Source organism: Streptomyces sp. GbtcB6 (genome assembly GCF_019091475.1).
Classification (GTDB): domain Bacteria; phylum Actinomycetota; class Actinomycetes; order Streptomycetales; family Streptomycetaceae; genus Streptomyces; species Streptomyces hyaluromycini.
Window position 1 is genome coordinate 1 of record NZ_JAGXJL010000030.1, and the last position, 55945, is coordinate 55945.

A 55945-nucleotide genomic window follows, 5' to 3' on the forward strand; every position below is an offset into this window, starting at 1 on the left:
GGCGGCGGGGGTGGCGGCGGCCGGGGTGGCCGCGGCGGCAGCTGCCGGCGTGTGCGCGGCCACGGGTGCCGCGGCCGTCGGCAGCGCCACCCGGTAGCCGTTCTCCAGCGCCTCGCGATACGCGGCCCGGCGTGCCTCGGGCACATGGTTGATTCCGTTCAGGGGCACGGTCATCCCCTTGACGGGCTCGACGTCCGGCACCTCCGCGACATAGGCGTCGGCGGTCGCCAACGGGAGCCCCAGCACGGCCAGTTGGGCCACGGCCCGCTTCAGGGTGAGGTCGGCGTCACCGCCGCTGCCCGGGTCCAGCTGCACGGCGAAGTGCTCGCGCCCGCCGAGGATCCGGTCCACGAGCCGGGTGAGCACGCCCTTCGGCCCGAACTCCACGAACGTACGGAAGCCCGCCGCGTACATCTCCTCGACCCGGTCGGCGAACTCGACCGGCTTGACCAGCTGGTCCACCAGGGTCCGCCGGTTGGCGTCGGCATCCGAACCGTAGGCCGCGCCAGGCGAGTTGGCGAACACCGGACGGTCCGGCGCGCCGATCGCCGCGTCCGCGACCGCGCGCCCGAACTCCGTCACCGCGTGTGCCACGAACGGCGTGTGGAAGGCCGCGGACACCGGCAGCCGAACCGCCCGTACCCCGGCCGCCTCCGCCGCCGTCACGAACCGCTCCACCGCCTCGGTGGCACCGCCGACCACGATCTGGTCGGCCGCGTTGCGGTTGCAGACGGTCAAGTCGCCGAACTTCGCGAGCAGTTCGGCCACCCGCTCCTCGGAGGCGGTGACGGCCGCCATCGCCCCGGCGTCCGCGTCGCCCTGCGGGGCCATCGCCGCACCGCGGGCCCGGGCCAGCGTGAAGTAGGTGTCGTCGTCGATCGCGCCGGCCGCCCACAGCGCGGCCAGTTCGCCGAAGCTGTGCCCGAGGAACCCGTCGGCCGCGAAGCCGAGTCCGGTCAGGTACCGGTACTGTCCGGCCGCCAGGGCGCCGATCGCGGGCTGCGCGTACTCGGTGCGGCGCAGCTCGGTCTCCTGGGCCGCGCGGGTCACCTCGTCGAAGGCGGGCGGCGGGAACGCCACCCGGGACAGCGGGAGTTCGTGGTCGCCGAAGGCCGCGTTGGCCCGGTCGAAGGCCGACCGCAGCGGAGGCAGCGCGAGCACCGCGGTCCGGCCGGGCTCGACGTACTGGCTGCCCTGACCGGCGAAGAGCGCGCCGACCCTGCCGAGGTCGGCGCCGGAGCGGCGGAAGTAGATGCCCTTGGGGTGCGACCAGGCCTCGGCGTCCGGCTCGGCCCGCAGCCGCTCGGCGGCCAGGGCGCGCAGCTCGGCGAGTTCGGCCGCGGAGCGGGCGACGAGGGCGAGCCGGGGGTGGCCGTGCGGTGCGGGGTCGGTGCGGGGCTCGGCCCCGCCGTCCACCGCCCGCACCAGACCGTGCATGTCAGGTTCATGCCAGGCATATATCCGGCTGACAGGGAACATCACCCGCAGGTCGTCCCCGTCGCCGTGCTCCTCCAGCACCAGGTGGAAGTTGGTGCCGCCGAAGCCGAACGAGGACATGGCCGCCCGGCGCCGCGGCCGGCGCGGGTCCCGGATCCAGGGGCGGGTGCGGGTGCCGACGTAGAACGGGCTCTCTGACCAGTCGATGGCCGGGTTGGGCCGGTCCACGTTGATGGTCGGCGGCAGCAGCCTGTGGTGCAGGGCCAGCGACAGCTTGATCATGCCGGCCGCGCCGGCGGCCGCCTTGGTGTGCCCGATCTGCGACTTCACACTGCCGACGGCCGCGAACTGCCGTTCCCCGGTGTACTCCGAGACCACCGCGGACAGTGCGGACAGCTCGGTCGCCTCGCCGACCGCGGTGCCCGTGCCGTGCGCCTCGAACAGCTCGATCGAGTCCGGGGTGACGTCCGCGTCCTCGTACGCCCGGCGCAGCGCCGCCATCTGCCCCTCCTTGCGAGGGGCGTAGATGGACTTGAAGCGGCCGTCGCTGGAGGAGCCGATGCCGCGCAGGACCGCGTAGATCCGGTTGCCGTCGCGCTCGGCGTCGGCGAGGCGGCGCAGCGCCAGCATGCCGATGCCCTCGCCGATCAGGGTGCCGTCGGCGTCCGCGTCGAACGGGCGGATCCGCCCGGCCTTGGAGAACGCGGGCGTCTTGGAGAAGCACAGGTACATGAAGATGGTGTTCTCGGCGTCGCAGCCGCCCACCAGCATCATGTCCGAGCGGCGCTCCAGCAGGTCGCTGACCGCCGACTTGACCGCGCCGAGCGAGCTGGCACAGGCCGCGTCGATCGTCATGTTGGTGCCGCCGAGGTCGAGCCGGTTGGCGATCCGGCCCGCGACCACGTTGCCCAGCATGCCGGGGAAGGAGTTCTCCTCCCAGGGCGCGAAGGCCAGCTTGAACTTCTCCGCGATCTCCTCCGCGTCCCGGTCGGAGAGCCCGCAGGAGCGGACCACCTCCTTGAGCACCGGTGTCTGCAGCCGGGCGGACAGCGGCTGGGTGAGCTGGTTGGCGCCGGTCACCCCGAGGACCACCCCGGTGCGCGAGGCGTCGTACCAGTCCTGGTCGGCGCCCGCGTCCTTGAGCAGGTCACGCGCCACGACGAGGCTCAGCAGCTGGAGCACGTCGGTGACTTCGAGGGTGTTGGGCGGCAGCCCGAACTCCAGCGGGTTGAACGGGACGTCGGGGATGAAGCCGCCGCGCCGGGAGTACGTCTTGTCGGGGGCGGCGGGGTCGGAGTCGTAGTGCTCCGACACGTCCCAGTGGGTCGCGGGGACGTCCTCGATGCAGTCGGCGGCGGAGACCACGTTCGCCCAGAACTCGCGCAGGTCACGCGACTTGGGGTAGAGGGCGGACAGGCCGACGACGGCGATGGGATCGCGGGCCAGCCGGCGATCGAGGTCGGACGAGCGGTGCGAAGCGTTCACGGCGAGGCTCTCTTGGTCGGACGGGGCCTGGACAGCCCGGGTCGGTACGGGGGCCCTGGGGGTGACACGCGCGATGGGGGAAGGAGAAAGGGGGAGTTACGCGGCGTGCAGCAGCGGTGCGAGCACGGCGAGCGCGTCGGGACGGGCGAGCATCGTGTAGTGGTCGCCCGGGCAGGGGCGCACGGTCAGCCCGTGCGCGGCGAGGGACTCCCAGCCGAGGGAGGCGTCCTCGGGGAGCAGTCCGCGCTCGGCCTTGACCAGCACCAGCGGGAGCGGGGCGGGTCCGGGCCGGTACGGCGCGGTGAGGCGGTTGTTGCGCAGCAGCCCGTCGACGTACGTGTCGTAGAGCTTGCGCAGTCCGGGCAGCGGGGTGTCCGCGGCGAGCGCCCCGGCCGCGACGGCCGCGTCGAGCACCAGGGGGAGTCCCTCGTCGGTGCCGCGCCCGGCGAGCGCCGCCGGGTCGACGGTGACGGCACGGTCGCGCTTCGCGCCCAGGTACATGGCGAACCAGCCGAGGAGCAGGGCGGGTTCGAGCGCGTCGTCGGGCTGTTTGTAGGCGTCGACGGGCGCGATGCTGTCCAGCAGGACCAGGGACCCGGGGAGCCGGCCGGTGGGCAGGGAGCGGGTCATGGCGTGGGCGAGGACCCCGCCGAAGGACCAGCCCGCCAGGATGTACGGGCCCTGCTCCGGCTCCAGGTGCGCGGCCAGGCCGTCGGCCAGGTCCTGCACGGTGGTCGCGGCCCGGCCGCCGTTCAGCGCCGCCTGCGCGTATTCGGCGACGCCCGACAGATCGAGCACGGTCAGTCCGTCGCCCTCCGGCAGGGCGTCCGCCAGCCCCTGGTAGACCTGGGCCGCGAGCGCGCCGGGGTGCACCACGTACACCGTCCGTCCGCCGGACCCGGCCTGCCGGAACGGGCGGACGACCGGCGGCGTCAGCTCACGCGGCGGCCGCACGCTGGGAACTCTCCTCCGCGATATAGGCGGCCAGGTCCTTGACGGTCGGGTGGTACCACAGCGTCGTGGTGCTCAGCTCGAAACCGAGCCAGTTCTCCATCTCACCGGCGAGGATGAGCGCCTCGGTGGAGTCGAGGTCCAGTTCGTCGAAGTACACCTCGCGGGAGACCTCGTTGTCTGCCACGCCCAGGCGGTGTGCGATCTTCCCGATGAGCCAGTCCTCGGCCTCACGAGCGGTCACTGCGGCCATGATGGTCGTCCTTCCCTGAGGGTGGTGGGGCGCGCGGGCAATGGGCGCACGTCTGCCATAGACGGCCGTAAAGCCCGCGGAATCGTCGGGCGCGTCACATTTCCCGGAACGCCTTCGGGCACTGCGAATTACTTGTCAGTAAGTCTCCGGCGCGCTCCGCTTCGGTGGGGTGCTGCGTCGCGTGGGCGGGGGTGCGGTCCCGCGAGCCCGGCGAAGACTTCGGAGTGGCCGCCCGAAGCACGCAGGCCACAGTCTTGCCAGCTATCGGAATCCTGAACAACAGCTCTTCCAGAGAGTGGAAAGAAATCCGGGTTGACAGGCGTCTACCTGGTGGCGGATCAAGTGACTGGAAGGTGAAATGCCGCTTCGCGACGGCACCTTACGGTTGGCTGCGGGCCTTTGCCTCACGACGGAACGCACCCGGTGTCATATCCACCCGCCGGGTGAAGAACTTCCCGAAATTGGTCACCTCGGAGAAGCCGAGCTGCCGGGCGATGGCGCTGATCGGCAGGTCCGTGTGGACCAGGAGCCGACGGGCCTCCAGCGCGACCCGGGCGTCGATGAGGTCCTTGGTGGAGGTGCCGGCGAAGGCGCGGCAGGCCCGGGCGAGGGCACGGGGACTGCAGTTCAGGGCGTCCGCGTAGTCCTCGACCAGCCGGGTGGAGCCGTAGGAACGGTCCAGTTCGCGGCGGAATCGCATGAACAGTTCGCCGGCCTCCCCGCTCGGGGCGCCGTCCTCGCCGTCCGGGTGACGGTGGCGGCACACCTGGTCGACATGGAGCAGGACGACGGCCAGCAGATGCTTCAGCAATTCCTCGCCGAAGCCCCGGTCGGGCCGCCGGAACTCCTCCTGAAGCAGGCTCAGAACTCGTTGGAATGCCGCGAGTTCCTGCTCGGTGAGCACCCAGTGCGAGGGGCGCAGCACATCGTCGAGCAGCCCCATCCGAGGGCCCATCTGGAGCGGGAAGGCCTCGGTGAACATGATGACGTCGCCGTCCGCCCCGGCTGCCGGGTAGGCCTGGACCACCTGATCGGGCCGGGTCCAGAGCAGGGTGCCCGGGTCGCAGGGGAAGCGGGTGGAATCGACACCGTAGGAACCGGACTTCTCGGTGAACAGCACGATCTGGTGGAAGTCCAGCCGGTGCGGCCGGGTGAGCAGCTCCGGGGGAGCCTTGGCGTGCAGCTCGCGCACGGTCGTCAACGCGATACCGAGGCCCGGACGGCAGACAGGGGTGTACGCGATGACGGGGATCGGTAACGATGCGAAATCGACCATGAACGTTCCGGAATCGACCTTTCACTGGCCACTTGACGCTTCAATGATAGAGGCGGCCGCCCGATGTCAGATCACCCTTGGTGCACGCAGGAGTCAGCAAGCACCCACGACGTGAAGGGAACTGATCGGGATGACCACTCCCCACTCCGCCGTACCGGAGCGCTCGGTCGTCGACCGGACGCTCAGCATCCTCGGCGCCTTCGACAAGGACAACCGGACCCTGTCGCTGAGCGACATCAGCCGCAGGGCCGGGCTGCCCGTCGCCACCGTTCACCGCATCGTCAACAAGCTCCAGCTCTGGGGCGCTCTCGAACGGTCCGCCGACGGCGCGTACAGCATCGGACTGCGCCTGTGGGAGACGGGCTCCCTGGCGCCGCGCGCCGCGACCCTGGCCGAGCGGGCACTGCCGCACCTGGTCACTCTGCAGTCGCAGTCCTCGGCCGCCGCCATCCTCGCGATCCGGGACGGAGCCGAGGGCGTCTGCCTCGGCTTCGTCTCCTGCGACGCGGAGTTCTCCGGCCGTTGGGGCGACACCGGCCGGCGCCTGCCGCTGCACGCCACCGCGGTCGGCCTGGTCCTGCTCGCCCACGCGAGCGAATCCGTACAGAAGGAGGTGTGCTCCGGTCCGCTGAAGGCCTACACGCCGCACACCGTCACCGACGGTGCCCTGCTGGAGCGTTCCCTGACGAAGGTGCGCCGGGAGGGACACGCCGTCATGCGCGGCACGCTCACCGAGGAGCGCGACGGCTTCGGGATGGCGGTGCGCGACTCCCGCGGGGCCGTGGTCGCCGCCGTGGGCGTGTTCGGTCCGGTCGAGGCCGTCCAGCCGCTCAGACTCGCCCCGCAGGTCCGGGCGGCGGCCGACGCCGTCTCCCGGAGCCTGCGGGGCGAAGGCCCGCGCGCCACCGAGGTCGGTGCGTGAAGCGGTGCACCGCGGTGCCGGGCGGCCTTCGTGGGGCCGCCCGGCGGGAACTCAGCAGTCGCGGAACTCCGGCGACTGGTTGAGGATCTGCGCGCGCGTCGAGGTGAAGCGGGTGTGCGTCTCGCCGCCCCGCGCGCCGGGCGGGAACACCGCGACCCGGTGGCAGTTCTGGAAGGCGAGGGCGACCTCGAAGTGCCGTTCCAGGCTGCCCCGGATCGCGTCGGAGGACAGCGCCCGCAGCAGCTGCCCGCGCTCCCTCTCCGAGGGCGGCGGGGTCTGGTTGTCGGCGAACTCGGCTGTGCCGCCGCGTAGTTCGGTGGCCAGCCGGGCGACGAGGTCGTACGCGTACGGCAGTGACGTACGGACGGTCTCGATGAAGTCCTCCTCCTGCACCGCGCCGTTCTCGGCTTCGGCGAGCAACTGCTGGGAGACGTCGAGCGACATGTGGCGGTGTCCTGTTCTTTCAAAGGGGTGTTACGGAAAGGGGGTGTTCAGGAGGGTTCGCGCAAAAGGGATCCGCGCGACGGGAGACCGGCGTCTCAGGCGAAGACGGGCAGTGCCGCCGGGCCGTGCCGGAAGTCCGGATCGACCTGGGCGGCCAGATCCTGGCCCGTCGCCGCGTCGGCCCAGGCGGCGGCGTTGCGCAGATGGAACTCCACGGCGTGCCGCTGGAAGGCGTCCCAGTCCTTGTGCCGCGCGTCCACCGCCGCCCGCAGCCGGTCCAGGGCCCGGGAGTTGTGCGGCTCCAGCCCGCCGCTGCCGCGTCCCTGTTCCTGGGCGCGGACGTGCGGCGACAGCTCGCAGTGGGCCAGCAGGTCCTCGCCCACCCGCTCGCGCAGGAAGGCGAGGTCGTCCGCGCCGGTCACCTTGTTGCCGACCACGGCGACCGGGATCCCGAACTCGGCCGCATGGTCCCGGTACTGGTGGTACACGGACAGGCTCTTGCGGGTCGGTTCGACCACCAGGAAGGTCATGTCGAAGCGGGTGAACAGACCGGAGGCGAAGGCGTCGGCGCCCGCCGTCATGTCGACGACCACGTACTCGCCGGGGCCGTCCACCAGGTGGTTGAGGTACAGCTCCACCGCACCGAGCTTGGAGTGGTAGCAGGCCACCCCGAGGTCGCTCCCGGCGAACGCCCCGGTCACCATCAGCGGCACCCCGCCGACCTCCTGGACGTGACGGGAGTGCACCTCGTCGTCGCCCAGCAGTCGCAGCAGCCGCGAGCCGTGCCCCGGCGGTGTCGTCTTGACCATGGCCTCCCGGGACGTGATCCGGGGGTTGGTGCCGCGCAGGTAGTCCTTGATCTCACCGGTCCGTGCGCTCAGCGGCGGCGCCGCGAACAGCTCGTCCTCGTCCAGGCCGAGAGCGTGGGCCAGGTGCTGGTTGATGTCACCGTCGATCGCGACGACGGGCGCGCCGGACCGTGCCAGATGACGGGTGAAGAGGGCCGACAGCGTCGTCTTGCCGCTGCCGCCCTTGCCGACGAAGGCAACACGCATGGCTAACCGCCGCTCCTTTTGAAAATGGATTTCATGAGCATAGGTTGGAATGGATCATGAGCGGTGTCAAATCGGGGTGGTCCAACCGGGTTGCGGACCCGCGCGGTCGACGGAGCCGCAGGTCCGGCGGGGTGCGGAAGGGCGCAGTCCGGGCCGGCGGCCCCGGTCCCGTCCGATCACCGTCTGATCATTTGTCCTTGACCCCTGCCGACGGCCGACCTAGCCTCCAGCCAACACACCTGGACAGATGGGCCGACGATGGCGGACACACGGGAACCCGGCAGACAGCTCCAGGTCGAGACGCACGGCCTCGACGTGATCGGCGACGCCGACCGCAAGGGCACCCCGCGCACCCTGTTCTGGCCCTGGTTCGGCGCGAACGTCTCCGTCCTCGGACTGAGTTACGGCGCCTTCGCGCTCGGCTTCGGCATCTCCTTCTGGCAGGCGCTGGCCGCCGGCGTCCTCGGCATCCTCGTCTCCTTCCTGCTCTGCGGCTTCATCGCGGTCGCCGGAAAGCGGGGTTCGGCACCGACCATGGTGCTCAGCCGGGCCGCGTACGGCGTGCGGGGCAACCGGCTGCCGTCGGTCGTCTCCTGGGTGCTCACCGTCGGCTGGGAGACCGTCCTGATCGCCCTCGCCACCATGGCCACCGCGACCGTCTTCACCCGGCTCGGCTGGGGCGGCGGCACCGAGACCGAGGTGGTCGCGCTGATCGTGGTCTGCGCGCTGACCGTGGTCGGCGGTGTGATGGGCTTCGACCTGATCATGCGGCTGCAGACCGTGATCACGGTGGTGACCGGCGTCCTCACCGTCGTCTACGTCGTCCTCGTCGCCGACCACATCCACTGGGCGGCGGTGAGCGCGATCCCGTCCGGCTCCGCCCAGGAGTTCATCGGCGCGCTGGTGTTCATGATGACCGGCTTCGGCCTCGGCTGGGTCAACGCGGCCGCCGACTACTCGCGTTACCTGCCGCGCGGCTCCTCCGGCCGGGGCGTGATCGGCTGGACCACCTTCGGCGGCTCCGTCGCCCCGCTCCTCCTGCTGGTCTTCGGCCTGCTGCTCGCGGGCTCCTCCGAGACCCTGAACAAGGCGATCGCGGCCGACCCCATCGGCGCGCTGACGACCATCCTCCCCACCTGGTTCCTGGTCCCCTTCGCCGTCGTCGCCGTCCTCGGCCTGGTCGGCGGTGCGGTCCTGGACATCTACTCCTCCGGGCTGGCCCTCCTCTCCGCGGGCCTGCCCGTGCCCCGCTACCTCGCCGCCCTGGTCGACGGGGTCCTGATGATCGCCGGCTCGGTCTACATCGTCTTCTTCGCCGACGACTTCCTCGGCCAGTTCATGGGCTTCCTCACCACCCTCGGCGTGCCGATCTCCGCCTGGTGCGGGATCATGCTCGCCGACCTGGCGCTGCGCCGCCGCGACTACGACGAGGCCGACCTCTACCGCCCCGCCGGCCGCTACGGCGATGTCCCCCTCCTGCCCCTGCTCCTCACCCTGGCCGCCACCGCCCTCGGCTGGGGCCTGGTCACCAACACCGCCGCGAGCTGGCTGACCTGGCAGGGCTATCTGCTCGGCCCGCTCGGCCTCGGCGGCAAGTCCGGCGCCTGGGCGTACGCCAACCTCGGCGTCCTGGCCGCCCTGGCGCTCGGCTTCCTCGGCACCCTGGCCCTGGGCCGCGGCCGGGTCCGGACCCAGGAGAGCCTGCCCGCCACCGCCTCGGCATCAACCGTATGAGCACCCCACCCGGCCTCCTGGCTGTCATCGACATGCAGCACGTCTTCGCCGACCCCGCCGGCCCCTGGGCCGCCCCGCGCTACGCCGAGGCGGCCCAGGGCGTACGACGCCTGCTCCCGGCCTTCGGCAATCGCACGGTCTTCACCCGCTTCGTCGCCCCCGCACACCCCACCGGAGCCTGGCGGGCCTACTACGACCGGTGGCCCTTCGCGCTCCAGCCTCCGGAAGCCGGACTCTGGCGCCTGACCGACGAGTTCGAGCAGCAGGCCGAAGTCGTCCTGGACGCCCCCACGTTCGGCAAGTGGACCCCCGAACTCGCCGCCCTGGCCGCCCCGCACGCCCGCCTGGTCCTGGCCGGCGTCAGCACCGACTGCTGTGTCCTGTCCACCGCACTGCCGGCGGCCGACGCCGGCATCGAGGTCCTGGTCGTCGCGGACGCCTGCGCGGGCGCGGACGACGACTCCCACGCGAAGGCGCTGCACCTGCTGGACCTGTACCGCCCGCTGATCCGGGTGACGACGACCGCCGAACTGCTGTCCTGAACGGGTCTGGTGAAGTCCGCGCCCCGAAGGGGCGCGGGAACTGCGCGACCAGCCACGACGCCGCCGCAGACGACCGACGACGCACCCCCGCCCCCCAGCGGAGCGCCTAGCCCCGGCGGGACACCTCCACGTTCTCCAGGATGCCGAGGGCGTCCGGCACCAGGACGGCGGCCGAGTAGTAGGCGGTGACCAGGTAGGAGGCGACCGCCTGTTCGTTGATCCCCATCAGGCGGACGGTCAGGCCCGGCTCCGCCTCGTCCGGCAGGCCCGTCTGGATGAGGCCGATCACGCCCTGGTTCTGCTCGCCGGCCCGCAGCGCGATGATGGAGGAGGTGCGGTCCCCGGTGACCGGGATCTTCCCGCAGGGGAGCAGCGGGACGCCCCGCCAGGCCGGGAGGTGGTGGCCGCCGACCTCGACCCCGCCGAAGTACAGGCCGCGCTTGTTGCACTCCCGGCCGAACGCGGCGATCGCCCGGGGGTGGGCAAACAGGTGCGTGGTGTCGCGCCGCATGGCGAGGAGTTCGTCGAGGTCGTCGGGGGTGGGCGGGCCCGCGTGGGTGGAGATCCGCTGGCCGTGGTCGGCGTTGTGCAGCAGGCCGAAGTCCCGGTTGTTGACCAGCTCGTGCTCCTGGCGTTCCCGCAACACCTGGACGGTGAGTTTGAGTTGCTGCTCGGTCTGGTCCATCGGCCGGCTGTAGAGGTCGGCCACCCGGGTGTGGACGCGCAACACGGTCTGGGCGACGCTGAGTTCGTACTCGCGTGGCGCCGGCTCGTAGTCCACGAAGGTGTGCGGGATGTCCGGCTCGCCGGCATGGCCCGCGCTGAGCGCGATCCCGGCTTCGCCGAAGGCGTTCGTCTCCCGGTGCCCGTCCAGCCCTGCCAGTTCCACGTGCGCCCGCAGGTCGGCGTGCCGGTCCGCCACCTCCAGGTACGCCGTGTGCGGCAACGCCAGCACGGTGGTGGCCGTCATCGCGCGGGCCGTGAACTCCCAGGCGCCGTCGAGGCCGGCGAGCACCCGGCCGCCGAAGGTGTCGCCGTCCGCGAGGAGTCCGACGACCGCCTCGTCGCCGTAGGGACCCGACCCGACCTGCTCCACCTTGCCGTGCGCGATCAGATACACATGGTCGGCCTGGCGGCCGGCCGCCGCGATCACCTGCCCCGGCGCGTACTCCCGCTGCTCGAACCGCGCCGCCAGCGCCTGCAGCGCGGTGCCGTCCTCGAAGCCGCGCAGCAACGGCAGTTCGCCCAGTTCGGCGGGGATCACCGCGACCCGCGCGCCGGTCTGCACGAAGGTCACCCGGCCGTCGCCGACCCGGTAGGACAGTCTGCGGTTGACGCGGTAGGTGCCGCCGGGCACGTCCACCCACGGCAGCGTCCGCGTCAGCCACCGCGAGCTGATCTCCTGCATCTGGGGTGCGGACTTGGCCGTCGTGGTGAGATTCCGTGCCGCGGCGGTACCGAGGCTCTGCTGCTCCCGCTCCTCGGCGCCCGCCTCGGGCGTCGTACCGGTCTCGACCGACATCGCATTCCTTCTCTCGCGTCGCAGGGGTGACGGAACGAACACGTACCGTCACCTTCCGCGGCTACCCCTACCCCGGTGCCCGCGCCGCGAGTGATGCCGGGGGACGGAGCGCGAGGCACGTGCCACCGGGAACTGCCCCCTGTACCACCCCTCGCTCCGCCCCGGCCACCCCCGGCAGGCGGTTTCCGGCCGGGAGCCACCGGGATCGCGGCGCGGCACCACCGGGGAGGGTGAAAGCCCCGCCGGTCCCGGCGCATGCCCCGGCCCCGACCGGGTACGCGTGGCGTGGCCGCCCGGTGCCCTGCCGGTCCTGCGGCCCGTACCACCACCGCTACCTGGGGATCTGCCATGGAGACACCCGCACACGACTTCCCGACGCCGGCCCAGCGGGCGCTCGACACGCTGGCCGTGAACGCCGAGGACCCCGCCGCCCTGGACACGCTCGCGCACAGCGACGTGCTGGTCCCGGTGCCGGACGACGCCGCGGAGGCGGCCGACCCCGCGATGATCGCCCTGCCCGTCCTGGAACGCCCCGACGGCGACCCCGTCGTCCCCGTGTTCACCTCGGAGGGGGAGCTGACCGGCCTGCTGCCGACGGTCTCCCGCTACCGCGTGGTGCCGCTCGGCGCGCTCGCCTCGCAGTGGCCCGAGGACAACCTCTCGCTCGCCATCGACGGCAGCTCGGCGCACGCGCTGACGCTCACCTCGGAGGGAGTGCGCACCCTGCTGGCCCGGCCGGCGGGCTGAACGAAGCGCTCCGGTCACCGGGAGGCCGGCGCCCGGGCCAGAATGGCGCCATGGAATGGATCTCCGGGGTGGCCGGAGGACTGGTGCTGATCCTGGTCCTGCGCAGCATCCTGCGCACGCTCGTGGTCCCCCGGGGCCTGTACTCCGTCCTGGTGTACCGGCTGTGGTGGGGCCTGCGCCGTGTGCTCTGCTTCACCGCGCACCGGGGCGGCTACCGGTCCATCGACCGCGCCCAGACCTGGCTCGCCCCGCTCATGCTGGTCGGCATGCTCGCCGCCTGGCTCGGCGGGGCGTTCCTCGGCTTCGGCATGCTGCTGTACGCGTTCTCCCCGCTGTCCTGGAGCATCGCGTTCCGGGAGGCGGGCTCCAGCCTGTTCACCCTCGGGTTCGCCAGCGGCGCCCGGCTGCGGCTGTCCGCGCTCGACTTCGTCGCCGCCGCCACCGGCCCGGTCGTCATCGCGCTGCAGATCGCCTACCTGCCCACGCTGTACGCCGCCTACAACCGCCGCGAACTGGAGGTCACCCTCCTGCAGTCCCGGGCCGGCGAGCCCGCCTGGGGCCCGGAGATCCTCGCCCGGCAGTGGCTGGTCGACACCGAGACCGCGCTGCCCGAGCTGTACCGGTCCTGGGAGCGGCTGGCCGCCGACATGGGCGAGAGCCACGCCACCTACCCGGTGCTGCTGGCGTTCCGCTCGCCCCGCCCCTACCGCAGCTGGCTGGTCGGCCTGATCGCCGTCATGGACGCGGCGGCCATGCAGCTGGCGCTCGCCCCGCGCACCGCCCCGCCGGAGGCCCGGCTGGTGCTGCGCGCCGGGTTCACCGCACTGCGTGACATCGCCGCCTCCGTGCAGGCGACCTTCGACACCGACCCGGCCCCGGACACCCCCATCGAGCTGACGTACGGCGAGTTCGAGGAAGCCGTGACCATGCTGGAGAAGACCGGTTTCCGTGCCGAACGCGGCACCGAGGAGGCCTGGCCGCACTTCCACGGCTGGCGGGTCAACTACGAGGCGGTCGCCTACGAGCTGTGCCGCCGGTGCGACGCCGTACCCGCGCTGTGGACCGGTGCCCGCGACTTCCCGTCGGAACCGATTCCGCCGCGCCGCCCGGTGGACCGGAGGCCTTCCGAGGGACGGCCGGAAGTTCCCCCTTCCCGCGGGTAGCGCGGCGCATCCTGAGGGAAGATCCCAGCAGGGGCCGGGGAGAGCGAGAGGGGCGGATCGTCGTGAGGGTCGTCCTGCTGGGCACCGCCGCGGGCGGCGGATTCCCGCAGTGGAACTGTGCCTGCGCACTGTGTGCCGCCGCCCGGGACGGCAAGCTGCCCTCCCGGACCCAGGAGTGCGTCGCCCTGACCGGCAACGGCCGGGACTGGTGGCTGCTCAACGCCTCCCCGGACATCCGCGCCCAGCTCACGGCCACGGCCGCGCTGTGGCCGGGACCGGGCCCCCGGGACACTCCGGTGCGCGGCGTGCTGCTCACCGACGCCGAGGCCGACCACGTCACCGGCCTGACCGCGCTGCGCGGGGCGCCGGACCTCAAGGTGTACGCGGCCCCACCGGTGCGGACGGTGCTGGCCCCCGCCCGGGGCGCCCTCGACCGCTACGCCCCCTGGGAGTGGGCCGACAGCCTGGCCGACGGCGGCTTCGTGCTGGCCGGCGGCCTGGTGGTCACCGCCCACCCGGTCGGCGCCAAGGTCCCGGCATACGTCCCCGCCGCGCTCGCCGAGGCCGACGGCCGCTGGGTGACGGCGTACCGGGTCGAGGACCTGGCCACCGGGGGAGTGCTGCTCTACGCCCCCTGCGTGGGCGCCTGGAGCGAGGTCCTGGACGAGCTGTGCGCGGAGGCCGACTGCGTGCTGCTCGACGGCACCTTCTTCACCGCCCGCGAGATGGGCACCACGGTCCGCTCCGGTCCCAGGCAGGCGGCGATGGGCCATCTCCCGGTCTCCGGCGCGCACGGCAGCCTCGCCGCCCTGGCCCGCCATCCCCGCACCCGCCGGATCTACACCCACCTCAACAACACCAACCCCCTGGTCGACCCGACGTCCCGGGCCCGCGCCCAGGTGGCCGCGGAGGGCGTCGAGGTCCTCCCCGACGGGATCGAGTTCGCGCTCTGAGAGCGCCCCAAAGGGGCGCGGGGCTGTATCAATGTGCGGCTCCGCCGCGTGGGCGCGACCAGCCACGACGGTGCCGCGGACGAACGACGGCGCATCGCGGCAATTCCAGCGGGGCACCCAGTGCCGCATCGGGCAACGTAATTCGCCCGGTCGCGCTTGCAGGTCGCCGGTAGGCCGCGAACGGTCGCCGCGGGCAAAGGCGTGCTGGGAAAGCCGCTTCAATCTTCGAGATTGTGACCCGTAGGGTCTGAGCCGGTTCGAGTCCGGTAGCCCGCGGCGGCACGTCCTTGCGCGGCTCTAGACGTCCGCCCCTTCGAGCATCCGCCCCAGCACCGCCCGCTGCAGCGGCCGTACCTCGGCGTGCAGGGCGCGGCCCTTCGCGGTGAGCGCGACCCACACGCCCCGCCGGTCCTCGACGCAGACCGACCGCTCCACCAGACCGTCCTTCTCCAGCCGCCCGATCAGCCGGGAGAGGGCGCTCTGGCTGAGATGGACCCGCCCCACCAGGTTCTGCACCCGGCAGTGGTCACCCTCGGCGGGGGTCTCGGCGGCGAGCAGGTCGAGCACCTCGAAGTCGCTCGCACCCAGCCCGTGCGGATGCAGCACCCGGTCGATCTCGCACATCGTGCGCGCGTGCACCGACAGGATGTCCCGCCACTGTTCCTCGAGCCGGGCCTCGGCCGTCTTCACTGCCATACCCGCACCGTAACACCGATCTGGCCAATTGTTGAGTGCGCAACTAGTGCGGGTGCAAGCAGTCGTCCGAGGAGTACGACGGTCAGGCCACCGGGTCCTGGAGCAGGCCCACCATGTTGCCGTCGGCGTCCTTCACCGAGGCGACCAGCCGGCCGTTGCCGACGTCCCGCGCGTCCTGGACCAGCTCCGCTCCCGCCGCCAGCAGTGCCGCCAGCCGCTCCCGCAGATCGGTGACGTGCCAGAACGGCGTCGGCCCGGTCAGCCCCTGGGCGTGCCCGTTCGGGTCGAGGCCGACGTCCTGCCCCTCGGCCTTGAACCCGATGTAGTACGGCTCGTCGGCATACGGCTCGACGCCGAGCAGCGCGCTGAACAGGGCCTTGGCCTGCGCCGCGTCCTTGACGGGGTAGATGATCGTCTGTACGCCTGCGGTCATGGCGTTCTCACTCCTGGCGGTAAGGGAACCGGCGCTTTCCGGCCGGTGATCCCACGCTAGGACAGGGGCGCCCATCGCAGCTTCTCCAATCCTGACCGCTTGCGGAAGCGCCCCCGAAGGGGCGCGGGGCTCTGCCTGATATGCGGCTGCCGCCGCGTGGGCGCGACCAGCCCCCACACAGCCGCAGCCGCCCGACGGCAGACCCCGGCACCCCCGACCGCGCCCGGCCTCACGTGGAGTCGCGCCGCACCAGTTCCGTCGGCAGGATCACCGCCGCCGGGTCCTCGCCCCCTATCTGGGCGAGCAGAACGCGGACCATCTCGGTGCTGATCCGGTCCCAGGGCTGGCGGATGGTGGTGAGCGCCGGGGTCACCGCCGTGGCCGCCGGGGAGTCGTCGAAACCGCCGACAGCGATGTCATCCGGCACCCGCTTGCCGGTCCGCTGCAGCACCGCCAGCACGCCCTGCGCCATCAGGTCGGAGGCCACGAAGACGGCGTCCAGGTCCGGGGCCTGCGCGAGCAGCCGCTCGGCCCCCGCCTCACCGCTCGCCTTGCTGTAGTCCCCGGACACGACGAGCGCCTCGTCGATCTCGACGCCCGCCTCGGTGAGGACCTCCTTGTACCCGGCGAGCCGCTCGACACCGCCCGGGGTGTCCAGCGGGCCGGTGATCATGCCGATCCGGCGGCGCCCCACGTCCAGCAGGTGCCGGACCATGTCCCGGGCGCCGTCCCGGTCGTCGGCGGCCACGTAACTCACCTTCGAGCCGAGCCCGATCGGCTTGCCGCAGGCCACCAGCGGCACGCCCGCCTCGCGCAGTTCCTGCGCGACCGGGTCGCCGGAGTGACTCGACACCAGGAGCACCCCGTCCACGTGCCCGGCGGTGATGTACCGCGTGATCCGCCGCCGTTCGTCCTTGGTGCCCGCCAGCATGAGCAGGAGCGGGATGTCATGGCTCGCCAGCGCCTGGGTGCAACCGCTCAACAGGACGTTGAAGTTGGGGTCCTCGAAGAACCGCTCCTGCGGCTCCGTCAGCAGGAAGCCGACCGAGTCCGAACGCCCGGTGATCAGCGAGCGGGCGTGCCGGTTCACCACGTAACCCGTCCTGCGGATGGCGTCGTTGACCGCCTCCTGGGCGGCGGGACTGACGTAGTGCCCGCCGTTGAGCACCCGCGAGACGGTGCCCCGTGAGACACCGGCCTCGCGCGCCACGTCATGGATCGTCGGCGGTTTGCGCCGGCCCCCCGCACTACTGCTCATGGTCATGACTTTACGGCCCCGGACAGCAGGTCAAGGCTCCAGAAGCGCTGAATGGCCAGGAAGAGCGCGATCAGCGGCAACACGGCCAGGAACGCGCCGGTGACCACCAGGGTGTACAGCGCCGGGGTGTTGGCGCCCTGCTCCAGGAGCGTGTACAGACCGACCGTGAGCGGGAACTTCTCGTCGTCGCTCAGCATGATGTACGGCAGCAGGAAGTTGTTCCACACGGCCACGAACTGGAACAGGAACACCGTCACCATGCCGGGGATCATCATCGGCAGCGAGATTCGTGTGAAGATCCGCCACTCGCTGGCCCCGTCCATCCGCCCGGCCTCCACCACGTCGGAGGGCACGGCCGCGGCCGCGTAGATCCGCGAGAGGTAGACGCCGTACGGGGAGAGGATCTGCGGCAGCAGCACGGACAGGTAGGAGTCCGTGAGGTTCGCCTTGGCGAGCAGCAGGTACTGCGGGATGGCGAGGATGACCGGGGGCATCAGCACGCCGGCGAGCAGCACGTTGAAGATCGCCTCGCGGCCCTTGAAGCGGTAGATCGCCAGGGCGTAGCCGCTGAACGCCGACACGCCCGTCGAGACCACGGCACCGAGACCGGCGTACAGGGCGGAGTTGCCCATCCACTTCCAGTAGACGCCGTCACGGTAGGCGTTGAGGTCCTTCAGGTTGTCGGCGAAGCCGGAGCCGGGCAGGAAGGTGAACGTGGAGAACAGTTCGCTGCCGGACTTGGTGGACGCGATCACCACCCAGGCCACCGGCAGAAGCGTGTAGATCGCGCCGAGCAGCAGGGTGATCGTCGGGATCAGGGCGATACGGCGGCGCAGCGGCGGTCCCTGCGCGGTCCCGGGCGTCGTACCGGCCGCCGGGGCGGCCTTGCGGACGGCAAGAGAACTCACTGTGCCCCTCCTTGGCTGACGTCCCGCCTGTTCCGGCGGTTCGCGGCCCGCAGGAACCCGAAGGACAGCACCAGCGTGGCGATGGCGATCAGGGTCGCCTCGGCGGCTGCCGAGTAGATGTCACCCCGGCGGAAGGCGTCCTGGTACACCTTCATCAGGGGGCTCCAGCTCAGGTTGACGGAGTTGGTGAACGGCTTGATGGTCATCGGCTCGTTGAAGACCTGGAGCGTCGCGATGATCGAGAAGAAGAAGGTCAGTACCAGCGAGGGCGCCACCATCGGGATCTTGATCTTCAGGGCGGTCTGCAGCGGGGTGGCGCCGTCCAGCTTGGCCGCCTCGTAGACCTCGGCCGGGATGGACCTGAGCGAGGTGTAGATGACGATCATGTTGAAGCCGGTGCCGCCCCAGACCGCGATGTTGGACAGGGCCAGGTACAGCGGGCCGCCGTCCAGCAGGTTCGGCTGCGGCAGGTGCAGCTTGGCGAGCACGTAGTAGAAGGGGCTGACGTCCGGCAGGTACAGGAAGCCCCACAGCAGCGCGGCCACCACGCCGGGGATGGCGTACGGCAGGAAGATCGCGAGCCGGGTGAACGGGGCGAGCCGGACCCGCTCGGAGTCGAGCATCAGCGCGAACAGGAGGGCGAGACCGAGCATCACCGGGACGACGATGCAGCCGTAGCCGAGGACGCGCAGCGCACCGTCGTAGAACTCGTTGTCGGTGAGGGCGTCCTTGTAGTTCTCCAGGCCGGCCCAGACCTCCGTGCGGGCGCCGGCGCCCAGGCCGAGGCCGGAGACGTGCACCTTGCGGAAGCTGAGCCAGACCGCGTACCCGATGGGCAGCGCGAAGAACAGCGCGAAGAGGGCGGTGGCGGGGAGGAGGAAGGCGTACGGGGCCCCCTTGACCCCGTACGACCTCCGGCCGGTGGGGCTGGTCACTGAGAGACCTCGAAGCCCTGCTTCTTCATGTCGGCGACCGTGTCGTCCTGCATCTTCTGCAGGGCGGCGGTGAAGTCCGACTTGTTCTTCGCGGCGGCACCGAACGCGTCGTTGAAGGACGTGTAGGCGACGTTCACGTTCGGGCCCCAGGCGGAGGGCGCCGTGGTCTTCGCGATCTCGGCGGCCTTGGTGTAGAAGTCCGACTGGGTCGAGAAGTAGTCGGGCGCGGTGGCGAAGGCGCCGCTGGTCTGGGCGTTCGTGGCGGCCGGGTAGATGCCGCTCTCCTTGGCCAGCGCGTTGAGCGCCTCGCCGTCGGTGTTCAGCCAGGCCGCGAACTTGGCGGCGGCCGCCTGGTGCTTGGAGTCGGTGGTGACGGCGGTGGAGGAGCCGCCCCAGCTGCCGGTGACGTTCTCCGACGCGGACCACTGGGGGAGCGGGGCCATCGCCCACTTGCCCTTGGTGTCGGGCGCGGCGGTGGTCAGCGTGCCCGGCGCCCACACCGCGGAGACCCAGGCGATCTGCTTGCCGGTGTCCAGCGCCTTGTTCCAGGCCGGGGTGTACATCGGCTGGTTGTCGATGGCGCCCTCCTTGACCAGACCGCCCCAGAACTTCGCGACCTTCTGGGTGGCCGCGTCGTCGATGGCGACCTTCCACTTGTCGCCGGAGGTGGTCCACCACTTGGCGCCGGCCTGCTGGGCGAGGCCCGCGAAGAGGCCGGAGTCGTTGGCGGAGAAGGTGGTCAGGTCGAGGCCGGGTGCCTTCTTCTTCAGCTGACGGGCGTCCTGGGCGAACTCGTCCCAGGTGGTCGGCACCTTGAGGCCGTACTTCTTGAAGAGGTCCGCGCGGTAGTAGAACATCATCGGGCCGATGTCCTGCGGCACCGCGTACACCGCGTCCGTGCCCAGGGTGACCTGCTGCCAGACCCCGTCGGCGAACTTGCTCTTGGCGTCGCCGACGTTCTTCGATATGTCGGCGACCGCGTCGTTGCTGACCAGCGTGGGCAGCGCCTGGTACTCGGCCTGCACCAGGTCGGGGCCGTTCTTCGCCTTGTGCGCGGTGAGGATCTTGGTGACCAGCGTGTCGCCGGACGCCTGCTTCTTCACCGTGACGCTGATCTGGTCCTTCTTGCCCTCGCCCTTGTTCCACAGGTCGACGACCTTGTCCATACCGGGCGCCCAGGCCCAGTACGTCAGGGAGACCGGACCTGAGTCGGCCTTGCTGTCGTCGTCGGACGAGCCGCAGGCGGCGAGGGCGGTGGCGCCGAGCGAGATGGCGACGGCGGTTGTCACGAGGCGGCGGCGCTTCGTGTGCGGCATGGATCTCTCCCCTGACCTGGGTCCCCGCCCGTCGCGGGAACCTGCCATGCAGATGATGTGTGAGCGTTCTCAGACCCGGATCATCGCCCGTCGCGAGTCCGTGTCATGCTCTGTGAGCGTTCACAGTAGAGAAACATCCCGGACACTTGTCAATGGTTGTTGCTGTGCGGTTATGTTGGGCTCACGCCACGATCGATGTGTGTGAACGTTCCCAAATGATCGATTAAACGGGAGAGATCCATGCCGGACACCACCCCCAGGGGCCTGACGAGGCTCGCCTTCGGTGGGGACTACAACCCCGAGCAGTGGCCGGAAAGCGTCTGGCACGAGGACGTCCGGCTGATGCGCGAGGCCGGGGTCACGATGGTGAGCGTCGGGATCTTCTCCTGGGCCCTGCTGGAGCCGGCCCCGGGGGAGTACGACTTCGGCTGGCTCGACCGGGTCCTCGACCTCCTGCACGAGAACGGCATCCGCGTCGACCTGGGCACCCCCACCGTGGCGCCGCCCGCCTGGTTCTACCGCGCCCACCCCGAGGCCCTGCCGGTGACCGCGGAGGGCGTGCGCTACGAGTTCGGCTCCCGCGGCGCCATCTGCCACTCCAACGCCGACTACCGCGCCGCCGCCGCGAACATCACCACCCGCCTCGCCGAGCGCTACGGCGACCACCCGGCGCTCGCCCTGTGGCACGTCCACAACGAGTACGGCGTCCCCGTCTCGGCCTGCTACTGCGACTCCTGCGCCGCCCACTTCCGCCGCTGGCTCGCCGGCGCCCACGGCACCGTGGACGCCGTCAACGAGGCCTGGGGCACGGCCTTCTGGGGCCAGCACTACACGGACCTGGCGCAGATCAACCCGCCGCGCGTCACGCCGACCGTCGGCAACCCGGGCCAGGCCCTCGACTACAAGCGGTTCACCGACGCCACCATCCGCGAGAACTTCCGCAGCGAGCGGGACATCCTGCACCGCCTCTCGCCCGGCGTCCCGGTGACCACCAACTTCATGACCGCCCTCAGCCAGTGCGACTCCATGGACTACTGGGCCTGGGGCCGCGAGGTCGACCTGGTCACCAACGACCACTACCTGATCACCGACGGCCGCCGCACCCACGTCAACCTCGCGATGGCCGCCGACCTCACCCGCTCGGTCGCCGCCGGCGCCCCCTGGCTGCTCCTCGAACACTCCACCTCGGGCGTCAACTGGCAGCCCCGCAACCCCGCCAAGGCCCCCGGCCAGATGGCCCGCAACTCCCTGGCCCACGTGGCCCGCGGATCCGACGGCGCGCTGTTCTTCCAGTGGCGGCAGTCCCGGCGCGGCGCCGAGAAGTTCCACTCCGCGATGCTCCCGCACGGCGGCACCGAGACTCGCGTCTGGCGCGAGGTCGTAGAACTCGGCGCCTCCCTCGACTCGTTGAGCCAGATCAAGGGCACCCGCACCCGGGCCGACGTGGCCGTCCTGTGGGACTGGCAGTCCTGGTGGGCGCAGAACCTCCAGTGGCGCCCCAGCGAGGACCACGACCCGCGCGAACGCGCCGACGCCTTCTACGAGGCCCTCTACGACCGCCACCTCACGGTCGACTTCGCCCACCCCGAAAGCGACTTGTCGGCCTATCCCCTGGTCGTCGTACCGGCCCTCTATCTGATGACGGAGGCGGCCGGGAACAACCTCCGCGAGTACGTCGAGAACGGCGGCACCCTCGTCGTCTCGTACTTCTCCGGGATCGTCGACGAGCACGACGCCGTGCACGAGGGCGCCTACCCGGGCACCCTGCGCGAGACCCTCGGCCTCACCGTCGAGGAGTTCTCGCCCCTGCTCCAGGACCAGCGGGTGCGGCTGACCGGCCCCGACGGCTCCGAGCTCACCGGCGACGTGTGGACCGAGTTCGTCGTCCCGGGCGCCGCCGAGACCGTCTGGAGCTACGCCGACGGCCTCACCGCCGGCCACCCGGCGGTCACCCGCCACCAGCTGGGGGAGGGCACCGCCTGGTACGTGTCGACGCGCCTGGACGCGCACGGCCTGGACGCCCTGCTCGGCTGGGCCGCCGAGGACGCCCGGATCGCGCCCCGCGCCGAACTGCCCCGCGACGTCGAGGTCGTGCGCCGCACCGGCGAGTCCGGCACCTTCCTCTTCGCGATCAACCACACCGCCACCGACGCCAAGGTGCCCCTGGAGGCGCACGGCACCGAACTGCTGACGGGCGAACGCGCCGCGGGCCGGCTCGCGGTCCCGGCGGGCACCGTGCGGGTCGTACGACTCGACGGCTGAACCGCGGCGCGGGCCCCGGGGCCGCCGTGACCGCGCCCACCGAGACTCCCCTCCGTCCGTGAGTGCCACGAGAGCCGCGGGCGGAGGGGCTCTCCTCCGGCCCCGCCGGAGGACATCCCCACCCCAGTCACGTCGAAGGGACGACGGACGATGATGTTCCATCCCAGACGCACCATCAGAGCCCTGCTGCTGCCGCTCCTGGCCGGACTCGCCCTCACCGCGCTCCCCGCGCAGACCGCCCAGGCGGCGAGCACCCTCACCAACGGCGGCTTCGAGTCGGACGGTGCGGGCGTGGCCACGCCCACCGGCTGGTCGGAGTACGGCGACACGGGCGCCTCCTACACCGAGTCCGGCGGCCACAGCGGCAGTTACCGCCTGAGCCACTACTCGGCCTCCGCCTACAAGGTGGAGACCTACCAGTACCTGTCGGGGCTGACCAACGGCACCTACACGCTCACCGCCTGGACCCGCTCCAGCGGCGGGCAGAACTCCGCCTACATATCCCTGAAGAACTGCGGGAGTTCGGAGCAGCGGACCGACCTGCCGGTCTCCACCAGCAGCTGGGTGCGGATCGTCACCTCGATCGCGGTCACCAACAACCAGTGCACCATCAGCATCTACTCGGACGCCAACGCGGGCAACTGGATCAACGTCGACGACCTGACCTTCGCATCCGGCTCGACAGGCTTGTCCATCAAGGGTGCCGACATCTCGTCACTGGCCAAGAGCGAGGCCAAGGGCGGGGTCTACAAGACCAGTTCCGGCACCACCGGGGACGCGGTCACCATCCTCAGGAGCGCCGGGATGAACTACGCGCGCCTGAAGGTCTGGGTCAACCCGGCCGACGGCTACAACGACAAGGCGCACGTGCTGGCCGTCGCCAAGCGAGTCAAGGCCGCCGGCATGAAGCTGCTGGTCGACTTCCACTACTCGGACAGCTGGGCCGACCCGGGCAAGCAGACCAAGCCCGCCGCCTGGTCCGGCCACTCCTACAGCCAGCTCAAGACCGACGTCTACAACCACACCTACGACGTCCTCAACGCGCTGAAGGCGCAGGGGACCACCGCCGACATGGTGCAGATCGGCAACGAGATCAACGGCGGCATGCTCTGGTCCGAGGGCTCCACCGACAACTGGTCCCAGCTCGCCGGCCTCATCAACTCCGGCTACAGCGCGGCCAAGGCGGTCTCCTCCGGCACCCAGGTCGCCCTGCACCTGGCCAACGCGGGCGACGACGCCACGGTCCGCTGGTGGTTCGACAACGCCAAGACCTACGGCATCAACTACGACGTGATCGGGCTCTCGTACTACGGCTACTGGCACGGCTCGCTGGCCGCCGCCCAGACCACCCTGGACGACGTGGCCTCCCGCTACTCCAAGCCGGTCTTCATCGCCGAGACCGCCTACCCGTTCACCCTCGCCCAGGACGACTCGCTGGAGAACCAGATCGACACCAGCAGCGAACTGGTCACCGGCTACCCGGCCACCGCCGCCGGCCAGCTGGCCTGGATGAACGCCGTCGCGAGCATCGTAGAGGCCGTCCCGAACGGCCGCGGCCTCGGCGTCTTCTACTGGGAGGCGACCTGGACCGCCGTCACCGGCAACGGCTGGGACCCGACCGACGCCACCTCCGGCAACGGCTGGGAGAACCAGGCCCTGTTCGGCTACGACGACAAGGCGCTGTCCTCCATGGCGTGGTTCAGCCACCGCTGAACCACCACTGACGGGGGCCCGGCCGTAAGGGGACGGCCGGGCCCCTCCGCCCTGCCCCGGGCATGTTGCTCAGGCAAATTCCCGACCGGCCGCCCCCGTGCCGGCGTTCGATCTCGGACAACGCGCCCCGACTCCCCGACGTGGGGGCTTCGGCTGCGGGACAGTGGGAACACACACTGCGAGGAGGCAGGGACGGAGGCTGGTCGGATGCCGAGGAACGCCACGAGCGTAAACCGCCTGGACATTCTGGACTGGCTCAAGGATCCGGCGGCCCACTTCCCGCCCCAGCGCCACGCCGACCTCACCGAGGACGGCGTCACCGTCCGGGCCGTCGCCGCCAAGCTCGGGGTCTCCCGCAAGGTCGCCGGCACCCATCTGGGCCTGCTGGCCCGTCTAGGCCTGCTGCGCACCAAGCGCATCCGGTACCGCGTCTACTACCGGCGCGACGAGATCCGGATCGCCGAAGTGGCCCGGATGTTCGAGAAGGGCTGGTGAGACCGGTTCCGCCTGCCACCATGGGACTCATGGACCGACCCACGCGCCTAGTCCCCCTCCACTACGTCGCCGTCGGCGGCCGGGGCCCGGAGGACGTGGTGACCGATCCGGACGGCCGGGTCCTGACCGGCGTCGAGGACGGCCGCATCCTGCGCCTGGACGGACTGGGCGACCCGGACACCGCCCGGGTCCGCACGCTCGCCAGGACCGGCGGCCGCCCGCTCGGGCTCGACCTCCTCCCCGACGGCGACCTGCTGGTCTGCGACGCGGAACGCGGCCTGCTCCGCGTCGGCCTCGCCGACGGCGCCGTCCGCGTCCTCGCCGACACGGTCGAGGGGGAGCCGCTGCGGTTCGCGAGCAACGTGACCGCCCTGCCCGACGGCACCGTGTACTTCACCGCCTCCAGCCGCCGTTTCCCCCTCGACCAGTGGATCGGCGACATCGTCGAGCACAGCGGCACCGGCCGCCTGCTGCGCCTCGCGCCGGGTGCCCGCACGGCCGAAGTGGCCTGGGAGGGCTTCCAGTTCGCCAACGGCCTGACGGTGAGCGGCGACGGCACCTTCCTGGTCGTCGCCGAGACCGGCGGGTACCGCCTCACCCGCTACTGGCTCACCGGCCCGCGGACCGGCCACGCGGAGTTCTTCGCCGAGCTCCCCGGCATGCCCGACAACATCTGGCGCGAGGACGACCTCATCTGGGTCGCCCTCGCGGGCCCGCGCAACCCCCCGCTCGACCTCTTCCACCGCGCCCCGCCCGCCGTCCGCCGAGCGGCCGCCCGGGCCGCCGTGCACGCCCCCTACCGCCCCGTCGGCACCATCGCCGTACTGGCGCTGGACGACCACGGCCGGGTCGTCCACCACCTGGCCCGCCGCAACTCCGGCTTCCGCATGGTCACCAGCGTCTGCCGGACCGGCCGCCACCTGGTCCTCGGCAGCGTCTGGGAGCCAGGCGTCGCGGTCTGCGCGGCCCCCACCGCGAAGTGACCGCCGGGTACGCCCGGCGGTACCCTGAGGCCCCCGTCAGGGGCGGTGCCGAACAGGAGACGTACGACCATGACAGCCCCGGAGGCCGAGAGCCTCCGCGTTCAGCCGACCCCGCAGAGGCGGCCCGAGTGGCGTGCCCAGGCACCGGTAGTCGCGGTGGTCGCGGCCGGCGGTGCGATCGGCGCCGTGGCCCGCTACGCCCTCGCCCTGGCGCTGCCCACGGCCACCGGGGGATTTCCCTGGGCGACCTTCTGGACGAACGTCATCGGCTGCGCGGTGATCGGCGCGTTCCTGGTCCTGATCACCGAAGGACTCCCGGCCCACCGCCTCGTCCGCCCCTTCTTCGGCACCGGCGTCCTCGGCGGCTTCACCACCTTCTCCACCTACGCCGTCGACATCCAGAAACTGGTCGACCACGGCCGGCCCGCCACGGGCCTCGCCTACCTCGCCGCTACCCTGTGCGCGGCCCTCGCGGCGGTGTGGTGCGCGGCCACCGCGACCCGCCGTGTCCTCACCCGGAGGCAGCGATGACGAGACTGACCGGCCGCGCCCTGCGCCTGACCGTCTACATCGGCGAGGACGACACCTGGCACCACAAGCCCCTCTACACGGAGATCGTGCACCGCGCCCACCGGGCCGGACTCGCCGGAGCCAGCGTCTTCCGAGGCATCGAGGGCTTCGGCGCCTCCTCCCGCATCCACACCTCCCGGCTGCTGTCCCTGAGCGAGGACCTGCCGGTGGCGGTCGTCGTCGTGGACACCGAGGAGCGGGTCCGGGCGTTCCTGCCGCAGCTCGACGAACTGGTGACCGAGGGTCTCGTCACCCTGGACGACTGCGAAGTCATCCGGTATGTCGGCCGCACGAACGACGCGAACGACGCGGACGGCACGGGCAAAACGGATGCGAAGGGTAAGAAGTCGTTGTGAACTGGCTGTTGGTCGTCCTCGGCGCCGTCGTCGGTGCTCCGCTCCGCTATCTCACCGACCGCGCCGTCCAGGCCAGGCACGACTCCGTCTTCCCCTGGGGCACCTTCGTGGTCAATGTCACCGGCTGCCTGATCCTGGGCCTGCTGACCGGCGCGGCCTCGGCGGGGGCGGCGAGCCCGCACCTCCAGCTGCTCCTCGGCACCGGGCTGTGCGGGGCGCTGACGACGTACTCGACGTTCTCGTACGAGACACTCCGGCTTACCGAGACCGGCGCGGGGCTCTACGCTGCCGCCAACGTCGTCGCGAGCCTCGGGGCCGGCCTCGGGGCGGCCTTCGCCGGGGTGGCGATCGCCCAGGCCGTCTGGGCCTAGGACTTGCCTCACACCCGCCCGTTGTAAGACTGTCTACAGCACTGTCGACCAAACTCTGCAGAACTGGATCCCATGAGCGCCATCTCCGTCGGTCAGGCCGCCGTCCTCGGGGTAGTCGAGGGGGTGACCGAGTTCCTTCCCGTGTCCTCCACCGGCCACCTCAAGATCACCGAGGGGCTCATGAACATCCCGGTCGACGACCAGTCCGTCGTCGGGTTCTCCGCCGTCATCCAGGTCGGCGCCATCGCCGCCGTGCTCGTGTACTTCTTCAAGGACATCAAGCGGATCGTCTCCGCCTGGGGCCGGGGACTGGTCAACAAGAACGAGCGCTACCACCACGACTACAAGTTCGCCTGGTGGGTGATCGCCGCGACCATCCCGATCGTCGTGGTCGGCCTCGCCGCCAAGAAGCTCGTCGAGGGGCCACTGGGGTCGCTGTGGGTGGTCGCCGGCTCGCTGATCGTCGGCTCCGGTGTGATGTGGTGCGCGGACCAGATGGGCCGCCACAAGCGCGGTGAGGACGACACCTCCTTCAAGGACGCGATGCTGGTCGGCTGCTCGCAGATCCTCGCCCTGCTCTTCCCCGGCTTCTCCCGCTCCGGCGCCACCATGTCCACCGCGCTCATCCTGGACCTGGACCGGGTCGCCGCCACCCGCCTCTCCTTCTTCCTCGGCATCCCGGCCCTGACCGGCGCCGGCATCTACGAGCTCAAGGACGCGCTCGGCGCGGGCGTGGGCGCCGCCCCGCTGGTCGTCGGTACGGTCGTCTCCTTCGTGGTCGCCTACGCCTCCATCGCCTGGCTGCTGAAGTTCGTCGCCAAGCACTCCTTCAACGCGTTCGTGATCTACCGGATCGTGATCGGCCTGGCGCTCTTCGGCCTCCTCGCCGCGGGCACCATCAACGCCTGACGGCCGCCGTCCCACGAGTCACAGCTCCGCCACGGGGTGTGATGCCTGCATTCAGGCGTCGCACCCCGTGAATGTTTCCTTTCCGGAAACCTTGACAGCGTCCTCACGCAACCCGGAACATCTCACCCGTGAACCTGTCAGACAGCCCGACAGCCGGACAGCCTCCGCGGCGCGTGAGCGCCATGGAAGCGGTACTGGCGCACCTGCGCGCCGCCATCGAGCGCGGCGAGTACGCCGTGGGCGACAAGCTCCCCTCCGAGGCGGAGCTCTGCCGCACCCTGGAGATCAGCAGGCCCGTCCTGCGCGAGGCCCTGCGGGCCCTGCAGACGATGGGCCTGACCGTCTCCAAGACCGGCAAGGGCACCTTCGTGGTCGCCAACGCCGTCGAGGACCCCACCTTCGGCGACTACGCGGCCAGCGACCTGCTCGAAGTGCGCAGGCACATCGAGATCCCGGTCGCCGGGTACGCGGCGCTGCGCCGTACCCCGGAGAACCTGGACCACCTGGCCCATCTGCTCGACCGCATGGAGCGGGAGACGGACACCACCGCGTGGGTCGCGATGGACACCCTCTTCCACCTGGCCGTGGCCGAGGCAGCCCAGAACCCGGTCTTCCGCCGGGTCATCGAGGAGATCCGGGACGCACTGGCGCGTCAGTCGGCCTTCCTCAACGAACTGGGCGGCCGCCGCGAGCAGTCCAACCGGGAGCACCGGGCCATCGTCGAAGCGCTGATCGACGGTTCCGAGATCGACGCCGTGGACGCCATGAGCCACCACCTCGACCGCGTCGAGACCACCCTCACCCACATCGTGCGCCCCGCGCGCACGGACCAGCACCAGGAAGGCGGAACCGAGGCGTGAGCGAACAGCACCTCAAAGACGAGACGCGCCCCTCGTCCCGTCACGTCGACGCCGGAGACCACGGCTACAGCAAGTCGCTGAAGCACCGGCACGTCAACATGATCGCCATCGGCGGCGCCATCGGCACCGGCCTCTTCCTCGGCGCCGGCGGCCGCCTCGCCGACGCCGGCCCCTCCCTCTTCGTCGCGTACGCGGTCTGCGGAGTCTTCGCCTTCCTCGTCGTGCGCGCCCTCGGCGAACTCGTCCTGTACCGCCCGTCCTCCGGCGCCTTCGTCTCCTACGCCCGGGAGTTCCTGGGCGAGAAGGGCGCCTACACCGCGGGCTGGATGTACTTCCTGAACTGGGCGACCACCGGCATCGCCGACATCACCGCGGTCGCCACCTACACCCACTACTGGGGGATGTTCTCCGACATACCCCAGTGGGTGATCGCCCTGATAGCCCTGGCCGTCGTCCTCACCGTGAACCTGATCTCGGTCAAGATCTTCGGCGAACTGGAGTTCTGGTTCGCGATCGTCAAGGTCAGCGCCCTGGTCATCTTCATGGTCATCGGCATCTTCCTGCTGGTCACCCAGCACCCCGTGGACGGCACCACCCCCGGCCCGTCCCTGATCACCGACAACGGCGGCGTCTTCCCCAACGGCCTGCTGCCCATGCTGCTGATCATCCAGGGCGTCGTCTTCGCCTACGCCTCGGTCGAACTGGTCGGCGTCGCCGCGGGCGAGACCGAGAACCCCGAGAAGATCATGCCGAAGGCGATCAACTCGATCATGTGGCGCGTGGGCCTGTTCTACGTCGGCTCGGTGATCCTGCTGTCGATGCTGCTGCCCTGGAACAAGTACACGGCGGGACAGAGCCCCTTCGTCACCGTGCTCTCCCACATCGGCGTCCCGGCGGCCGGCGGCGTGATGAACCTCGTCGTCCTCACCGCGGCCATGTCCTCGCTCAACTCCGGCCTCTACTCCACCGGCCGCATCCTGCGCTCCATGGCCGTCAACGGCTCCGCTCCGAAGTTCACCGCGAAGATGAGCCGCACCCAGGTCCCGTACGGCGGCATCCTGCTCACCAGCGGCATCTGCGTCCTCGGCGTCGGCCTCAACTTCGTGGTCCCCGCCGACGCGTTCGAGATCGTCCTGAACTTCGCGGCGATCGGCATCATCTCCACCTGGGGCATGATCATGCTCTGTCACCTGCTCTTCTGGCGGAAGACCCAGAACGGCGAACTCACCCGCCCCGGCTACCGACTGCCGGGCTCCCCCTGGACCGAGATCGTGACGCTGGCGTTCCTCGCCTCCGTCCTGGTCCTCATGTACGCCGACGGCGGCGCCGGACGCACCACCGTGCTGTGCGTGCCGCTGATCGTCGCCGCGCTGGTCGCCGGCTGGTACGCCATCCGGCGCCGGCGCCCGCGCACGTCCACCGGAACCGACGCGTGAACCGCGCACCGGTCCGTCCCACCTCACCCGAGACCAGGCAGTGATGCACAGCAGTTCCCCCGCGGACGCACCCATCGTCCGTGAACCCCTCCACGCCCCCGTCGCCCACCTCATCCGCGGCGGGGTCGTCGAGGGCATCCACTACGGCTCCGTCGTCGTCCTCGGCGCCGACGGGGAAGTCCAGTTCCAGCTCGGCGACATCGAGGCCGCGTTCTACCCGCGCTCGGCCCTCAAGCCCGTCCAGGCCGTGGCCATGCTGCGGGCCGGGCTGTCCCTCGACGGCGACCTGCTCTCGCTGGCCGCCGCCAGCCACTCCGGCGAGGAGCGGCACCTCGCCGGGACCCGGCGGATCCTCGGCCTCGCCGGACTGACGGAAGCCGATCTGCGCAACGTGCCCGACATGCCGTACGACCCGGCCGTGCGGGACACCTGGATCCGCGAGGGCCGGGAGGCGTCGCGGCTCGCGCAGAACTGCTCCGGCAAACATGCGGCGATGCTGTGGACCGCGAAGCTCAACGGCTGGTCGCTGGACGACTATCTCGATCCGGCTCATCCGCTCCAGCAGGCGATCGCCGAGATCGTCGAGGACCTGACCGGGCAGCGGGTGGCGGCGACCACTGTGGACGGGTGCGGGGCGCCGCTGTTCTCCGTCTCCCTGCACGGGCTGGCACGTGCGGTGTCGCGGATCGTGTCCGCCGCGCCGGGTACGCCCGAGGCGCGGGTGGCCGACGCGATGCGGGAGCACGCGGAGATGGCGTCCGGCGCGGGGCGCGACGTGGCCGCGCTGATGGCGGCCGTGCCGGGGCTGCTGGCCAAGGACGGCTTCGAGGGGGTCGAGGTCGCGGCGCTGCCCGACGGGCGGGCCGTGGCCGTGAAGATCGCCGACGGGGCGAACCGGGCGCGGGTACCGGTCGCTGCGGCCGCACTGGAGAGGGCCGGGGTTGATCCGGAGCTGCTGACCGGGTTCGCCGGGGAGGCGCTGCTCGGCGGTGGCAGGGAGGTCGGGCGTGTGCGGCCCGTCCGGTCCCTGGAGCCGGTAGTGGCTTCGGCCTGCGCCTAGTCGGCTGCGCGGACCTGTTGTTCGGCGGCTGCGGGCCGGGTGTGGCCGGTCGCGCAGTTCCCCGCGCCCCTACGGGGCGCTTTACCCTCACTCTTTTGGAAGAGGACATGACTGTTCGTAGCGAACACGATCTGCTCGGCGACCGTGACGTGCCCGCCGATGCCTACTGGGGTGTGCACAGTCTGCGTGCCACCGAGAACTTCCCGATCACCGGTACGCCGATCTCCGCCTACCCGCATCTGATCGACGCCCTGGCCGCCGTCAAGGAGGCCGCCGCCCTCGCCAACGAGGAGCTGGGGCTGCTGGCGCCGGAGAAGGCCGCGGCGATCGTGGCCGCCTGCCGGGAGATACGGGCCGGCAAGCTGCACGACCAGTTCGTGGTCGACGTCATCCAGGGCGGTGCCGGGACGTCGACCAACATGAACGCCAACGAGGTCGTCGCCAACCGGGCGCTGGAGCTGATGGGGCACCAGAAGGGCGAGTACCAGTACCTGCACCCCAACGAGGACGTCAACCTCGGTCAGTCGACCAACGACGTCTACCCGACCGCCGTCAAGATCGCCACGGTCTTCGCGGTGCGCGGGCTGCTCCGGGCGATGGCCGTGCTGCAGGACTCCTTCGGGCGCAAGGCCGTCGAGTTCCGTGACGTGCTGAAGATGGGCCGTACGCAGTTGCAGGACGCGGTTCCCATGACGCTCGGGCAGGAGTTCTCCACCTTCGCCGTGATGCTCGACGAGGACCGCAGCCGGCTCGCCGAGGCCGTGGAGCTGATCCACGAGATCAACCTCGGGGCGACCGCCATCGGGACCGGCCTCAACGCGCCCGCCGGTTACGCCGAGTCGGCCCGCCGGCACCTCGCCGAGATCACCGGGCTGCCCCTGGTCACCGCCGCCAACCTGGTCGAGGCGACCCAGGACTGCGGGGCCTTCGTCCAGATGTCCGGCGTGCTCAAGCGGATCGCGGTCAAGCTGAGCAAGAGCTGCAACGACCTTCGGCTGCTGTCGTCCGGGCCGCGGGCCGGGCTCGGCGAGATCAACCTGCCGCCCGTGCAGGCCGGTTCGTCGATCATGCCGGGCAAGGTCAACCCGGTGATCCCCGAGGTCGTCAACCAGGTCGCCTTCGAGGTCATCGGCAACGACGTCGCCATCACGATGGCCGCCGAGGCCGGGCAGCTCCAGCTCAACGCCTTCGAGCCGATCATCCTGCACTCCCTGTCGGAGGGCATCACACACCTGCGGAACGCCTGCCTCACGCTCGCCGAGCGCTGTGTGGACGGCATCACCGCCAACACCGAGGTGCTGCGGGCGACGGTCGAGAACTCCATCGGCCTGGTCACCGCCCTCAACCCGTACATCGGGTACACGGCGGCCACCGACATCGCCAAGGAGGCCCTCGTCACCGGCCGCGGGGTCGCCGAACTCGTCCTGGAGAAGGGCCTGTTGCCCGCCGAGCGGCTCGCCGACCTGCTGCGTCCCGAGGTCGTCGCCGGCAGCGGCTCACCCCTCGCCTGACCTGCGAGTACGCGCCAGGACCGGCCCGGAGGCACAATGGTGATCATGACAATGACGTCGTCCCAAGCCTTCCTGCCGGTCCTGGAGCGCATCGCCGAGGAGATAGAGCGCACGCCGGGCCGCGGCCGCCCCGCCGACTACATCCCGGCGCTCGCGGCCTGCGACCCCCGCAGCTTCGGCATGGCCGTCGCCGAGCTGGACGGCACGGTCTACGGCGTCGGCGACTGGCGGCAGCCCTTCTCCACGCAGTCCATCACCAAGGTCTTCACCCTCGCCCTCGACCTGGCCCGCGAGGGCGGCGAACTCTGGGAGCACGTCGGCCGCGAACCCTCCGGCAACCCCTTCAACTCCCTGGTCCAGCTGGAGTACGAGCAGGGCATCCCGCGCAACCCGTTCATCAACGCGGGCGCCCTCGTCGTCACCGACCGCCTCCAGACCCGTACCGGGGACGCGGCCGGCGAGCTGCTGGCCTTCCTGCGCGCCGAGAGCGGCAACGCCTCCCTGGACTTCGACAAGGAGGTCGCCGCCTCCGAGTCCCAGCACGGCGACCGCAACGCCGCCCTGGCCCACTTCATGGCGTCCTACGGCAACATCGACAACGAGATCCCGGTCCTCCTCGGCCAGTACTTCCGCCAGTGCTCCGTGGCCGCCTCCTGCGCCGACCTGGCCCTGGCGACCACCTTCCTGGCCCGCCACGGCATACGTGCCGACGGCACCCGCCTGCTGACCAGAAGCCAGGCCAAGCAGGTCAACGCCGTGATGCTGACCTGCGGCACGTACGACGCGGCGGGCGAGTTCGCCTACCGGGTCGGCCTGCCGGGCAAGAGCGGGGTCGGGGGCGGCATCATCGCCGTGGTACCGGGCCGTTGTGCGATCTGTGTGTGGAGCCCGGGACTGGACGAGCGGGGCAACTCGGTGGCGGGAGTGGCAGCGCTGGACAGATTCACGACACTCACGGGTCTGTCGGTGTTCTAGGACCATGCGGTAGGCGGCTGTGCCCTCGGTCAGGAGCGCGCGGGCGCGGCGCAATCGCGGATCGCGTCGGTAGTCGCTGGGTGCGAAGCCGTAGGCCGTGCGGAATCCCCGGTACAGCGTGCACGGACTGCACCCGCCGGGACCCGCCGCCGCAGGCACCTACTTCGCCGAGGTCGGCCTGCACGGATCCTTCTGGGGGCTGCCCGACCGACATCCGGATCCGCCTGTCGCTGTGAAGGTCTCCTCCCGGTGTCCTGCCCGCTGCCCGGAGCGCTCGCGGGGTTGGACGAGGAGCGGCTGGGTTGCGGTGCCGATCGTCCCGGACACGTCGTGCAAGGAAGCGGTCCAGCGCGAGTTCGCTGGAGATGCCGTTCGCCGAGTCGGCGACCACCGCCAGGCGCTGCAACGGGGTGGTGGCCTAGCCCTCGACCACCGGAACCCGGACCCGGGTCCAGACCGCGGCCGGCCTGGAACCGCCGGCGGAACACCCCGGACGCAGAGTCGTGCGGGACCACAAGGCATGGTTGCGAGCACGGCTGCGCGCGCTGGCCCGGGCACTGCACTCGGCGGACCCGGCAGCGTTGGCCTGGCAACTGGTCACGCCGTCCGATGGCGCCGCCGCCGAGTGCGTGCTGCAGGGCAGCGGCGCTCCCGCCCGCGCTGCCCGTGCGATGGCGATCCTCGCGATCGACGCGGTGGCGCGGGATCAGGAATGACCGCGCCGGCGGGCAGCCCGGCGCCGGGCCGGATCCGGCGAGGTCACAGGAGAGAGGCGAGCCCGTCGAGGAAGCGGTCCACCTCGTCGGCGGTGTTGTAGGGGGCCAGGCCCGCGCGCAGGGCGGGGTCTTCGAGCTTGAGCGCGGTGAATGGTTCGCAGGCGTAGAACGACCCGGCCGGAGCGACCACGCCGCGCGCGGCAAGATGCGCCTGGGCCTCGCGCGCGTCGCGGCCTTCGAGGGTCATCAGGAGCGTCGGGGTGCGGTCGGGGGCCTTCGAGTGCACGGTGATGGCGTCACCCAGGGAGCCCAGGCCCTTCTCCAGCCGCGCCCGCAGACTCAGTTCGTGCTTGTGCACGGACTCCAGGGAGCGGGTGAGCCGCTCCCTGCGTGAGACCCCCGTGCCCGGGTCCAGCTCGGCGAGGAAGTCCACGGCGGCGGTGGCGCCCGCCAGCACCTCGTACGGCAGCGTGCCGAACTCGAAGCGTTCGGGCACCGTGTCGGGGGAGGGCAGGAGCTTGTCGGGACGCAGGGTCTCGAGGAACTCGGGCGCCGCCGCCAGCACCCCGCAGTGCGGTCCGAGGAACTTGTACGGCGAGCAGACGAACAGGTCGGCCCCGAGAGCGGGCACGTCCACGAGGTGGTGCGCGGCGTAGTGGACGCCGTCCACGTACACCAGGGCGCCGGCTTCATGGGCGCGGTCGGCGATCCGGCGGACGGGTGGCTTGGTGCCCAGCACGTTCGAGGCCGCCGTGACCGCGACCAGCCGGGTCCGGGGCGTCAGGGCCTGCTCGTACGAGTCGAGATCGAGCTCCGTGGTCTCCGGGTCGATCTCGATCCAGCGGACCCTCACGCCGGCGCGCTCGGCGGCCTGGACCCAGGGGCGGACGTTGGCGTCGTGGTCGAGGCGGCTGAGGACGATCTCGTCGCCCGCGTTCCAGGTCCTGGCGAGGTGGCGGGAGAAGTCGTAGGTGAGCTGCGTGGCGCTGCGGCCGTGGACGACGCCGTGCGCGGGCACGTTCAGCAGGTCGGAGCAGGCGGCGCGGAAGTCCGTGACGGCGCGCTCGGCGTTCAGCTCGGAGGGGGTGACGGTGCCCCGGTTGGACAGGGGGCCGGTCAGTGTCGCGGTGATGGCGTCGGCCACCGGGCGGGGCGTCTGCGTTCCCCCCGGACCGTCGAAGAAGGCGAGCCCGGTGGCGAGGGAGGGGAAGTGGGCCCGCAGGGCGGTGAGGTCGATGGCCATGTCTCTGCTTTCTGTCGGGCGGAGTGCCTGGCGTCGCGCTGCCTTTACTCTGGGTGCCGACCCCGAGACACGTAAAGCGATGGATCCCGAAGAGAAAGTTCATGAACCGTGAAGTCTCAGCCGGATCTGAAGCTCCTGGCCACTTTCCTGGCCGTCGTGCACCGGGGTTCGATGGCCGAGGCCGCGGCCGAGCTCGGCTATGTGCCCTCGGCGGTGTCCCAGCACATCGCCGTACTCGAACGTGACATGGGGCTCGAACTGATCACCCGCCGCCCCGGCAGCCGGCTGATCCTCACCGCGGCCGGCCGTGCCCTCGCGCGGGCGGCGGAGACGCTCTTCGACGCGACCGCTCGCTTCCAGGACGCCGCCCGCGGCATCGCGAACCGGGAGATCGCCGAACTGCGCGTCGGGATCTACCCCAGCGCCATGACCTACCTCCTCCCTCAGGTCCTGTCCACGCTCAGGGCTCGCCGCCCAGGTCCCCGGATCCGGCTGGTCGTCGTCGAGACGGAGGAGGGCCTGCCGAGGGTGACGTCGGGAGACATCGACCTGCTCGTCGCCTACCGCTACCTGCCCGAGGACCCGCCGGCTCCGTCCGACGCGTTGACGATCACTCTTCTGGGGCGTGAGCCGCTGGTCCTGGTCACAGGTGCCGAGCCCGGGCGCCGACGGCCGGTGGAGCTGGCCGAATGCCTGGAACGGGAATGGGTCTCAGGCCACGCCCACAACCCCGACCGGCGGCTGCTGCACCGCTGGGCCGGTGAGACCGGGATCGCGCCGCAGGTGACGTTGGAGACCGACGACCTGCACAGCATGCTCGCCATGATCCGGGCGGGTCTCGCGGTGGGCCTGATCCCGGCCACGCTCCTCGGAGCAGGACACGACGCCGGGGTCGAGAGAGTGGTCCTCCGGCCGGGCGTCGCGCCGCTTCACCGCGAGATCCTCGCCGTCAGCAGACCCAGTGCCCACTTTCCGCTCATCGACGAACTGGTCACGCTCCTGGCCGGTGCCGTGGACAGCGCACAGCCGGCAGGGGCCCCACTACGGTGAACACGGGGGCGACCTGACGCACCCGGCCACGGTCCACCACCCACAGGTAACAACCAGGCCCCCCCGAAGAAAACACCTCGTCGCTTTCCGGCCACCCGCAATTGACACGCTGACCCAGTGTTGGCCATGGCTTTCCCCGTCGATCTACGCCGCTGCCAGGTACTCGGCCTGGCCGGCACCGCGTTCCTTGCCCTGGGAGGTGAGACAGCCGGCGCTCTCCCCGTGGAGGACCTGCTCGCACCCAGCTCGGTGCAGGCGGCGTTCGGCCTGGTCGGCGTCTACTTCGGCGTCGTGCTGCTGATCGCGGCGTGGTTGCTGCTCGGCCGCCTGGTGCGCGGCGCCGAGCCGCCCACCCCGCGGCAGCTGCTGCTGGTCCTCGCCGTCTGGGCGGCCCCGCTGCTGCTCGCGCCCCCGCTGTTCAGCCGGGACGTGTACAGCTACCTCGCGCAGGGCGCGATGGTCGACGCGCACATGGACGTCTACACGTCGGGACCCGCCCAGCTCGGCGGCCCGCTGGCCGACGAGGTCGCCCCGGTGTGGCAGAACACCGCCGCCCCGTACGGCCCCGCGTTCATGGGCGTGGCCTCGCTGCTGTCCGGGCTGACCCGGGGCGAACTCCCGGCCGGCCTCTTCGGCATGCGGCTGGTCGCCCTGCTCGGCGTCGGCCTGATGGCGGCCGCGCTGCCCCGGCTCGCCCGGCACAGCGGCGCCGACCCGGCCGCCGCGCTCTGGCTCGGCGCCCTCAACCCGCTGGTGCTGCTGCACCTGGTCGCGGGCGCCCACAACGACGCGATCATGCTAGGTCTGCTGGGCCTCGGCCTGGTCGCGGCACTCGGCCGCTGGCCGTTCCTGGGGGCCGTACTGGTCACGCTCGCGGCGCTGGTGAAGGCGCCCGCGGCGCTCGGTCTGCTCGCGGTGATCGTCGTACAGGCGCGCAAGGGCCGCAGCCCCGTGCGGGCCACCCTGACGACGGTGGTCGCGTCGGGGGCCACGACCGTGGTGGCGACCGCGGTCGCCGGGACGGGGTACGGGTGGATAAGGGCGCTCGACACGCCCGTCTCCCCGCACAACTGGGCGCTCAGCAGCCTGCTCGGCCGGGCCACGGGCGCGCTCCTCGAACACCTCGGCAGCGATCTGGCGCCGCTCGCCGTCCCGGCCTGGCATCTGCTCGGGCTGGCGCTCACCGCGGTGACCGTGCTGCTGATATGGGTCCGGCTGCGGCCCCGCCCGGTCTACGCCCTCGGCCTGAGCCTGGCCGCGGTCGCCGCCTTCGGGCCGGCGATCCGCCCCTGGTACGCCATCTGGGGCCTGTTCCTGATAGCGGCGGCGGCGCCCAGCACCTCGGTACGCCACCGGGTGGCGGCCGTCACCGGAGTGCTCGCCCTCGCCGTGCTGCCCAGCGGCGGTCCCGCCGACATCGGCCAGCTGGTCCTCGCCGTCTCCGGCGGGGTGCTCGGCGTGGTCGTGCTGTGGCAGGCCCACCAGGCCGCGCAGGCCCCGGCCGTGGGACGTACGGCATGAGAGGCCCGAGAGCACCACGGACCGACCGGGGGAGGCTGCTGCTCGTCCTGGTCCTCGTCGCCGCCGTGACCGCGTTCACGGCCACCGTGCCGCTGCTGCGCGACTGGTTCGACCTGCGCGTGTACTACGGCACCGTGCACACCTGGGTGCATCACGGCGGGCGGATCTACGACTACCGGGTGCCCGGGACGGCGTACGGGTTCACGTATCCGCCGTTCGCCGCCGTCGGCATGCTGCCCATGGCGCTGGTGGGGCTGCACCTGGCCATCGCCGCCTCGCTGCTGCTGAACCTGGCCGCGCTGGCGTTCGTGCTGCGCGTCCTGGCCGGGCCGGGCTGGCGGCGCTGGGGCTGGTACCGCTGGGCGCTGGCGCTGTGCGGGCTGGCGCTGTTCGAGCCCTTGCGGGACACCTTCAGCTTCGGCCAGGTGAACCTGATACTGCTCGCCCTGGTGCTCGGCGACTGCTGTCTGCTGCGCAGCGGGCGGGGCCGCTGGGCCGGGGCCGGCATCGGGCTCGCCGCCGCGATCAAGCTCACGCCCGCGCTGTTCATCGGCATGCTGCTGATCGGCCGCAGGTGGCGGGCGGCCGGTGTCGCCACGGCCGTGGCGCTCGCCGCGACCGCTCTCGCGGCCTGGGCCGACCCGAAGGCCTCCCGCTACTACTGGACGGACGCGCTCTGGGACACCAGCAGGGTCGGCCGGCTCGACTACGTCTCGAACCAGTCGCTCCAGGGCGTGCTGGCCCGGCTCGGCCATCCGGACAAGCCGCTGTGGGCGATCGTGGTGCTGCTCACGCTGGCCGTGTGGGCGTGGCGGACCCGCCGGGCCGTGGCGGCCGGCGACTGGACGGCCGCCTTCGCGCTCACCGGTCTCGCGGCCTGCCTGGTCAGCCCGATCACCTGGGTGCACCACCTGGTGTGGGTGCTGCCGTCGTTCGCGCTGCTGGCCCGCGCCGGGCACCCGCGGATCGCGAGTGCCCTCTACGCGGTGATGTGCACCAGCGTGGTGTGGCTGTGGTTCGACGACGCGTCCGGCATCGACGGGTTCCTCGGCAGCAACCTCTACACCTGGATCACGCTGGGCCTGCTGCTGGGCCTGCCGGTCGGTCAGTCCCGCCCGGAGCGTTCGCCCCTGAGCCGCATCGCCAGGGTGACGGCACCCGCGCCGAGTACCGCGAAGCCCGCGGCGATGGCGGTGTCCGACCAGCCGGAGTCGTCCTCGGGCGCGGTGGCCGCCGCCATCGGTACGGTGCTCGGGCCCGGCCGGGGCCGCGGCTTGGCCCGCAGACCGTCCAGCGAGCCCACCGGGTCCACCCGTCCGGCCGCCCCGAAACCCCAGTCGAGCAGCTGACGGGCCTCGTCGTACACGCCGCCGTCCTGGGGGTTCATCACCGTCACGAGGAGGGTGCGCCCGCCGCGCCGGGCGGCGGCCACGAGAGTGTTGCCGGCGTTGCTGGTGTAGCCGTTCTTGATCCCGATCAGGCCGGGGTACCGCCCCACACCGTCCTGGCCGGTCAGCAGCCGGTTGGTGTTCTCGATGCCGAACGACCAGCCGGCGCCGTCGGGGAAGCGGGCCTGGGCGGTGGAGCAGTACCGCGCGAAGTCAGGGTTGCGCAGCCCCTCCCGGCCGAACACCGCCAGGTCGAACGCGGAGGAGACCTGCCCCGGTGCGTCGTAGCCGTCGGGGGACTCGACGTGGGTGTCGAGGGCGCCCAGCGAGCGGGCGTTGGCCTGCATCCGGGTGACGGTGCGGTCCCAGCCCCCGTCGAGCGCGGCCAGGACGTGCACGGCGTCGTTGCCGGAGCTGAGGAAGACCCCGCGCCACAGGTCGGACACCCGGTAGGTGTGCCCCTCCTCGACGCCGACCAGGCTGCTGCCCTCGGCGACGTCCGCCAGCTCCTCGGGCGTCACCCGGTGCTGGAGGTCCGCGGGCAGGACGGGCAGCACGGTGAGCGCGAACAGGGTCTTCAGGGTGCTGGCCGGCGGCAGTCTGCGGTGTGCGTGGTTCGCCGCCAGCACCTGGCCGGTGCCCGCGTCGGCGACCAGCCAGGAGAGCGCGGAGACGTCCGGGAGTTCCGGGGCCCCGAGGTGCGGACGCACCTGCGGGCCGGACTGGTAGAGCAGCGACGGGCCGGGCACCACCGCCCTCGGGGGCGGTGCCGGGTCCAGCGCCCCGGTGCCGGCGGCGGCCGTGCCGGGCGCCAGCGCCAGCAGGCCCGCCAGGCAGAGGGAGCAGGTCGACACCGCCGCTCGCCGAGGGAATCGGTCAGGGAATCCGATCGTCATATGATCAACGTAGGAATGGGGGCGATGTCCCGCGCGCTGCATGGGCCGGTCGGATGCCGTGCGCAACCCGGATGCCGCACGCCCGGGCCCGGTCCCGGCCCGCCGGGAGGGGCGTCCGGTGTCAGCCAGCCGGCAGGGTCGGCTGCACGCGCCGCAGGAACGTCGCGTTGTCCGGGGTCTCCCGCATCCGCTCCAGGAGCGTCTCCAGGCCGCTCGGGGTGCCCTCCCGGCTCTGAAGGGCCCGGCGCAGTCCGCGGATAGCGGTCAACTCGGCCGGGGTGAGCAGGAGTTCCTCGCGGCGGGTGCCGGAGGGAGCGATGTCCATGGCCGGGAAGACCCGCCGGGAGGCCAGCTCGCGGTCCAGGCGCAGCTCCATGTTGCCGGTGCTCTTCAGCTCCTCGAAGAAGTAGCCGTCGGCCCGGGAGCCGGTGTCCACCAGGACGGTGGCCAGGATGGTGAGCGAGCCGCCCTCCTCGGCCGTGCGGGCGGCGCCGAAGAACCGCTTGGGGCCGAGCAGCGCGCCGGCGTCGACACCGCCGCTGAGGGTACGGCCGTTGGAGGCGGCCGCGTTGTTGTGGGCCCGGCACAGCCGGGTCAGGGAGTCCAGGAGGATGACGACGTCCTGGCCGTCCTCGACGAGCCGCTTGGCGCGCTCGACCACGAGTTCGGCCAGGGCGATGTGCTCCTTGGCGGGCCGGTCGAAGGTGGAGGCGTACACCTCGCCGCGCACCGAGCGCCGCATGTCGGTGACCTCCTCGGGACGCTCGTCGAGCAGCAGCACCATCAGGTGGCACTCCGGGTGGTTGCCGGCGACGGCGGCCGCGAACTGCTGGAGCAGCACGGTCTTGCCGGTCTTCGGCGGGGCCACGATCAGCCCGCGCTGCCCCTTGCCGACCGGCGCGAACAGGTCGGCGACCCGTCCGGCGAGCCCGGCCGCGGGGTGTTCGAGGCGGATCCGCTCGTGCGGGTGCAGCGGGGTCAGATCGCGGAAGTGACGCCGGTCGCGTGACTCCTCGGGCGTACGGCCGTTGACGCGCGTGATCTCGGTCAGCGTGCGCCGGTCGCCGCGGACGCCCTCGACGAGGTCGCCCTTGCGCAGGCCGTGACGGCGGATCAGCGCCGGGGAGACCTGGAGGTCGGCGGGGGAGGGCAGGCAGTCGGGGGCCCGCAGCTGGCCCTTCCCGCCCGGGTCGATGTCGAGGACACCGGTGACGGACCGGCCGGCGGGCCGGTCCTGCTGCTGTACAGGGGGTTCGAGTGTGGTGGTCATGAGTGGTGGTCCTTTCGCGGACGGAAGACATGAACGAAGGGGGGAGTGGGCCGCGAGCGGGAGGGCGTGTGCGCAGGCCTCCGTGCGGCGGGGAACGACACCTCGGGAACGGCGGAAAAGCCCTGGTCACGAGGTGGTGCTGAGAAGCCGGCGGCCGGTCGGGAAACGACGGGCGATACGGCTGGAGGGGTGGAACCGGCACTCGGCGCCCAGGAGAGGGGCGCTCACACGTGCTGATCGCACTATACCCGGGGTTCCGCGATCGTCAACATGGCACCGGTCGCCGATATTCCCGCACCCGCTGCCGGACGGGACCGCGGCGACCGCCTGCCGGCGCGGGACGTGACGCCGGTTCACGTCTCCCGGCGCGGGACGCGACGCCGGTTCCCGTCTCCCGGTGCCGGACGCGACTGTCCGGGAAACGCCCCTTCCCCGGGGCTCGCGGGCGCCTACGATCTGCCGTGTCCGTGCCGTACCGCTGCGAGGAGCCCCTGGTGGAGACCCCGTCCGCGCCACACCGCCTGGACCCCGCCGGCGGCTGTCCGCACGCCGACAACGCCAGGCTGCTGGCGCGCGGCGCAGTGGCCCCGGTCGTCCTGCCCGGCGGCATCGAGGGCATGGCCGTGCTCGGGCACGAGGCGCTCAGGGAGTTTCTCCAGCATCCCGAAGTCGCCAAGGACGCCCGGCACTTCACGCGGTTGCGGGAAGGCCGCATCCCCACGGGCTGGCCGCTGCTGACCTTCGCCACCGTGCGGGGCATGACCACCGCCGACGGGGACGACCACCGCAGGCTGCGCGGGCTGGTCAGCCGGGCCTTCACGCCGCGCCGGGTCGAGGAACTGCGGCACCGGGTCGAGGAGTTGACCGGCACCCTGCTGGACGACCTGGACCGGGCCGCCGACGGCGACGGCGTCGCCGATCTGCGCCGGCACTTCGCGCTGCCCCTGCCCATGGGCGTGATCGGTGAACTCCTGGGCGTGGAAGCCGAGTTCCGTGACCGGCTGCACCACCTGTCCAACCAGGTCGTGGCCACCGACATCGAACCGGCCGAGGCCGTCGCCGCCAACCGGGAGCTGGCCGCTGTCCTCGCCGCCGTCGCCGCCGCCCGCGCGGAGCGTCCCGGCGACGATCTCACCAGCGCCCTGATCGCCGCCCGGGACGAGGACGGCGACCGGCTCGGGCAGGAGGAGCTGATCGGCACCCTGGTGCTGATGATCATCGCCGGCCACGAGACCACGCTCAACCTCGTCACCAATGCCGTGCGCGCCCTGTGCGGCCACCGCGACCAGCTCGAACTCGTCCGGAAGGGCGAGGCGAACTGGGCGGACGTGGTCGAGGAGACGCTGCGCTGGGACGCACCGGTCAGCCACTTCCCGTTCCGCTACCCGGTGCGGGACCTGACCGTCGACGGCACGGTGATCCCCGCGGGCACCCCGGTCCTGGCCGGCTACTCCGCCGCCGGCCGTGACCCGGCCGCGCACGGCGCGGACGCCGACCGGTTCGACGTCACCCGGCCGGCCCGTCCCGACGCCGTCCGCCACCTCTCCCTCGGCCACGGCGCCCACTACTGTCTGGGCGCCCCGCTGGCCCGGCTGGAGGCCACGGTGGCCCTGGAGCGGCTCTTCGACCGCTTCCCGGCCCTGGACCTCGCCGTCCCCGAGGACAGCCTCGCCCGGCAGGCGAGCTTCGTCGGCAACAGCGTGCGTACCCTTCCGGTGCGGCTGCGCCCGCGGCCCGGCGGCTGAGGCGCATACCAGCCATACGAACCCCCGATGGCGTTTCGCTGACGCATTTCTTGTTCTCGCCATAGGCCCTACCTACGCTGCCACCACCGCACTTCGGCGGCATGGACAAGGGACTTGGCAATCATGGGTCGACTGGCCGGAAAAATCGCTTTCATCAGTGGAACGGGGGCTGGAATCGGCCGGGCCGCGGCACGGGTGTTCGCGGCGGAGGGCGCCACCGTATTCGGCTGCGACATCGACGAGAAGAGCGCCGCGGAAACCGTGGAACTCGTCGAGAAGTCCGGCGGTGTCATGCGTTCCCTGGCGCCGGTCGACCTTTCCACCGAGGCTGGGGCGCGGGAGTGGATCGAGGCTGGGATCGCGGAATTCGGCGGGATCGACATCCTCTACAACAACGCCTCCGCCCTGCGGAACGGTCCCTTCGAGACGATGCCCGCCGAAGACTGGTACTTCACCATCAGGAACGAGCTGGACATCCCCTACTTCTGCACACAGGCGGCCTGGCCGCACCTGATCGCACGCGGCGGCGGAGCCGTCCTGAACGTCGCGTCCGTGGCCGCCGTGCGCGGCGCGCCGTTCATGCCGATGGTGCCGCACGGCGCCGCCAAGGGCGGCGTCCTCGCGATGAGCAAGCACCTGTGCGCGGCCGGCGCCCCGCACCGTATCCGGGTCAACACCATCGCCCCGGGCATGACCCGCACCTCGGCCACCGCGCCCTTCCTCGACGACCCGAACGGCCCGAAGGCCCAGCTGGAGGTGCGGATCCCGGTCGGCCGGGTCGGGCAGCCCGAGGACATCGCCCGCGCGGCGGCCTTCCTCTGCTCCGACGAGGCGGCCTTCGTCAACGGCGCCAACCTCATGGTCGACGGCGGCGACAGCGCGATGGCGGGCTGAGCGCGGATGCGCGCACGACTCGACCACGTCGGCGTCAACGTACGCGACCTGCCCACCCAACTCGCCTGGTACCAAACGGTCTTCGGACTGAAGACCGTCTTCGAGTTCCATCTCGACGGCCCCGGACTCGCCGGTGTCGTCCTGGAACACCCGCACGGCTGGCGGCTCGAACTGCTCGCCAGGCCCGGGTCCGTACCCGGCCTCAGGGCACCGGACCCGATGACCGCGGCCCTCACCGAGGGGTACGGGCACTTCGCGGTCACCACCCCAGAACTCGACCCCGTGTACGCCGAATTGGTGGCCCACGGAGCGAGCGAGGTCCTCGCCCCCGGCCCGTCTCCCGAACCCGGGGTGCGGATGGCCTGGGTCAAGGACCCCGAGGGAAATCTCATCGAACTCATAGAACGCGGCGGACTCGGCGAGCACGGCGAACTCGCCGAAGCCGAAGAGCGCGGCACCACCGATAACCCGTGAGATGGAGTGCGGAATGACCAACGCTGTGAAAAAACTGGACGTGGGCACGCTCATAGCCTGTTGTCTGGCAGTTGCCGCCGCGCAGCTGTGCATTACCGTCCCCTCGCCCATCAACGGGGAGATCCAGAGCGCATTCGGAGCCTCGGGATCGCAAGTCGCCTGGGTCACCTCCGCGTTCATTCTGCCCACCGCGATTCTGGAACTGAATTTCGGTGTGGTGGGCGACCTGTTCGGCCGTAAGCGGCTGCTGATCCTCGGCGGATTCGTGCTGGCGATCGGGGAACTCCTCAACGCCACCTCCCAGAACATCACCATGCTCTGGATCGGCCAGGCCCTCGCCGGCGTCGGTGCGGCCGCCCTCTTCCCGAGCTCCCTCGCCGTGATCGCGGCCGCGACGCCCGAGGAGAAGGACCGCGCCAAGGCGGTCTCCACCTGGGCGCTGAGCATCTCCCTCGCCTCCGCCGTGGGCCCGCTCTCCTCCGGCATCCTGGCCACGGTCGCCGACTTCCGCTGGGCGTTCGTGCCGCCGGTCGTCCTCGGCGTCGCGGTCGGCATCTCCTGCTGGGCGCTGGTCACCGACTCCAAGGCGCCCGAGGGCCGCGCCCTGGACTGGCCGGGCCAGATCAGCATCGCCGTCGGCCTCACCGCCCTGCTGTGGGGCATCATCGAGGGCGGCGACCGCGGCTGGAGCAGCCCCTCGATCGTCTTCGCGCTGGCCCTCGCCGCCGTGGCCCTCGTCGGTTTCGTGATGGCGGAGCGGCGCGCCGCGTCCCCGATGTTCAACCTGGAGCTGCTGAGGATCCCGTCGTTCGCGGCGGCCGCGGTGGTCGCGCTGACCGGCATGTTCGGCTTCATCGGCACCGCCTACTGCGTCTCCATCCGGCTCGGCGCGGTGATGCACCTCAGCGCCCTGCGCGCCGGTATGCCGTTCGTGATCCTCCAGCTGATCCCGCTGCTCCTCGCACCGGTGCTCAGCAAGATGCTCACCCGCGTCGAACCGCGCTGGCTGCTGATGGGCGGCCTGCTGCCGATGGCCGCCGGCCAGTTCTGGATCGCCGCGCTGCCCATCACCACCACCTCCCTGGCGGCCTTCATCGGCCCGGTGCTGCTGCTCGGCATCGGCTTCATCTGCGTGGTCTCCTCGCTGACGTCGGCCGCCGTGAACGCGGTGCCGATCGAGATGACCGGCATGGCGAGCGGCGCCACCAGCCTGGTCCGCGAGTTCGGTCAGGGCCTGGGCCCGGCCGTGATCAGCACCATCGCGATGAGCGCGGCTTCCTCCGCGCTGGTCGGGAAGCTGAGCGGCGCCGACGCGGGCATGGAGGCCGCGGCCGGTCCCCTGGCCGTGGTCAACGCGGGCAGCGACAGCGCCAGGGCCGCCGCGCAGGACGCGCTCGCGCACGGTATGGCCCTGGGCGTGGTGATCTGCGGCTGCGCGTCGCTGCTCGGCGCGCTGGTCACCCTGCTGCTGGTCCGCAGGAACACCGCACGAGCGACGGCCCAGGCGCCGGTACAGCCGGCATCCGCCTGACCGCTGACGTGACGAGAAGGCCGGGGCTCGCGCCCCGGTCTTCCGGCATGTAGTCCAACTGGCCTGTAACAAACGGGCCTTGGCCGGTAACGGATGTCCCCGGACCATAACGATCCCGGTCCTGACGGGGACTTGACGTCCGGTTATGCCGTATCTTCACGACATGTCCACGCCACCGCAGCAGCCGCCGTCCTCTCCGCAGCAGCAGCCGTCGTCGGCTCCGCAGCAGTCCTCGCCGCCCCCGCAGCAGCCGGACCAGCCCCCGGCGATACCGTCGCAGCCCCAGCCGACCGCGTACCCGTATCCGAACCCGCAGTCGCCGCCCCCGCAGAACCCCTATGCCCAGCCCACCCTCGCCGGCCAGCCCGCTCCGCCGCAGCAGGCCAACCCCTATGCCGTGCAGCCCGGTTACGGCTACCCGCCGCCGGCCGCACCGCCGGTGACCGGCGGGAACGCGGCCGGGAGAGCCGTGCTGTGGGCCGCCGTGGGCGCGGTGGTCGCCTCCGCCGCCTGGGCGGCCGGCCTCTTCCTGACGGGTGGTTTCGGCACAAGCGCCGACCTGCGCGGCTACCGGGCGCCCGCGAACCTCTGCTCCAGCGCCGACTACTCGTCGTTCAAGGACGAGTACCCCGTGGACGACTCGGCCCCCACGAAGAACGCGATGAAGGACCCGGCGCTGGACGAGAGCTACTGCAGTCTCAGCCTCAAGAAGACCAGCTCCAGCTATGGGGACGCCTATCTCTCCATCCAGGTCGACCTGCACAAGAAGACCGACCCGGCGCCGGAGTTCACGGCCACCTGGAAGAACTACGGCGACAGCCACGCCGACTACGACGTGACGCCCGTCCAGGGCATCGGCGACGAGGCCTACCTGGTCACCCAGGACACCAGCAACGGCTCCACCACCAGCGGCTCGCGGTATGCCACGCTCGCGGTGCGGGACGGCTGGATGACGTACACCATGTACTACAGCGCGTACTTCTCCTCGTACGACAGCGACACCGACCCGCCGTCCCTCGACGACGTGACCGGCTGGCTGAAGACCGACACCAAGTCCACGCTGGAGCAGCTCAAGGACTGACACTCAGTCCTGGTCGAGGGCGTTGGTGATCGCCTTCACCGGGCCGTGCGCCGTGTAGCCGCCGTCGACCGTGATCTCCGCGCCGTTGACGTAGGAGGCCTCGTCGGAGAGGAGATAGACGACCAGCGGCGCCACCTCGTCGACCGTGCCCGGGCGGCCCTGGGGCGTCATGGCGAGGTGGGCGGCGACGAACACCGGGTTGGCGGTGGCCATCAGCGGGGTCTCGATGTACCCCGGGTGGATGATGTTCGTGCGGATGCCGCGCGGCGCCAGCTCCAGGGCTGCCACCTTGGACAGACCCCGCAGCGCCCACTTGCTGGTCGTGTACGCGACCGCGTGATGGGCGGTGAGCCCGGCGACCGAGCCGACGTTCACGATCGAGGAGCCGGCCGGCATCAGCGGCGCGAGGGCCTGGATGCCGAGCAGGGCGCCGGTGGTGTTCACGGCGAAGGCGCGGTTCCAGTCGGCGAGTGCGACATGGCCGAGCCGGGCCCGCATCGGGATGCCCGCGTTGTTCACGAGGCCGTGCACGGTCTCCAGGGAGGCCGCCAGGGCCGCCCAGTCGTCCGGTGAGGTCACGTCCAGGTGGACGTACCGGACGTCGAGTCCGCCGGCGCGCAGGGCCGCGGCGAGCTTCTCGCCGGCCTCGTCCAGCACGTCGGTCGCGATCACCGTCGCGCCCTCCCGGGCGGCCGCGGCAGCCTCCGCGGCTCCCTGGCCCTGTGCGGCTCCGGTGACGACGACGGTACGGCCCGCCAGGCGCGTGCGGCTCACGGCTTCCTCCAAGAGTGGTACGGGAGAGGTCCTCCCGTCCACGCTAGGAAGCCGCGGACAGCTCCGGAAACACGCTCTCGGAATGGGTGGCATCCGCCTCGGCGATCTCCGGCGGGGCCTCCTCGCCCAGCGCCGCTCCGACCTTGCGCACGGTGTCCCGCAGCCAGCGGTGCGCCGGGTCCGCGTGCCGGTTGTGGTGCCAGTACATGGCCTCCACCAGCGGCACGTCCGGGAACGGCGCCGGTACGACCGCACAGCGCGCGAAGCCCTCGTAGCGGCGGGCCAGCCGCTCCGGGACCATGGCCACCAGGTCCGTACCGCTCACCAGGAACGGCAGCACACTGAAGCCCGGCGTGCTGACCTGCACCTTCGGGGTGATCCCGAGGGTCTCCAGCTGGCGTTCGGCGGGGGTGTGGCTCTTGCCGATGGCGCAGGCCGCGTGCGGCATCTCCGCGAGGTCGCGCAGGGTGAGCCGGCCGTCCACCAGACGCGGGTTGTCCGGGTCGACGATGCACACGAACCGGTCGTGCATCACGGCCTCGCTGACACCGGGAAGCTGGTAGCCGAGCGGCACGATCATCAGGTCGTGGCAGCGCAGATGCGTCTCCGTCTCCAGTTGCCCGTCCACGATCGGATGGAAGTCGATCCGCACGCCCGGCGCCTCGGCCGCGATCACCCGCAGCAGCGGCTCCACGAACACCGTCATCACGTAGTCCGACATGACCACGGAGAACCGCTGGCGGCTGCGGGCCGGGTCGAAGTGCCGGGTCAGCGACAGCGCCTCCTCGGCCTTCTGCAGCGAGCCCTGGACGACCGGCAGCAGCCGCTCCGCGAGCGGCGTCAGCTCGTACTCGCGGCCCACCCGGATCAGCAGTTCGTCGTTGAAGTGCCGGCGCAGCCGGGCCAGCGAGCCGCTCATCGCGGACTGGCTGGTGGACAGCCGTACACCGGCGTGGGTGACGTTCTTCTCCTCCAGGAGCGCTTCCAGTGCCACCAGAAGATTGAGATCGATCGCTCCGAGACCCACGAGTGTCCCCTTCCGGCCGGCCACGTCCTTGAAGCTTCGGTGAAACGCGAGGTTAACCAGCGGACGGCCGTCGAGGAAGGGGGTCGGGGCGACTCTCAGGGAAATGCGATGCCAGGCATCCCGTCGCCGGATACCCGCAGGTGGGGGGCCTGCGCGCACCACAGGCCCCCCACAGCTTCGGGTGCTAGGGGCGCGGCGTGCGGCCCCTCTTGCGGGCTCGCGGAAGGTACGCGTCCGCCCGCCCGGGCACGATCCGGTTGGACACCGTGCCCAGCCCCTCGACGCTCAGCGTCACCTCGTCGCCGGGCTTCAGCGGGGGCGGGGTGCGCTCCCCGAGCCGGCCCCAGAACTCCGCGAGCGCGCCCCAGCCGCAGGTGCCGGAGCCGAGGATGTCACCGGGGCGCACCCAGGCGTCCCGGCTGGCGTAGGCGATCATCTCCTCGAAGGTCCAGGAGACGTTGGCGAGGGTGTCCCGGCCGATCAGCTCGCCGTTGAGGGTGACCGTCATCTCCAGGTCCAGAAAGCCGTCCGCATCCCGCCGGTCCTCGACCTCGTCGGCGGTGACCAGGTAGGGGCCGAGCGTGTTGGCGAAGTCCTTGCCCTTGGAGAAGCCCAGGCCGAGGTTCTTCTCAGGCTTCTGCAGATCACGGGCCGACCAGTCGTTGAAGACCAGGTAGCCGATGATGTGGTCCCTCGCCTGCTCGGGGGTCAGGTCGCGCCCGCTGCGGCCGATGACCGCACCGACCTCCAGCTCGAAGTCCAGCACCGAGCAGCCCGCCGGGACCGGCACGTCGTCATGGGCGCCGTAGGCGGCGTGGGGGTTGGTGAAGTAGAAGTTGGGTGCCCGGTACCACTCCTCCGGGACGTGCTCCAGGCCGTCCAGCGACTTCGACACACCCTCGATGTGCGCCTCGAACCCCACGAAGTCCCGGATGGACGGCGGCTTCAGCGGTGGCAGCAGCCGCACCTGATCCACCGTCAACCCGCCCGGTGCACCGAGGGCTTCGGTCCCGGCCGCGTACAGCACGCCCGCCTCGACGAGCGTGAGGACACTCACCCCGTCGGGCAGCGGGTGGATCACCCCGTCCCGCACCACACCGGCGCGCTCCTCGCCGTCGTGCTCGTATGTCGCGAAACGCATGGCTGCTCACTGCTCCCAGTGGTTGGTGTTGGTGACGGTCCCGGCGCTCAGATGGCCGGCGAACACGCCCTTGGGGTCACGGGCGGCCCGGATCTCGTTCAGCCGCCGCCACTGCTCGTCGCCCATGAACCGCAACTGCCGTACCGTGAAGTCGGAGTCGCCGAGGTACTGGCCCGCGGTCACCGGCTGCATCGCCGCCATCGCCTCGTCCAGCCAGCCGCGCAGCTCCGCGTCCCGCCCGGGGTCGTCGTACACGACATAGCTGGCGCAGTAGATCTCCGACTGCAGGGAGAAGGCCATGTCGGGGAGCCGGCGCAGCGGCGCCATGGAGAACCAGATGGTGAAGGTCTGCCGGGTCGGGTGCTCGGTGAACGCCCTGCGGATCGCCGGGACGACCTCCTCGGCGCTGCCGGTCAGCCAGGCGTTGTCGACGAAGTAGCGGTGGCCTTCCGGGTTGGCGGTGCGCTGCCCGGTCAACTGCTCGGCGATCGTGGTGGGTTGTGCCTCGATACGGAACAGGGCCCGGTCGGCGTACGGATTGGCGTGCAGGGGCGCGAGCGCCTCGGCCGCCTCCTGAGGGGTGTCGGTCATCGAGACCCCGGTGACCAGCAGCACCGGTCCGTCGAGGCCGGGCGGGGTCTGGGTGAGGGCGACGATCTCCACCAGGTCGGAGACCGTGTGATGGGTGTCGTGCAGCCAGGTCATGACCTCGTCGAAGAGATCGAGCGGGTAGGCGTGCACGGTGTGCGCGAGATGGCGGGGGAGCGGGCGGGTGCGCAGGTGGAAGCGGGTGACGACGCCGAAGAAGCCGGGGCCCGCCCCGCGCGCCGCCCAGAACAGGTCGCTGTGCCGCGTCTCGTCGGCGCGGACCAGCTCGCCGTCGGCCGTGACGACGTCGATCGCCACGATGTTCTCGGCCGCCCAGCCCCAGCCGCGCGCGTTCCAGCCCTGCCCGCCCTGGAGCAGAAAGCCGCCGATGCCGACGGACGGGCAGTGCCCGCCGTTGAAGAAGCGCCCGAACTCACCCAGATACGGGTTGAGTTCGTCACCGCCCCTGACGCTGGGGGTGGCCGTGACGATCCCGGTGGTCTCGTCGTACGCCATCTCGCGGAAGCCCCCGAGGTCGATCAGCAGCGCGTCCCGGCGCACCGACCAGGCGGCCCAGCTGTGCCCGCCGGAGCGGACGGCGACCTGCCAGCCGCGCTCCAGTGCGAGCCGTACGCCCTCGACGACGTCCTGTTCGGTGACGGCCCTCAGCACGGCGGCGGGGGTGCGGTCGGCGGGGCGGCGGGCGTTGAAGACCCTGCCGTACACGGCCTCCTCGAAGTCCTCGTCACCGGGGAGGTGGAGGGTGCCGGAGAATCGGTTCGTGTTCACGGGCGGCTCACTTGACTGCGATGGGGTTGACGGGGGCACCGACCGCGCCGGTGACCGGGAGGGGCGCGGCGACCAGCAGGAACTCGTACACGCCGTCGGCCGCGCAGTCCTCCGCCAGGGTCTCCAGATCCCACATCTCGCCCAGCGGCAGGCCCATGTGGGGGATGGCGATCCGGTGCAGCGGCGCGGCCTCCGGCTCGGCGAACTCGTACGGCCGCACCTCCAGGCCCCAGGTGTCCGTGGCGACGGCCGCGATCTCGGTGCGGTGCAGCCGGCCGAGGGTGGAGAAGGACAGGCCGGGCGCGTCCCCGGCCGCGTACCCGTCCCACGCGCCGAGCCGCCGTACCCGGCCGAGCTGTCCGGTGCGGACGAGAACGATGTCACCCCGGCGCACACTGGAGGTGGCACCCTGCGCCTCGACGGTCTCCTGGAGGTGCTCCTCCGATATCGCGAAGCCGTCCGGGAGTTCACCGAGCGCGTCGCCGACCGCCCGGCCGACGTCGAGCAGCACCCCGCGGCCGGTGAAGGCGCCCCGCAGGCGCCCGAAGCCGGTCACGGAGTCGCCGCCGTGGCCGTCGACGGCGGTGCACGAACGGCCGTTCCACGCCTGCTCGGTGGCGTGGCCGCGGCCCAACCCCTCCCATCGCGTGACGGCTTGGCGGCCGGGCCACGGACCGGACCCCTCGAACCCCTGGGCCAGCGAGAAGGAGCGGCCGCGCCGGACCAGACTCGCGGCGTGCGCGCGGATCGCGTCGTCGATGAAGTTGAGCGTGCCCAGCACGTCGTCCTCGCCCCAGCGGCCCCGGTTGCGGTAGGCGGCGCGGGCCTTGGCCAGCTCTTCCTTCAGGGGACCCAGGGTCATCGGGTGTGTCCTTTCAGCAGCAGATCGAGGGCGTTGCCCCCGGCGATCGCGTCCCGTGCGGCCGGGTCCAGGCCGGCCGCGTCCAGACGGGCCACCGGGTCGGTCACCCCCATGTCGAACGGGTGGTCGGTGCCGAGCACCACCCGGTCCGCGCCCACCTCCTCGACCAGATGCCGCAGCGCGCGAGGCGTGTAGACGAGGGCGTCGAACCACATCCGCCGCAGATAGGAGCTGGGCGGTTCGGCGCAGCCGCGCGCGTCCGGCCGGACCTGCCAGGCGTGGTCGGAGCGGCCGATGTACGTCGGCAGATAGCCGCCGCCGTGCGCGGCCACCAGCTTCAGGCGTGGGAACCGGTCCAGGACCCCCGTGAAGATCAGGAGGGAGAGCGCGACCGCGGTCTCGGTGGGCTGGCCGACCGTGTTGCCGAGATAGTGCGACGCGAGCCGCTCGCCGAGCGAGCAGCCCCAGGGGTGGACGAAGACGACCGCACCCAGTTCCTCGGCCTTCAGCCAGACGTCGTCGTGCACGGGGTCGGCCAGCTCGCGGCCCTCGACGGTGGTGGAGACGCTGATGCCGTACAGGCCCAGCTCGGTGACCGCCTGGTCCAGCAGGGCGACCGCGAGGTCCGGGTGCTGGAGCGGTACCGTGCCGAGGCCGTAGAGCCGGCCGGGCGCGGCGGCGCAGTGCGCGGCCACCGCCTCGTTGACGGTACGGGCCAGTCGCACCGCGAGGCCGGGGCCGGCCCAGTAGTGGTGCATGGGCATCGGGCCGACCACCTGGAGGTCGACACCCATCGCGTCGAGGTCGGCGAGCCGCAGGTCCACGTCCGTCAACCTGCCGGCCAGACGCTGGAGTTGGGCCCGGTTGGCGGCCAGCGACTCGGCGGAGTGGGCGCGCTGCTCGGCGGCCAGCTCGGCGGCGAAGCCCGCGGTGCCGGCCACCAGGGCGTCGGCCTCGGGGACCGCGAGATGGCCGTGGCAGTCGACGACGGGCGTGCTCATGCGGCCACCGTCAGGGAGGAGAGCGTCTCCGACATGATCCGGGCCGGGTCCGCGCCCGGGGTGTCCGGGTGGATCTCCCACTCGGCGAGCTGCAGGGAGTTGTCCAGCACCATGCGGACGCGGGGCAGCCGCCGGGCCATGAACCGTGCCAGGGCCCTGTCCACGGGCTCGTCGGCGGTGACCAGCTCGGCCAGCAGCACCGCGTCCTCCATGCACATCGCGGCACCCTGCGCGATCAGCGGCGGACAGGCGTGCGCCGCGTCGCCGACCACCATGGCCCGGCCCCGGTGCCAGTCCTCGTCGACCAGCACCGCCTCGATCCAGCGGTAGTCCACCGCCGTGTCGTCCGGCAGCGAGGCAAGTATCTTCCCCCAGGTGCCGCCGTACCCGGCGCCGCGCTCGCGCAGCAGGTCCAGCGAGGCGCGCGGACCGATCAGGGCGGCGTCCAGGTTCTCGTCGAGGAGGTAGGCGTAGCACTGGTCGTCGGAGATGGGGCTGTAGCCGGCCTTGTAGCGGGGACCGCCGTAGTACACCTCGGCGCAGTCCATCTCGGCGGGGCGCCGGGCCACCACCCGGAAGATCGACATGCCGACCGGGCAGGGCCTGGCGGTGATGCCGATGAGCGCGCGCATCGCCGAGTTGATGCCGTCCGCGCCGACCACCAGGTCGTAGCGGCCGGCGGAACCGTCGGTGAAGGTCACGTCCACATGGTCGGCCGCCTGGTCGAGGCCGCGCACGCTCAGGCCCAGGCGGACGGTGACGCCGTGCGCGTACACCGCGTCGCACAGCGCGTTCTGCAGGTCCGAGCGGAGCGCGCCCGCCGTGGACGGCAGGTCCGCGCCGCCGGTGTGCGGGGTCTCCAGCTCGGTGATCAGACCGCCGTCCGCCCGGCGCAGCCGCATGAGGTCGAACGGCACCGCCCGGGCCAGCACCCGGTCCAGCACGCCGACCGAACGCAGCGCCTTGAGCGCGTTGCCCTGGATGGTGATGCCATGGCCCACCCCGAACCACTGGGGCGAGACCTCGACGAGCTCCACCCCGACCCCGCGCTGGGCGAGGGCGAGACACAGCACGCTTCCGGTGATGCCGCCGCCGACGACGAGCACCTTGTTCACGGGCATGGGCGATCCTTGCGAAAGTAGAAAGACAGATGGTGGGGGTCAGCAGCTTTCAGCCGGTGAACCGGGGACCCAGCTCGCGGTAGTGCTCGACGGCCGGCGGCGCCGCGAAGAACGGGCCGACCAGAGCCCGCCAGCGCGCGAACCGCTCCGACTCCCGGAAGCCGACCGTGTGCGCCTCGACCGACGCCCAGCCGACGAGCAGCAAGAAGGTCCGCGGCCGCTCCGCGCAGCGCAGCAGTTCGGCCCAGCGGAACCCGTCCGCCTCGGCGAGCACTTCACGGGCCTTGCCGAAGACCTCCTCGAATTCCGCCTCCCGGCCTTCCTCGACGGTCAGCTCGGCGTGCTCGACTACCACGGTGTGCTCCTCGGGTTCGGGGTGGCATCGAGCCTGATCGGCGGTAGGTGCAGGGTCAACGGATCGAGGCATCGACAAGGGGGACGTCATCCATCCCCGACGGCGATGGCGGTCCCGTGCCGCGCAGCCGCACATCGACGCAGGCCGCGGCGGAGTGCGCGGGCGATGGCAGCCATCGCGAACGGCCATTTCCGCCGACCGGATGCGATGCCTAGCGTCGAAGGCGAGCCCCCACCCGTACGAGGAGAGCCGCCCGTGCCCGAACCTTCCCCCTCCCACGCCGGACCCTTCGCGCTCGGCACCTTCAGCGACGGAGCGGCCGCCTTCCCCGGCCTGGTCGCCGGCACGCGAGTCCGCGACCTCTCCGGCGCTGTCGCGTCGGTACGCGCGCTGGTCGAGGACTGGGACACCTGGCTGCCCCGGCTGCACGAGCTGGCCGCGGCCGCCGACGGCGCCTGGCACGACCTGGCGGACCTGCGGGTCCTGACCCCGGTCGAACCGGGCCAGATCCTGCAGAGCGGTGCCAACTACCGCAAGCACGTGGTCGACCTGGTCGCCGCCGAGAAGGAGAGCGTGCACGGCGCCACCCCCGAGGAGGCCCGCGCCGACGCCGAGAAGATGATGGACGAGCGGATCCGCGAAGGCGTCCCCTACATCTTCCTCGGCTCACCGCGCGCACTGTGCGGACCGTACGACGACATCGTGCTGCCCGCGCTCGGCGAACAGCACGACTGGGAGCTCGAACTCGCCCTGGTCATCGGCAGGTCCGGGAAGAACATTCCGGTCGAGGAGGCGATGTCGCACGTCGCCGGCTACACGATCAGCAACGACCTCACCACCCGTGACCGGCTGTACCGGCCCGACCTGAAGGCCATCGGCACCGACTGGTTCACCGCGAAGAACGCCGACACCTTCCTGCCGACCGGGCCGTTCCTGGTCCCCGCGGA

General features: G+C 71.5%; 52 protein-coding genes, 1 tRNA gene and 1 pseudogene (1 of these 54 cut by a window edge). 30 read left to right on the forward strand and 24 right to left on the reverse strand.

What is annotated here, in order from left to right; translation table 11 throughout:
* The 4 genes from KVT45_RS37045 to KVT45_RS37060 form a co-directional block, all read right to left on the reverse strand.
* The coding region (locus KVT45_RS37045; RefSeq protein ID WP_217553574.1) for a type I polyketide synthase at nucleotides 1–2922 on the reverse strand (2922 nt) is incomplete at its 3' end.
* Nucleotides 2923–3018: 96 nt separating this feature from the next.
* A complete protein-coding gene (locus tag KVT45_RS37050) occupies nucleotides 3019–3876 on the reverse strand; it encodes an alpha/beta fold hydrolase (protein ID WP_217553575.1) in 858 nt (285 codons plus the stop codon).
* Entirely contained in the window at nucleotides 3860–4126 is a 267-nt protein-coding gene (locus KVT45_RS37055; protein WP_217553576.1) for an acyl carrier protein, read from the reverse strand. The genes KVT45_RS37050 and KVT45_RS37055 overlap by 17 nt, the downstream gene beginning before the upstream one ends.
* A gap of 379 nt (nucleotides 4127–4505) precedes the next feature.
* Entirely contained in the window at nucleotides 4506–5402 is an 897-nt protein-coding gene (locus KVT45_RS37060) for an AraC family transcriptional regulator (RefSeq protein WP_217553577.1), read from the reverse strand.
* A 130-nt stretch (nucleotides 5403–5532) separates the two neighbouring features.
* Here KVT45_RS37060 and KVT45_RS37065 point away from each other — a divergent pair, with 130 nt between their 5' ends.
* Nucleotides 5533–6324 carry an IclR family transcriptional regulator gene (locus KVT45_RS37065; RefSeq protein ID WP_217553578.1) on the forward strand — a complete coding sequence of 264 codons (792 nt, stop codon included), beginning with the start codon at nucleotides 5533–5535 and terminating at the stop codon, nucleotides 6322–6324.
* Nucleotides 6325–6375: 51 nt separating this feature from the next.
* Here KVT45_RS37065 and KVT45_RS37070 read toward each other — a convergent pair whose 3' ends face one another.
* Together KVT45_RS37070 and KVT45_RS37075 are read right to left on the reverse strand one after the other, a co-directional pair.
* Nucleotides 6376–6768 (reverse strand): SCO5389 family protein, encoded by a 393-nt coding sequence (locus KVT45_RS37070; protein WP_217553579.1) that lies wholly within the window; start codon nucleotides 6766–6768, stop codon nucleotides 6376–6378.
* 95 nt (nucleotides 6769–6863) lie between these two features.
* Nucleotides 6864–7823, reverse strand: coding sequence for an adenylyl-sulfate kinase (locus tag KVT45_RS37075; protein ID WP_217553580.1), 960 nt, complete (start codon nucleotides 7821–7823; stop codon nucleotides 6864–6866).
* A 258-nt stretch (nucleotides 7824–8081) separates the two neighbouring features.
* Between KVT45_RS37075 and KVT45_RS37080 the strand changes: the two genes are divergently transcribed.
* Both KVT45_RS37080 and KVT45_RS37085 read left to right on the forward strand, forming a co-directional pair.
* Nucleotides 8082–9557, forward strand: a complete 1476-nt coding sequence (locus KVT45_RS37080; RefSeq protein ID WP_217553581.1) for a cytosine permease — start codon at nucleotides 8082–8084, stop codon at nucleotides 9555–9557.
* Complete coding sequence (locus KVT45_RS37085; RefSeq protein WP_217553582.1) at nucleotides 9554–10099, forward strand: cysteine hydrolase family protein; 546 nt, start codon at nucleotides 9554–9556, stop codon at nucleotides 10097–10099. The genes KVT45_RS37080 and KVT45_RS37085 overlap by 4 nt, the downstream gene beginning before the upstream one ends.
* 106 nt (nucleotides 10100–10205) lie before the next feature.
* Here KVT45_RS37085 and KVT45_RS37090 read toward each other — a convergent pair whose 3' ends face one another.
* Entirely contained in the window at nucleotides 10206–11621 is a 1416-nt protein-coding gene (locus tag KVT45_RS37090; protein WP_217553583.1) for a family 2B encapsulin nanocompartment shell protein, read from the reverse strand.
* 348 nt (nucleotides 11622–11969) lie between these two features.
* Between KVT45_RS37090 and KVT45_RS37095 the strand changes: the two genes are divergently transcribed.
* The 4 genes from KVT45_RS37095 to KVT45_RS37110 all read left to right on the forward strand — a co-directional run bounded on the left by KVT45_RS37095 (nucleotide 11970) and on the right by KVT45_RS37110 (nucleotide 14760).
* Nucleotides 11970–12368 carry an SseB family protein gene (locus KVT45_RS37095; protein ID WP_217553584.1) on the forward strand — a complete coding sequence of 133 codons (399 nt, stop codon included), beginning with the start codon at nucleotides 11970–11972 and terminating at the stop codon, nucleotides 12366–12368.
* A 50-nt stretch (nucleotides 12369–12418) separates the two neighbouring features.
* The gene (locus tag KVT45_RS37100) at nucleotides 12419–13531 is read left to right on the forward strand and encodes a hypothetical protein (RefSeq protein WP_217553585.1); all 1113 of its coding nucleotides are present in this window, start codon (nucleotides 12419–12421) and stop codon (nucleotides 13529–13531) included.
* A 62-nt stretch (nucleotides 13532–13593) separates the two neighbouring features.
* Nucleotides 13594–14484, forward strand: coding sequence for a pyrroloquinoline quinone biosynthesis protein PqqB (pqqB, locus tag KVT45_RS37105; protein WP_217553586.1), 891 nt, complete (start codon nucleotides 13594–13596; stop codon nucleotides 14482–14484).
* 189 nt (nucleotides 14485–14673) lie between these two features.
* A tRNA-OTHER gene (locus KVT45_RS37110) sits at nucleotides 14674–14760 on the forward strand.
* A 21-nt stretch (nucleotides 14761–14781) separates the two neighbouring features.
* On the opposite strand, the gene KVT45_RS37115 is transcribed toward KVT45_RS37110, so the two are convergent.
* The 6 genes from KVT45_RS37115 to KVT45_RS37140 all read right to left on the reverse strand — a co-directional run bounded on the left by KVT45_RS37115 (nucleotide 14782) and on the right by KVT45_RS37140 (nucleotide 20030).
* Nucleotides 14782–15180, reverse strand: a complete 399-nt coding sequence (locus tag KVT45_RS37115; RefSeq protein ID WP_217553587.1) for a MarR family winged helix-turn-helix transcriptional regulator — start codon at nucleotides 15178–15180, stop codon at nucleotides 14782–14784.
* A gap of 82 nt (nucleotides 15181–15262) precedes the next feature.
* The gene (locus KVT45_RS37120) at nucleotides 15263–15613 is read right to left on the reverse strand and encodes a VOC family protein (RefSeq protein ID WP_089105715.1); all 351 of its coding nucleotides are present in this window, start codon (nucleotides 15611–15613) and stop codon (nucleotides 15263–15265) included.
* Between the two features lie 229 nt (nucleotides 15614–15842).
* Complete coding sequence (locus KVT45_RS37125; RefSeq protein WP_217553588.1) at nucleotides 15843–16877, reverse strand: LacI family DNA-binding transcriptional regulator; 1035 nt, start codon at nucleotides 16875–16877, stop codon at nucleotides 15843–15845.
* On the reverse strand, nucleotides 16874–17779 hold the full coding sequence (locus tag KVT45_RS37130; RefSeq protein ID WP_217553589.1) for a carbohydrate ABC transporter permease: 906 nt from the start codon (nucleotides 17777–17779) through the stop codon (nucleotides 16874–16876). The genes KVT45_RS37125 and KVT45_RS37130 overlap by 4 nt, the downstream gene beginning before the upstream one ends.
* Complete coding sequence (locus KVT45_RS37135; protein WP_217553590.1) at nucleotides 17776–18714, reverse strand: carbohydrate ABC transporter permease; 939 nt, start codon at nucleotides 18712–18714, stop codon at nucleotides 17776–17778. Before KVT45_RS37135 ends, KVT45_RS37130 begins: the two co-directional genes overlap by 4 nt.
* On the reverse strand, nucleotides 18711–20030 hold the full coding sequence (locus KVT45_RS37140) for an ABC transporter substrate-binding protein (RefSeq protein WP_217553591.1): 1320 nt from the start codon (nucleotides 20028–20030) through the stop codon (nucleotides 18711–18713). Before KVT45_RS37140 ends, KVT45_RS37135 begins: the two co-directional genes overlap by 4 nt.
* Before the next feature lie 240 nt (nucleotides 20031–20270).
* Here KVT45_RS37140 and KVT45_RS37145 point away from each other — a divergent pair, with 240 nt between their 5' ends.
* The 14 genes from KVT45_RS37145 (at nucleotide 20271) to KVT45_RS37210 (ending at nucleotide 34247) form a co-directional block, all read left to right on the forward strand.
* The gene (locus KVT45_RS37145; RefSeq protein ID WP_217553592.1) at nucleotides 20271–22292 is read left to right on the forward strand and encodes a beta-galactosidase; all 2022 of its coding nucleotides are present in this window, start codon (nucleotides 20271–20273) and stop codon (nucleotides 22290–22292) included.
* Between the two features lie 153 nt (nucleotides 22293–22445).
* Nucleotides 22446–24005, forward strand: a complete 1560-nt coding sequence (locus KVT45_RS37150) for a glycosyl hydrolase 53 family protein (RefSeq protein ID WP_217553593.1) — start codon at nucleotides 22446–22448, stop codon at nucleotides 24003–24005.
* A gap of 207 nt (nucleotides 24006–24212) precedes the next feature.
* Nucleotides 24213–24500: a helix-turn-helix domain-containing protein gene (locus KVT45_RS37155; protein ID WP_217553594.1), complete on the forward strand. Its 288-nt coding sequence runs from the start codon at nucleotides 24213–24215 to the stop codon at nucleotides 24498–24500.
* 29 nt (nucleotides 24501–24529) lie between these two features.
* A complete protein-coding gene (locus KVT45_RS37160; RefSeq protein WP_217553595.1) occupies nucleotides 24530–25483 on the forward strand; it encodes an SMP-30/gluconolactonase/LRE family protein in 954 nt (317 codons plus the stop codon).
* 69 nt (nucleotides 25484–25552) lie between these two features.
* Nucleotides 25553–26014, forward strand: a complete 462-nt coding sequence (gene crcB, locus KVT45_RS37165) for a fluoride efflux transporter CrcB (protein WP_217553596.1) — start codon at nucleotides 25553–25555, stop codon at nucleotides 26012–26014.
* A complete protein-coding gene (locus KVT45_RS37170) occupies nucleotides 26011–26409 on the forward strand; it encodes a DUF190 domain-containing protein (RefSeq protein ID WP_217553597.1) in 399 nt (132 codons plus the stop codon). The genes crcB (KVT45_RS37165) and KVT45_RS37170 overlap by 4 nt, the downstream gene beginning before the upstream one ends.
* Nucleotides 26406–26780 (forward strand): fluoride efflux transporter CrcB, encoded by a 375-nt coding sequence (gene crcB, locus KVT45_RS37175; RefSeq protein WP_217553598.1) that lies wholly within the window; start codon nucleotides 26406–26408, stop codon nucleotides 26778–26780. The genes KVT45_RS37170 and crcB (KVT45_RS37175) overlap by 4 nt, the downstream gene beginning before the upstream one ends.
* Before the next feature lie 72 nt (nucleotides 26781–26852).
* Nucleotides 26853–27689, forward strand: a complete 837-nt coding sequence (locus KVT45_RS37180) for an undecaprenyl-diphosphate phosphatase (RefSeq protein ID WP_089105705.1) — start codon at nucleotides 26853–26855, stop codon at nucleotides 27687–27689.
* Nucleotides 27690–27871: 182 nt separating this feature from the next.
* Nucleotides 27872–28549 carry a FadR/GntR family transcriptional regulator gene (locus tag KVT45_RS37185; RefSeq protein WP_089105704.1) on the forward strand — a complete coding sequence of 226 codons (678 nt, stop codon included), beginning with the start codon at nucleotides 27872–27874 and terminating at the stop codon, nucleotides 28547–28549.
* On the forward strand, nucleotides 28546–29985 hold the full coding sequence (locus tag KVT45_RS37190; protein ID WP_217553599.1) for an amino acid permease: 1440 nt from the start codon (nucleotides 28546–28548) through the stop codon (nucleotides 29983–29985). The genes KVT45_RS37185 and KVT45_RS37190 overlap by 4 nt, the downstream gene beginning before the upstream one ends.
* Nucleotides 29986–30028: 43 nt before the next feature.
* Nucleotides 30029–31045, forward strand: coding sequence for an asparaginase (locus tag KVT45_RS37195; RefSeq protein WP_217553600.1), 1017 nt, complete (start codon nucleotides 30029–30031; stop codon nucleotides 31043–31045).
* Between the two features lie 107 nt (nucleotides 31046–31152).
* Entirely contained in the window at nucleotides 31153–32556 is a 1404-nt protein-coding gene (gene aspA / locus KVT45_RS37200; RefSeq protein ID WP_217553601.1) for an aspartate ammonia-lyase, read from the forward strand.
* 36 nt (nucleotides 32557–32592) lie between these two features.
* Nucleotides 32593–33531 (forward strand): glutaminase, encoded by a 939-nt coding sequence (locus KVT45_RS37205; RefSeq protein ID WP_217553602.1) that lies wholly within the window; start codon nucleotides 32593–32595, stop codon nucleotides 33529–33531.
* A gap of 503 nt (nucleotides 33532–34034) precedes the next feature.
* Complete coding sequence (locus KVT45_RS37210; protein WP_217553603.1) at nucleotides 34035–34247, forward strand: hypothetical protein; 213 nt, start codon at nucleotides 34035–34037, stop codon at nucleotides 34245–34247.
* 43 nt (nucleotides 34248–34290) lie between these two features.
* Here KVT45_RS37210 and KVT45_RS37215 read toward each other — a convergent pair whose 3' ends face one another.
* Entirely contained in the window at nucleotides 34291–35490 is a 1200-nt protein-coding gene (locus KVT45_RS37215; RefSeq protein WP_217553604.1) for a cysteine desulfurase-like protein, read from the reverse strand.
* Nucleotides 35491–35598: 108 nt separating this feature from the next.
* Between KVT45_RS37215 and KVT45_RS37220 the strand changes: the two genes are divergently transcribed.
* From KVT45_RS37220 to KVT45_RS56755, 3 genes are all read left to right on the forward strand, one after another.
* On the forward strand, nucleotides 35599–36540 hold the full coding sequence (locus KVT45_RS37220) for a LysR family transcriptional regulator (protein WP_217553605.1): 942 nt from the start codon (nucleotides 35599–35601) through the stop codon (nucleotides 36538–36540).
* Between the two features lie 126 nt (nucleotides 36541–36666).
* The gene (gene mptB, locus KVT45_RS37225; RefSeq protein WP_217553606.1) at nucleotides 36667–38061 is read left to right on the forward strand and encodes a polyprenol phosphomannose-dependent alpha 1,6 mannosyltransferase MptB; all 1395 of its coding nucleotides are present in this window, start codon (nucleotides 36667–36669) and stop codon (nucleotides 38059–38061) included.
* Nucleotides 38058–39410 carry a glycosyltransferase 87 family protein gene (locus KVT45_RS56755; protein ID WP_308310981.1) on the forward strand — a complete coding sequence of 451 codons (1353 nt, stop codon included), beginning with the start codon at nucleotides 38058–38060 and terminating at the stop codon, nucleotides 39408–39410. Before mptB ends, KVT45_RS56755 begins: the two co-directional genes overlap by 4 nt.
* 41 nt (nucleotides 39411–39451) lie before the next feature.
* Here the strand turns inward: KVT45_RS56755 and KVT45_RS37230 are convergent.
* Nucleotides 39452–40387 (reverse strand): annotated as a pseudogene (locus KVT45_RS37230) (D-alanyl-D-alanine carboxypeptidase family protein); the annotation flags it as partial.
* A 79-nt stretch (nucleotides 40388–40466) separates the two neighbouring features.
* Entirely contained in the window at nucleotides 40467–41615 is a 1149-nt protein-coding gene (gene rho / locus KVT45_RS37235; protein WP_217553608.1) for a transcription termination factor Rho, read from the reverse strand.
* Nucleotides 41616–42109: 494 nt separating this feature from the next.
* On the opposite strand from rho, the gene KVT45_RS37240 reads away from it, so the two are divergent.
* From KVT45_RS37240 to KVT45_RS37260, 5 genes are all read left to right on the forward strand, one after another.
* Nucleotides 42110–43360 (forward strand): cytochrome P450, encoded by a 1251-nt coding sequence (locus KVT45_RS37240; RefSeq protein ID WP_217553679.1) that lies wholly within the window; start codon nucleotides 42110–42112, stop codon nucleotides 43358–43360.
* A 123-nt stretch (nucleotides 43361–43483) separates the two neighbouring features.
* Nucleotides 43484–44254 (forward strand): SDR family NAD(P)-dependent oxidoreductase, encoded by a 771-nt coding sequence (locus tag KVT45_RS37245; RefSeq protein ID WP_217553609.1) that lies wholly within the window; start codon nucleotides 43484–43486, stop codon nucleotides 44252–44254.
* Between the two features lie 6 nt (nucleotides 44255–44260).
* Entirely contained in the window at nucleotides 44261–44728 is a 468-nt protein-coding gene (locus KVT45_RS37250) for a VOC family protein (RefSeq protein ID WP_217553610.1), read from the forward strand.
* Between the two features lie 13 nt (nucleotides 44729–44741).
* The gene (locus tag KVT45_RS37255; RefSeq protein WP_217553611.1) at nucleotides 44742–46259 is read left to right on the forward strand and encodes an MFS transporter; all 1518 of its coding nucleotides are present in this window, start codon (nucleotides 44742–44744) and stop codon (nucleotides 46257–46259) included.
* A gap of 163 nt (nucleotides 46260–46422) precedes the next feature.
* Nucleotides 46423–47340, forward strand: coding sequence for a hypothetical protein (locus KVT45_RS37260; protein WP_254647901.1), 918 nt, complete (start codon nucleotides 46423–46425; stop codon nucleotides 47338–47340).
* A 3-nt stretch (nucleotides 47341–47343) separates the two neighbouring features.
* On the opposite strand, the gene KVT45_RS37265 is transcribed toward KVT45_RS37260, so the two are convergent.
* The 8 genes from KVT45_RS37265 to KVT45_RS37300 form a co-directional block, all read right to left on the reverse strand.
* Nucleotides 47344–48114: an SDR family NAD(P)-dependent oxidoreductase gene (locus tag KVT45_RS37265; RefSeq protein WP_217553612.1), complete on the reverse strand. Its 771-nt coding sequence runs from the start codon at nucleotides 48112–48114 to the stop codon at nucleotides 47344–47346.
* A gap of 43 nt (nucleotides 48115–48157) precedes the next feature.
* Nucleotides 48158–49141 (reverse strand): LysR family transcriptional regulator, encoded by a 984-nt coding sequence (locus tag KVT45_RS37270; RefSeq protein WP_089105898.1) that lies wholly within the window; start codon nucleotides 49139–49141, stop codon nucleotides 48158–48160.
* Between the two features lie 184 nt (nucleotides 49142–49325).
* A complete protein-coding gene (locus KVT45_RS37275) occupies nucleotides 49326–50282 on the reverse strand; it encodes a fumarylacetoacetate hydrolase family protein (protein ID WP_217553613.1) in 957 nt (318 codons plus the stop codon).
* Between the two features lie 6 nt (nucleotides 50283–50288).
* Entirely contained in the window at nucleotides 50289–51659 is a 1371-nt protein-coding gene (locus KVT45_RS37280) for an FAD-binding oxidoreductase (protein ID WP_217553614.1), read from the reverse strand.
* Nucleotides 51660–51666: 7 nt separating this feature from the next.
* Nucleotides 51667–52521, reverse strand: coding sequence for a cyclase family protein (locus tag KVT45_RS37285; protein ID WP_217553615.1), 855 nt, complete (start codon nucleotides 52519–52521; stop codon nucleotides 51667–51669).
* Nucleotides 52518–53522: an amidohydrolase family protein gene (locus tag KVT45_RS37290; protein ID WP_217553616.1), complete on the reverse strand. Its 1005-nt coding sequence runs from the start codon at nucleotides 53520–53522 to the stop codon at nucleotides 52518–52520. Before KVT45_RS37290 ends, KVT45_RS37285 begins: the two co-directional genes overlap by 4 nt.
* Complete coding sequence (locus KVT45_RS37295) at nucleotides 53519–54643, reverse strand: FAD-dependent monooxygenase (protein ID WP_217553617.1); 1125 nt, start codon at nucleotides 54641–54643, stop codon at nucleotides 53519–53521. The genes KVT45_RS37290 and KVT45_RS37295 overlap by 4 nt, the downstream gene beginning before the upstream one ends.
* Before the next feature lie 49 nt (nucleotides 54644–54692).
* A complete protein-coding gene (locus KVT45_RS37300) occupies nucleotides 54693–54998 on the reverse strand; it encodes an antibiotic biosynthesis monooxygenase (protein WP_217553618.1) in 306 nt (101 codons plus the stop codon).
* Nucleotides 54999–55253: 255 nt separating this feature from the next.
* Here KVT45_RS37300 and KVT45_RS37305 point away from each other — a divergent pair, with 255 nt between their 5' ends.
* Nucleotides 55254–55945: the 5' portion of a fumarylacetoacetate hydrolase family protein gene (locus KVT45_RS37305; RefSeq protein ID WP_217553619.1), read on the forward strand. Its footprint extends 274 nt past the window's final position; 692 of the gene's 966 nt are visible here — the first part of the coding sequence; its start codon is at nucleotides 55254–55256; its stop codon lies beyond the right edge, outside the window.

Excerpts from the sequence above, each read along its gene's own strand:
- KVT45_RS56755 (WP_308310981.1), top strand. The coding sequence starts at position 38,058 with ATGAGAGGCCCGAGAGCACCACGGACCGACCGGGGGAGGCTGCTGCTC.
- KVT45_RS37245 (WP_217553609.1), top strand. The coding sequence starts at position 43,484 with ATGGGTCGACTGGCCGGAAAAATCGCTTTCATCAGTGGAACGGGGGCT.
- mptB (WP_217553606.1), top strand. The coding sequence starts at position 36,667 with ATGGCTTTCCCCGTCGATCTACGCCGCTGCCAGGTACTCGGCCTGGCC.
- rho (WP_217553608.1), bottom strand. The coding sequence starts at position 41,615 with ATGACCACCACACTCGAACCCCCTGTACAGCAGCAGGACCGGCCCGCC.
- KVT45_RS37150 (WP_217553593.1), top strand. The coding sequence starts at position 22,446 with ATGTTCCATCCCAGACGCACCATCAGAGCCCTGCTGCTGCCGCTCCTG.
- KVT45_RS37065 (WP_217553578.1), top strand. The coding sequence starts at position 5,533 with ATGACCACTCCCCACTCCGCCGTACCGGAGCGCTCGGTCGTCGACCGG.
- KVT45_RS37215 (WP_217553604.1), bottom strand. The coding sequence starts at position 35,490 with ATGGCCATCGACCTCACCGCCCTGCGGGCCCACTTCCCCTCCCTCGCC.
- KVT45_RS37070 (WP_217553579.1), bottom strand. The coding sequence starts at position 6,768 with ATGTCGCTCGACGTCTCCCAGCAGTTGCTCGCCGAAGCCGAGAACGGC.
- KVT45_RS37055 (WP_217553576.1), bottom strand. The coding sequence starts at position 4,126 with ATGGCCGCAGTGACCGCTCGTGAGGCCGAGGACTGGCTCATCGGGAAG.
- KVT45_RS37085 (WP_217553582.1), top strand. The coding sequence starts at position 9,554 with ATGAGCACCCCACCCGGCCTCCTGGCTGTCATCGACATGCAGCACGTC.
- KVT45_RS37205 (WP_217553602.1), top strand. The coding sequence starts at position 32,593 with ATGGTGATCATGACAATGACGTCGTCCCAAGCCTTCCTGCCGGTCCTG.
- KVT45_RS37260 (WP_254647901.1), top strand. The coding sequence starts at position 46,423 with ATGTCCACGCCACCGCAGCAGCCGCCGTCCTCTCCGCAGCAGCAGCCG.
- KVT45_RS37125 (WP_217553588.1), bottom strand. The coding sequence starts at position 16,877 with ATGACCATGAGCAGTAGTGCGGGGGGCCGGCGCAAACCGCCGACGATC.
- aspA (WP_217553601.1), top strand. The coding sequence starts at position 31,153 with ATGACTGTTCGTAGCGAACACGATCTGCTCGGCGACCGTGACGTGCCC.
- KVT45_RS37120 (WP_089105715.1), bottom strand. The coding sequence starts at position 15,613 with ATGACCGCAGGCGTACAGACGATCATCTACCCCGTCAAGGACGCGGCG.
- KVT45_RS37275 (WP_217553613.1), bottom strand. The coding sequence starts at position 50,282 with ATGCGTTTCGCGACATACGAGCACGACGGCGAGGAGCGCGCCGGTGTG.
- KVT45_RS37095 (WP_217553584.1), top strand. The coding sequence starts at position 11,970 with ATGGAGACACCCGCACACGACTTCCCGACGCCGGCCCAGCGGGCGCTC.
- KVT45_RS37090 (WP_217553583.1), bottom strand. The coding sequence starts at position 11,621 with ATGTCGGTCGAGACCGGTACGACGCCCGAGGCGGGCGCCGAGGAGCGG.
- KVT45_RS37290 (WP_217553616.1), bottom strand. The coding sequence starts at position 53,522 with ATGAGCACGCCCGTCGTCGACTGCCACGGCCATCTCGCGGTCCCCGAG.
- KVT45_RS37080 (WP_217553581.1), top strand. The coding sequence starts at position 8,082 with ATGGCGGACACACGGGAACCCGGCAGACAGCTCCAGGTCGAGACGCAC.
- KVT45_RS37145 (WP_217553592.1), top strand. The coding sequence starts at position 20,271 with ATGCCGGACACCACCCCCAGGGGCCTGACGAGGCTCGCCTTCGGTGGG.
- KVT45_RS37155 (WP_217553594.1), top strand. The coding sequence starts at position 24,213 with ATGCCGAGGAACGCCACGAGCGTAAACCGCCTGGACATTCTGGACTGG.
- KVT45_RS37295 (WP_217553617.1), bottom strand. The coding sequence starts at position 54,643 with ATGCCCGTGAACAAGGTGCTCGTCGTCGGCGGCGGCATCACCGGAAGC.
- KVT45_RS37075 (WP_217553580.1), bottom strand. The coding sequence starts at position 7,823 with ATGCGTGTTGCCTTCGTCGGCAAGGGCGGCAGCGGCAAGACGACGCTG.
- KVT45_RS37285 (WP_217553615.1), bottom strand. The coding sequence starts at position 52,521 with ATGACCCTGGGTCCCCTGAAGGAAGAGCTGGCCAAGGCCCGCGCCGCC.
- KVT45_RS37060 (WP_217553577.1), bottom strand. The coding sequence starts at position 5,402 with ATGGTCGATTTCGCATCGTTACCGATCCCCGTCATCGCGTACACCCCT.
- KVT45_RS37160 (WP_217553595.1), top strand. The coding sequence starts at position 24,530 with ATGGACCGACCCACGCGCCTAGTCCCCCTCCACTACGTCGCCGTCGGC.
- KVT45_RS37195 (WP_217553600.1), top strand. The coding sequence starts at position 30,029 with ATGCACAGCAGTTCCCCCGCGGACGCACCCATCGTCCGTGAACCCCTC.
- KVT45_RS37180 (WP_089105705.1), top strand. The coding sequence starts at position 26,853 with ATGAGCGCCATCTCCGTCGGTCAGGCCGCCGTCCTCGGGGTAGTCGAG.
- KVT45_RS37250 (WP_217553610.1), top strand. The coding sequence starts at position 44,261 with ATGCGCGCACGACTCGACCACGTCGGCGTCAACGTACGCGACCTGCCC.
- KVT45_RS37185 (WP_089105704.1), top strand. The coding sequence starts at position 27,872 with ATGGAAGCGGTACTGGCGCACCTGCGCGCCGCCATCGAGCGCGGCGAG.
- KVT45_RS37115 (WP_217553587.1), bottom strand. The coding sequence starts at position 15,180 with ATGGCAGTGAAGACGGCCGAGGCCCGGCTCGAGGAACAGTGGCGGGAC.
- KVT45_RS37140 (WP_217553591.1), bottom strand. The coding sequence starts at position 20,030 with ATGCCGCACACGAAGCGCCGCCGCCTCGTGACAACCGCCGTCGCCATC.
- KVT45_RS37255 (WP_217553611.1), top strand. The coding sequence starts at position 44,742 with ATGACCAACGCTGTGAAAAAACTGGACGTGGGCACGCTCATAGCCTGT.
- KVT45_RS37100 (WP_217553585.1), top strand. The coding sequence starts at position 12,419 with ATGGAATGGATCTCCGGGGTGGCCGGAGGACTGGTGCTGATCCTGGTC.
- crcB (WP_217553596.1), top strand. The coding sequence starts at position 25,553 with ATGACAGCCCCGGAGGCCGAGAGCCTCCGCGTTCAGCCGACCCCGCAG.
- KVT45_RS37170 (WP_217553597.1), top strand. The coding sequence starts at position 26,011 with ATGACGAGACTGACCGGCCGCGCCCTGCGCCTGACCGTCTACATCGGC.